This is a genomic window from Sphingobium indicum BiD32, assembly GCF_000382885.1.
GTDB classification, from domain to species: Bacteria; Pseudomonadota; Alphaproteobacteria; order Sphingomonadales; family Sphingomonadaceae; genus Sphingobium; species Sphingobium japonicum_C.
Genome location: NZ_CAVK010000183.1, coordinates 1 through 57,671, shown reverse-complemented (window position 1 = coordinate 57,671; position 57,671 = coordinate 1). Strand labels below are relative to the sequence as shown.

The 57,671-nt window shown below is 62.1% G+C and carries 43 protein-coding genes and 3 pseudogenes; 18 read left to right on the top strand and 28 right to left on the bottom strand.

All coding sequences use genetic code 11. The features are described from left to right. Positions 1–327 precede the first annotated feature (327 nt). The gene (locus tag EBBID32_RS17805) at positions 328–594 is read left to right on the top strand and encodes a DUF2171 domain-containing protein (RefSeq protein WP_037491589.1); all 267 of its coding nucleotides are present in this window, start codon (positions 328–330) and stop codon (positions 592–594) included. 209 nt (positions 595–803) lie between these two features. Here EBBID32_RS17805 and EBBID32_RS17800 read toward each other — a convergent pair whose 3' ends face one another. The 3 genes from EBBID32_RS17800 to EBBID32_RS17790 form a co-directional block, all read right to left on the bottom strand. Beyond that, the gene (locus tag EBBID32_RS17800; protein WP_006962493.1) at positions 804–2,486 is read right to left on the bottom strand and encodes an AMP-binding protein; all 1,683 of its coding nucleotides are present in this window, start codon (positions 2,484–2,486) and stop codon (positions 804–806) included. Positions 2,487–2,560: 74 nt separating this feature from the next. Further along, positions 2,561–4,363, bottom strand: a complete 1,803-nt coding sequence (locus tag EBBID32_RS17795) for a TonB-dependent receptor (RefSeq protein WP_006962491.1) — start codon at positions 4,361–4,363, stop codon at positions 2,561–2,563. After that, on the bottom strand, positions 4,360–4,596 hold the full coding sequence (locus tag EBBID32_RS17790; RefSeq protein WP_037491587.1) for a hypothetical protein: 237 nt from the start codon (positions 4,594–4,596) through the stop codon (positions 4,360–4,362). The genes EBBID32_RS17795 and EBBID32_RS17790 overlap by 4 nt, the downstream gene beginning before the upstream one ends. 158 nt (positions 4,597–4,754) lie before the next feature. Between EBBID32_RS17790 and EBBID32_RS17785 the strand changes: the two genes are divergently transcribed. Further along, positions 4,755–5,660: a helix-turn-helix domain-containing protein gene (locus EBBID32_RS17785; protein WP_006962488.1), complete on the top strand. Its 906-nt coding sequence runs from the start codon at positions 4,755–4,757 to the stop codon at positions 5,658–5,660. 36 nt (positions 5,661–5,696) lie between these two features. Here the strand turns inward: EBBID32_RS17785 and EBBID32_RS17780 are convergent, their stop codons facing one another. From EBBID32_RS17780 to oxdA, 3 genes are read right to left on the bottom strand one after another with little or no spacing between them, the layout of a single operon-like run. Then, a complete protein-coding gene (locus EBBID32_RS17780) occupies positions 5,697–5,933 on the bottom strand; it encodes a hypothetical protein (RefSeq protein WP_006962485.1) in 237 nt (78 codons plus the stop codon). Continuing rightward, on the bottom strand, positions 5,933–7,447 hold the full coding sequence (locus EBBID32_RS17775) for an amidase (protein WP_006962483.1): 1,515 nt from the start codon (positions 7,445–7,447) through the stop codon (positions 5,933–5,935). Before EBBID32_RS17775 ends, EBBID32_RS17780 begins: the two co-directional genes overlap by 1 nt. A 13-nt stretch (positions 7,448–7,460) precedes the next feature. Then, positions 7,461–8,531 carry an aliphatic aldoxime dehydratase gene (gene oxdA / locus EBBID32_RS17770; RefSeq protein WP_006962481.1) on the bottom strand — a complete coding sequence of 357 codons (1,071 nt, stop codon included), beginning with the start codon at positions 8,529–8,531 and terminating at the stop codon, positions 7,461–7,463. A gap of 320 nt (positions 8,532–8,851) precedes the next feature. Here oxdA and nthA point away from each other — a divergent pair, with 320 nt between their 5' ends. The 5 genes from nthA (at position 8,852) to galA (ending at position 15,238) form a co-directional block, all read left to right on the top strand. After that, entirely contained in the window at positions 8,852–9,475 is a 624-nt protein-coding gene (gene nthA / locus EBBID32_RS17765) for a nitrile hydratase subunit alpha (RefSeq protein WP_006962477.1), read from the top strand. A 32-nt stretch (positions 9,476–9,507) separates the two neighbouring features. Beyond that, positions 9,508–10,140: a nitrile hydratase subunit beta gene (nthB, locus tag EBBID32_RS17760; RefSeq protein ID WP_006962475.1), complete on the top strand. Its 633-nt coding sequence runs from the start codon at positions 9,508–9,510 to the stop codon at positions 10,138–10,140. Positions 10,141–10,151: 11 nt separating this feature from the next. Further along, on the top strand, positions 10,152–11,327 hold the full coding sequence (locus tag EBBID32_RS17755) for a GTP-binding protein (RefSeq protein WP_006962473.1): 1,176 nt from the start codon (positions 10,152–10,154) through the stop codon (positions 11,325–11,327). Between the two features lie 285 nt (positions 11,328–11,612). After that, positions 11,613–12,356, top strand: a complete 744-nt coding sequence (locus EBBID32_RS17750; protein ID WP_006962467.1) for a copper homeostasis protein CutC — start codon at positions 11,613–11,615, stop codon at positions 12,354–12,356. Continuing rightward, positions 12,353–15,238 carry a beta-galactosidase GalA gene (galA, locus tag EBBID32_RS17745; RefSeq protein ID WP_006962465.1) on the top strand — a complete coding sequence of 962 codons (2,886 nt, stop codon included), beginning with the start codon at positions 12,353–12,355 and terminating at the stop codon, positions 15,236–15,238. Before EBBID32_RS17750 ends, galA begins: the two co-directional genes overlap by 4 nt. Positions 15,239–15,254: 16 nt before the next feature. Here galA and EBBID32_RS17740 read toward each other — a convergent pair whose 3' ends face one another. From EBBID32_RS17740 to EBBID32_RS17710, 7 genes and pseudogenes are all read right to left on the bottom strand, one after another. Further along, the gene (locus tag EBBID32_RS17740) at positions 15,255–17,162 is read right to left on the bottom strand and encodes an alpha-L-fucosidase (protein WP_006962463.1); all 1,908 of its coding nucleotides are present in this window, start codon (positions 17,160–17,162) and stop codon (positions 15,255–15,257) included. Further along, on the bottom strand, positions 17,159–19,420 hold the full coding sequence (locus tag EBBID32_RS17735) for a hypothetical protein (protein ID WP_006962461.1): 2,262 nt from the start codon (positions 19,418–19,420) through the stop codon (positions 17,159–17,161). Before EBBID32_RS17735 ends, EBBID32_RS17740 begins: the two co-directional genes overlap by 4 nt. Then, positions 19,417–21,666 (bottom strand): GH92 family glycosyl hydrolase, encoded by a 2,250-nt coding sequence (locus tag EBBID32_RS17730; RefSeq protein ID WP_051093376.1) that lies wholly within the window; start codon positions 21,664–21,666, stop codon positions 19,417–19,419. Before EBBID32_RS17730 ends, EBBID32_RS17735 begins: the two co-directional genes overlap by 4 nt. A gap of 41 nt (positions 21,667–21,707) precedes the next feature. After that, positions 21,708–23,002, bottom strand: a pseudogene (locus EBBID32_RS17725) (glycoside hydrolase family 125 protein). Further along, positions 22,999–25,542 carry a glycoside hydrolase family 3 C-terminal domain-containing protein gene (locus EBBID32_RS17720; RefSeq protein WP_006962452.1) on the bottom strand — a complete coding sequence of 848 codons (2,544 nt, stop codon included), beginning with the start codon at positions 25,540–25,542 and terminating at the stop codon, positions 22,999–23,001. Before EBBID32_RS17720 ends, EBBID32_RS17725 begins: the two are co-directional and overlap by 4 nt. Beyond that, positions 25,539–28,109 (bottom strand): glycosyl hydrolase 2 galactose-binding domain-containing protein, encoded by a 2,571-nt coding sequence (locus tag EBBID32_RS17715; protein WP_051093375.1) that lies wholly within the window; start codon positions 28,107–28,109, stop codon positions 25,539–25,541. The genes EBBID32_RS17720 and EBBID32_RS17715 overlap by 4 nt, the downstream gene beginning before the upstream one ends. 47 nt (positions 28,110–28,156) lie before the next feature. Beyond that, on the bottom strand, positions 28,157–30,430 hold the full coding sequence (locus EBBID32_RS17710) for a beta-N-acetylhexosaminidase (protein ID WP_006962448.1): 2,274 nt from the start codon (positions 30,428–30,430) through the stop codon (positions 28,157–28,159). 901 nt (positions 30,431–31,331) lie between these two features. Here EBBID32_RS17710 and EBBID32_RS17705 point away from each other — a divergent pair. From EBBID32_RS17705 to nagE, 5 genes are read left to right on the top strand one after another with little or no spacing between them, the layout of a single operon-like run. Further along, a complete protein-coding gene (locus tag EBBID32_RS17705) occupies positions 31,332–32,072 on the top strand; it encodes a GntR family transcriptional regulator (protein WP_006962446.1) in 741 nt (246 codons plus the stop codon). 28 nt (positions 32,073–32,100) lie between these two features. Further along, the gene (locus tag EBBID32_RS17700) at positions 32,101–33,144 is read left to right on the top strand and encodes an SIS domain-containing protein (RefSeq protein ID WP_006962445.1); all 1,044 of its coding nucleotides are present in this window, start codon (positions 32,101–32,103) and stop codon (positions 33,142–33,144) included. Next, positions 33,141–34,271 carry an N-acetylglucosamine-6-phosphate deacetylase gene (nagA, locus tag EBBID32_RS17695; protein ID WP_006962444.1) on the top strand — a complete coding sequence of 377 codons (1,131 nt, stop codon included), beginning with the start codon at positions 33,141–33,143 and terminating at the stop codon, positions 34,269–34,271. The genes EBBID32_RS17700 and nagA overlap by 4 nt, the downstream gene beginning before the upstream one ends. A gap of 60 nt (positions 34,272–34,331) precedes the next feature. Then, positions 34,332–36,836, top strand: coding sequence for a phosphoenolpyruvate--protein phosphotransferase (ptsP, locus tag EBBID32_RS17690; RefSeq protein WP_006962442.1), 2,505 nt, complete (start codon positions 34,332–34,334; stop codon positions 36,834–36,836). Then, positions 36,833–38,527: an N-acetylglucosamine-specific PTS transporter subunit IIBC gene (gene nagE, locus EBBID32_RS17685; protein WP_006962440.1), complete on the top strand. Its 1,695-nt coding sequence runs from the start codon at positions 36,833–36,835 to the stop codon at positions 38,525–38,527. Before ptsP ends, nagE begins: the two co-directional genes overlap by 4 nt. Before the next feature lie 5 nt (positions 38,528–38,532). Here the strand turns inward: nagE and EBBID32_RS17680 are convergent, their stop codons facing one another. Further along, on the bottom strand, positions 38,533–39,438 hold the full coding sequence (locus tag EBBID32_RS17680; RefSeq protein WP_006962437.1) for an ROK family protein: 906 nt from the start codon (positions 39,436–39,438) through the stop codon (positions 38,533–38,535). 542 nt (positions 39,439–39,980) lie between these two features. Here EBBID32_RS17680 and EBBID32_RS17675 point away from each other — a divergent pair. Continuing rightward, positions 39,981–42,689: pseudogene (locus tag EBBID32_RS17675) on the top strand (TonB-dependent receptor). A 65-nt stretch (positions 42,690–42,754) separates the two neighbouring features. On the opposite strand, the gene EBBID32_RS17670 reads toward EBBID32_RS17675, so the two are convergent. From EBBID32_RS17670 to tnpA, 8 genes are all read right to left on the bottom strand, one after another. Further along, entirely contained in the window at positions 42,755–43,549 is a 795-nt protein-coding gene (locus tag EBBID32_RS17670) for an IclR family transcriptional regulator (protein WP_006962428.1), read from the bottom strand. A gap of 1 nt (position 43,550) precedes the next feature. Then, positions 43,551–43,931 (bottom strand): L-rhamnose mutarotase, encoded by a 381-nt coding sequence (locus EBBID32_RS17665; RefSeq protein WP_006962424.1) that lies wholly within the window; start codon positions 43,929–43,931, stop codon positions 43,551–43,553. A 36-nt stretch (positions 43,932–43,967) separates the two neighbouring features. After that, entirely contained in the window at positions 43,968–45,245 is a 1,278-nt protein-coding gene (gene fucP, locus EBBID32_RS17660) for an L-fucose:H+ symporter permease (protein ID WP_006962422.1), read from the bottom strand. Between the two features lie 24 nt (positions 45,246–45,269). Beyond that, positions 45,270–46,022 carry an SDR family oxidoreductase gene (locus EBBID32_RS17655; RefSeq protein ID WP_037491585.1) on the bottom strand — a complete coding sequence of 251 codons (753 nt, stop codon included), beginning with the start codon at positions 46,020–46,022 and terminating at the stop codon, positions 45,270–45,272. Beyond that, a complete protein-coding gene (locus EBBID32_RS17650; RefSeq protein WP_006962419.1) occupies positions 46,019–47,296 on the bottom strand; it encodes an L-fuconate dehydratase in 1,278 nt (425 codons plus the stop codon). Before EBBID32_RS17650 ends, EBBID32_RS17655 begins: the two co-directional genes overlap by 4 nt. Before the next feature lie 10 nt (positions 47,297–47,306). Next, positions 47,307–48,050, bottom strand: coding sequence for an SDR family oxidoreductase (locus tag EBBID32_RS17645; protein ID WP_006962418.1), 744 nt, complete (start codon positions 48,048–48,050; stop codon positions 47,307–47,309). A gap of 247 nt (positions 48,051–48,297) precedes the next feature. After that, positions 48,298–49,170, bottom strand: a complete 873-nt coding sequence (locus EBBID32_RS17640) for an amidohydrolase family protein (protein WP_231382239.1) — start codon at positions 49,168–49,170, stop codon at positions 48,298–48,300. A 233-nt stretch (positions 49,171–49,403) separates the two neighbouring features. After that, entirely contained in the window at positions 49,404–49,823 is a 420-nt protein-coding gene (tnpA, locus tag EBBID32_RS17635) for an IS200/IS605 family transposase (protein WP_006962414.1), read from the bottom strand. Positions 49,824–49,997: 174 nt separating this feature from the next. On the opposite strand from tnpA, the gene EBBID32_RS17630 reads away from it, so the two are divergent. Further along, a complete protein-coding gene (locus EBBID32_RS17630) occupies positions 49,998–50,297 on the top strand; it encodes a hypothetical protein (protein ID WP_231382238.1) in 300 nt (99 codons plus the stop codon). On the opposite strand, the gene egtB is transcribed toward EBBID32_RS17630, so the two are convergent. The 5 genes from egtB to bufA2 form a co-directional block, all read right to left on the bottom strand. Next, positions 50,263–51,504 (bottom strand): ergothioneine biosynthesis protein EgtB, encoded by a 1,242-nt coding sequence (egtB, locus tag EBBID32_RS17625; RefSeq protein WP_037491602.1) that lies wholly within the window; start codon positions 51,502–51,504, stop codon positions 50,263–50,265. The two genes, EBBID32_RS17630 and egtB, sit on opposite strands and share 35 nt — an antisense overlap. Beyond that, entirely contained in the window at positions 51,504–52,502 is a 999-nt protein-coding gene (egtD, locus tag EBBID32_RS17620) for an L-histidine N(alpha)-methyltransferase (RefSeq protein ID WP_006962408.1), read from the bottom strand. Before egtD ends, egtB begins: the two co-directional genes overlap by 1 nt. Before the next feature lie 190 nt (positions 52,503–52,692). Beyond that, on the bottom strand, positions 52,693–53,484 hold the full coding sequence (locus EBBID32_RS17615) for an HvfC/BufC N-terminal domain-containing protein (RefSeq protein ID WP_006962406.1): 792 nt from the start codon (positions 53,482–53,484) through the stop codon (positions 52,693–52,695). Next, positions 53,481–54,317, bottom strand: coding sequence for an MNIO family bufferin maturase (bufB, locus tag EBBID32_RS17610; RefSeq protein ID WP_006962404.1), 837 nt, complete (start codon positions 54,315–54,317; stop codon positions 53,481–53,483). Before bufB ends, EBBID32_RS17615 begins: the two co-directional genes overlap by 4 nt. Positions 54,318–54,391: 74 nt before the next feature. After that, positions 54,392–54,679, bottom strand: coding sequence for a BufA2 family periplasmic bufferin-type metallophore (bufA2, locus tag EBBID32_RS17605; RefSeq protein WP_006962402.1), 288 nt, complete (start codon positions 54,677–54,679; stop codon positions 54,392–54,394). Between the two features lie 185 nt (positions 54,680–54,864). On the opposite strand from bufA2, the gene EBBID32_RS17600 reads away from it, so the two are divergent. The 4 genes from EBBID32_RS17600 to EBBID32_RS17585 are packed head-to-tail and all read left to right on the top strand — an operon-like array spanning position 54,865 to position 56,840. Continuing rightward, positions 54,865–55,149, top strand: coding sequence for a BufA1 family periplasmic bufferin-type metallophore (locus EBBID32_RS17600; protein WP_037491595.1), 285 nt, complete (start codon positions 54,865–54,867; stop codon positions 55,147–55,149). A 29-nt stretch (positions 55,150–55,178) separates the two neighbouring features. Then, positions 55,179–55,643: a DoxX family protein gene (locus tag EBBID32_RS17595; RefSeq protein ID WP_006962398.1), complete on the top strand. Its 465-nt coding sequence runs from the start codon at positions 55,179–55,181 to the stop codon at positions 55,641–55,643. Positions 55,644–55,668: 25 nt separating this feature from the next. Next, positions 55,669–56,199, top strand: coding sequence for a sigma-70 family RNA polymerase sigma factor (locus EBBID32_RS17590; RefSeq protein WP_006962396.1), 531 nt, complete (start codon positions 55,669–55,671; stop codon positions 56,197–56,199). A 2-nt stretch (positions 56,200–56,201) separates the two neighbouring features. Beyond that, the gene (locus tag EBBID32_RS17585; protein ID WP_037491582.1) at positions 56,202–56,840 is read left to right on the top strand and encodes an NrsF family protein; all 639 of its coding nucleotides are present in this window, start codon (positions 56,202–56,204) and stop codon (positions 56,838–56,840) included. A 225-nt stretch (positions 56,841–57,065) separates the two neighbouring features. Here the strand turns inward: EBBID32_RS17585 and EBBID32_RS24640 are convergent. Next, a pseudogene (locus EBBID32_RS24640) lies at positions 57,066–57,671 on the bottom strand (hypothetical protein); the annotation flags it as partial.

Here is a 57,671-nt window from a genome sequence, read left to right as displayed (position 1 = left end):
AATGCGACGACACGAGCCTTCCCTGGGAAGGATGGTGCGCAAACATCGGCACGGTTCGGCGCTCGGCACGTTTCTGTAGCGTGGCCGAGTGACACCGCCGCCACCCAACCAGAATGAGCGATCATCTCAAAAGGAGTAGGATCTTATCCGATGTCCGCGCCGACGCGCCGGTGAACTGATAGCCTGAGTATCGAGGGAAGGAACCGATGTTTCCAACAACGGTCGCATCGACTTCCGGGATGCCGGCCGAGAATGACAATCGGTCGCTACTGTCAAACCAGAGGATTATCCGCCCCAGCGGTGACGAACAGCAAAGGAGCAAAGCACATGGCCGATCTCAATCTAATCAAAGAGCATATGGAAATCATTGGCGCCGATGGCGTCCATATTGGTACTGTCGATCATGTCGAGGGTGACCGGATCAAGATGACCAGGGCCGACAGCGGGTCCCATGGTGACCACCATCATTATTTCTCCGGCGGGCTCGTCACGGCCGTGGAGGGAAATCAGGTGCGCCTGTCTGCAGCCGGATCGGCAGCGTTACTGCTCGAGGAAGAAGAGGGCGGCGAGCCTCTCACCGACAGGCATGACTGACAAGGCGGCGCGCCTATTCGATATTTCGATGAACCGCCAAGGCGTCCAGTCGGCGGCTGGGCTGCGGACTATTCCCGCTCCGCAGTGGCTGACCGATTTTTCCGCCATTCGGGCATCGGTCGATCCAAAGACGCCGCTCATGCGTGCAATTTCCATCCCAAAGAGCAGACCATCTCCTTTCCCGCGAGGCTGCATATGATTTTGCATGGTCACATAATTCTTGAAACTGCCGCATCACGTTCAGCCATCATAATCTCGCGCATGGCGAATTTCTGAATCTTGCCGGTAACCGTCATTGGGAATTCCTGGACGAACCGGATGTGTTCGGGAATTTTATAGTGAGCGATCTGGCCTCGGCAGTGATCGCGTATCGTCGTTTCGGTGAGTTGTGTATTACTCGTTCGTATCCATGCGCAGACGGTTTCGCCCAGACGATCGTCGGGGATGCCGAATATCTGCGCTTCCTGGACATCGGGATGGCGGTGCAGAAATTCCTCTATCTCGCGCGGATAGATATTCTCGCCGCCGCGGATGATCATGTCCTTGGCGCGGCCGGTAATGCGGACATAGCCATCCTCGTCCATCGTTGCCAGATCGCCCGAATGTATCCAGCCACGCGCGTCGATCGCCTCGGCAGTCCGGTCCGCATCCTCCCAATAGCCGTTCATCAGGCTATAGCCGCGGAATAATATCTCCCCCTGGACGCCGCGCGGAACCACCCGCCCACGGCCATCGACGATCTTGGCCTCGACAAAGTCATGGACCCGGCCGACCGTTTCGACGCGCCGTTCTAGGCTGTCCCCCGGCATGGTCTGGAAACTCAGCGGACTGACCTCCGTCATGCCATAGCCGATTGTGATATCGCCCATGTGCATCTGTCCGATCACCCGCTCCATCACCTCCACCGGGCATGGCGCGCCGGCCATGATCCCGGTGCGCAGAGTGGACAGGTCGAACGCTGCAAAGTCGGGATGGTCGAGTTCGGCGATGAACATCGTCGGCACGCCATGCAGACCGGTACAGCGCTCATCCGCTACTGTTTCCAGCACGATAGCGGCGTCGAAGGCTTCGCCCGGAAAGACCATGCAGGCGCCATGGGTGATGCAGGCGAGTACCCCCAGCACCATGCCGAAACAATGGTATAGTGGCACCGGGATGCAGAGCCGGTCCTGTTCCGACAAGAGCATTCGGCGGCCGGAATAGAAGCCGTTATTGAGGATATTGTGGTGGCTGAGCGTTGCCCCCTTGGGCGAGCCGGTCGTGCCGCTGGTGAACTGGATGTTGATGGGGTCTTCGGGCTGGAGGCTGCTCGCCAGTGCATCGAGCGCTGCGTCGCTATCGGGGGTAGCAAAGACCGCGACCGCATCGAACGGCAAAGCGCCTGCCATCGCGCCGTCACCGATGGTGATGAGCCATTCCAGTTCCGGCAGGCGGGCGGCGCGTAGCGCGCCGGGCGGGGTTTGCGCCGCTTCCGGCGCCAGCTGAGCGATCATGGCGCAATAGTCGCTGGTCTTGAACTGCTGCGCGAATATCAGTGCGCGACAGCCGACCTTGTTGAGGCAATAGTCCAGCTCGGCGATACGATAGGCGGGATTGATGTTGACCAGGATCAGCCCCGCCTTGGCCGTAGCCAGCTGGGTGACGACCCATTCCAGATTATTGGGCGACCAGATGCCGACGCGGTCGCCCGGTTCCAGACCCATCGCCAGCAACCCGCTGGCAAAGGCATCGACACGCACAGCCAGCGCCGCATAGGTCAGCCGGACACCCTGATGGCGCACGACGATGGCTTCGCGATCACCGTGCCGCGCGGCGATGTCGGTGAAGGCTGCCCCGATCGTCTGGTAGAGCAGCGGGTGGTCGCTGCATCCCGACACATAACTGGCCGTCATTTGATCCTGTCCTGCTGCTATTGTCATTGTCATGTCGCACCGACGAGGATGGCCCCGTCAGTGCGACGGTTGGATCAGAAGCGGCGGCGGAACGTCACGCCGTAGGTGCGCGGGGCGCTGTAATTGCCCTGGACGAAACCGGCCGCGGCATTGGCGTCACCGCTGAAGATGACCTGCTTGTCGCTCAGATTCTTGCCCCAGAGTAGCAGGTCCCAGTTTCCGTCGCCATTTTCATAGGCGATCTGCGCGTTGAAGATGCTGTAGCCCTTCTGCGTCAGCCAGACCGAGTTGATGTCATCATTGTAGATCTTGCTATTGTAGGACCAGTCGCCGCGCAGGCTGACATCGCCCGAAAGCGCCGGAACCGGGATACGGTAGTCGAACCCGGCGCTGGCCGACCATGCGGGCGAGTTGGACAGGGTGTTGCTCATCCGCACCTGAAATTCCGGCCGGACGAGCGAGGAGAGCGGCAGCAGCTTGGTATAATGGGTGTCGAGATGCGCCAGCGAGGCGTTGAGCGTCAGCCGGTCGGTCGGCTTGGCCGCCAGTTCCGCCTCAAACCCCTTGATCCGCGCATCGCCGCCATTTTGCGTGCCCGGCGCGAAATCCTCGATCACGGTGATCTGGATGTCCTGATATTTGGTGGTGAAGGCCGCAACGTTCAGCCTGACCTTGCGATCGAGCATCTCCAGCTTTGTGCCGACCTCGAAGGTCGCGAGCTTTTCCGGGGTGAAGGCCAGGACATCGGGCCGGGGGGCGACGGTCCGGGCGTTGAAACCGCCGCCCTTGTAGCCGCGCGAATAGGAGCCGTAGAACAGCACGTCGCGGGAGAGTTTATAATCGATGCTGAAGCGTGGCGACACGTTGGAAAATGTGTTGGTGACGCGGCCATAGGGCACGGTGCGCACGCCCGCAAAGGCTCCCCCTGCGGCGGGATCATAGATGAAGTCTGGCAGCAGCGATTTCTTGTCATGGGTATAGCGGACGCCGGCCGTGATCTTGATAGCGTCCGACAGCTTGAAGGATGCCTGGCCGAAGGCGGCGTAGCTGCTGTTGTCGGCGTCGGATTTCAGGATGATCGTGCCGATCGAAGGCGGCAGGGCGCAGCGATAGTCGTCGACTGCGCTTTCCTTGAAATAATAGGCACCACCGATATATTCCACGCGATCCGAGAAGGCTGACCCGACCAGTTGCCCTTCCTGCGAGAATTGCTTTTGCTGGAAATTGCTGAAGCAGTCGACGACCTGGAGGGGGCTGTTGTCTGCATCGCGGTTGAAGCTGCCACTGACCTTGCGAAAGGCGGTGATCGACTTGAAGGTCAGATCGTCCGCCAGCTTCCATTCGGCGGTTCCGGCAAAGCCGGTAACGTTGAGATTGGTGCCATTGGGACCAGTCTGGTAAGTGCCGCGCTTGTTGCCCGGCGCGACCACCCAGCGATCGTCATAGCGGACGCCCGTGCCATAGCCGGGCACGTCGATGACCGCAGCATCATTGGCATTATAGGCGGCCGTCAGCGTGCCATCGAGCGGCACGGCCAAAGCGGCTGACGGGACCGTCGCCTCCCGTATGCGCGAGACATCGGCGGTCAGGTAGAGGTTGAAGGCGTCTGATGGCGCATATTCGATCGCCAGTCGACCCGATCCGCGATTGACGTCGCCGGGCGTGCGCTGGCTGCGGTTATTATGGGCAGGCGCGGGATAGTTGGCCGCCAGCAAATGCGACCAGCCGTCTGCGCGCTTGTAGCCAAAGGTCAGCTTGGTGCGCAGGACGTCGGAGATCGGCGTATCGATCGATCCGCGCATTTCCATGCGATCATAATTGCCATAGGTCGCCTCCAGCGAGCCTTCCGGGGTCGAAGACGGGCGCTTGGTGGTCACGCTGATCGCACCGCCGATCGTGTTGCGGCCGCCAGGGCGATCAGCGATATCGACAGATGAGCATTGGTATGGCGCAATTTATCTTCCCCTTTTTGATCAAATGGTCGCGATCTGATGCAATCCGAGCGCGAGATGTTCTCACCCGCCGCAACGATAATCGCGGCACCCTGCGAATATTTCTGTTGTGTTTTTTCAGGTTGGCGCGGGAGCTGGAAATAAATTCGCATTTTCATGCGATCATTTGCCTTTCCCGCGATCTATGGAATGCCGCACTCTTGCGGCAAGATATTACCCGCTCTTGCGCACTCTTTGTCATTTCCTGCTCGATTATGACGGCGCGCTTGTGCCGCCGCTCACTCTGAGTCTTAATCGGGCCATGGGGTAGCAAGACATGCAGCTGAACAGTCATGGAGACAGGAAATATATAACCGGGCGGCGGCTTTCGGACGTTGCCGAATGGTCGGGTCTGCGCCTTGAACTCTGGCGACATGAGGCCGGGGGGCTGGCCGACCTTGGCCTGGAATGTACAGAGATCGGCATCCTCCTGTCTGGGCAGCTCAGCGTCCGGCGGACCGGCGATGGCCAGACGCAGGAGGCGTTCGCCCGTCCGGGGACATCCTGGATCTGTCCGTCGGGCACCTATGAAAGCGACATTCGCCTCTCCGCGCCGATGGACGAATGCCTGCACATTTTCCTGCCGCCAACCTTGCTGGAGCGCGCGGCGCTGGAAGCCTATGAGATCGATCCGGGCAAGGCGCGACTGGGCTATGCCGGCGGCCTGAACGATACGCTGCTGGTGCAGATCGGCACGGCCTTCCGATCGCTACTGGAACGTGGACCGGCCCCTACCGATCGTCTGCTTGTCGATGGCATGCGCACGACGCTAGCAGCGCATCTGGTCAGCCAATATTCCGCCGATCACTGGCGCGCGCCCGATATGCAGGCTGCGCGCACGCTCGATCCGGTTCGGCTGAAACGGGTGGTGGACCTGATCGAACACAAGCTCGACGCTGAACTATCGCTGGAGGAACTGGCAGCGCAGGCATGTCTCAGCCCGTTTCACTTCACCCGCCTGTTCCGCCGCGCGACCGGGCTGACGCCACATCGTTACGTGATGGAGCGGCGCATCCAGGTGGCGCAGGAACGGCTGGCGCTGGGGCGGCTGGCGCTGGTGGAGATTGCGCTGGAAACGGGTTTCGGGTCGCAGGCGAATTTCAACCGGGTGTTCCGCAAGGCGACGGGCATGTCGCCCGGCCAGTATCGCAAGCTGCATTGCGTCGCTCTGTGCGCAACCTGAAAGGGATCGGCACCCTTCAGGCACGCCGATCCTTGCTCAATTGGCGATACAGCCATCATCCCCCAATTGGCCGATCCGTCGCAACAGCCGCGTGGCCACCGATGCGCGGATCGGCTGTCCGCGCCTGATCTTCACCCATGTGTTGACGCTGATCCCCAGCGTTTCCATCAGATAATCAGGCTTCTGGCTTTCGAGCCTTGCCGCCAGCCTATCCGCGATTCTTGGGTCGATATGCGCCATGCGCTGCGGTGTTGCGGCCTGTCCGACCGACATCACAGCGCTTCCCAATCGACTGCCTGCTCATAGGCGGCCGCAGCCTGATAGATGATGCTTTCGCCATGATCGCGCGCCACCAGCATCAGGCCCACCGGCAGCCCATCGACCGTGCCGCACGGCAGCGACATGGCCGGATTGCCGGTGACGTCGTAGGCGGCTGTATTGCCGATCATCTCCAGCGCGCGGGCGACGATCTCGGCCACGGACGCATCGGCGGCTGGCATTTTCGACGCGACGATCGGCAGCGTCGGCATCAGCAGCAGGTCATAGGCGTCAAAAAGCCTTTCATAGCTGCGCTTGACCCGCAGGCGGATATTCTGCGCCTTGGCATGGTAGCGCCCGCCAAAGGCACGCCTGCCATATTCGCCGACCATCATGCACAATTTGAGCGAGGCGGACAGCGCATCGGCCTGATCGCGCCAGCTGCGGTGCCGGTCGATCAGGGCGACATCCTGCAAGCCGATGCTGTTATGGCCGCCACCATTGCCGAGCATCATCTGCGCCAATAGTCCTTCGCAGCCGATCGGTGTCCAGAGCGTGGTCGCAAGGCTATGATCGGGAACGGACAGGGGTGTGACGGCAGCACCCAATCGCTCCAGCGTGCGGGCCGCAGCCCGGACCTTTTCCGCAACTTGCGGCATCATGTTGGGCAGCGCGAAGCCCTCCTCCACCAGACCGATCCGCAGCCCTCGAACCCCGCGATCGAGCGCAGCCGAATAGTCCTCTGCAGGCGCACCGCGCTGGCGCGCGTCCATGCCATCGGGACCGGCGATGACTTCGAGCAGCAGGGCATTGTCGCGGACGGTGCGGGTGATCGGGCCGCAATGGTCCACCGTCGCCTCGATCGGCATCAGGCCGGTATAGGGCACCAGCCCATGGGTCGGCTTCATCCCCACGACGCCGCAGAAGGAGGCCGGGATGCGCACCGATCCGCCCTGATCGGTGCCCAATGCCATGTCCACCTCGCCCGCCGCGACCAGCGCGGCACTTCCCGACGACGATCCGCCGGCGGAATAGCCTGATCGGCGCGGATTATGGACAGGTGCCGGATCGGACGTATGGCTGCCCCCAGACAGGCAGAATTGCTCGCATGTCGCCTTGCCCAGGATCGTGGCCCCGGCGTCCAGCGTGCGGGTCACGACCGTGGCGTCGAAGCTGGGCACAAAGCCCTCCAGCGTTGCCGATCCGTTCATCATCGGCACACCTGCGACGTTGATATTGTCCTTGATCGCGATGGTCCTGCCATGCAGCTTGCCGGTCGGGGCGCCCTGCACCATGGCCTTCCAATACCAGGCGTTGCCGCATGTCTCCTCGCCTTCCGGGCGATGGCCCGGCGCGCGCGGATAGCGCAGCTGCGGCACTTCGTCGGGCAGGTCGTCGATCATCTGATAATCGGCAAGGAAGCCGCCAATCAATGCATGATAGTCCTGCACCTGATCGGGCAGCAGGGTCATGTGCAGGCTGGTGGCGATATCGGCCAGTTCGGCCGTGGATGGCATGCGGACGGTCATGGATGATCCCCGATCAGTTGGCATCGGCGCCGATGCGGGCGTCGCGCATCAGGCCGCTATTGGGGTGGCAATGGATATATTCATAATATTGGTCGGCGGCATCGACGACCAGCACCTCATGATAGAGCCGGAGCTTCTCAAGCGAGGTGGCGACCCGGAAGAAGGTGACGAAGATGCGCAAATGGGTCGGATGCGATTCCGCCCAACGCTCCAGCAGGTCGAGCGACCGCCAGTGGCCCAGGTCGAAGCTCTGGTCGACCGGTCGCCCGTCCAGATCGATATGCCGGACATAGCGGTTGGAATAGCAGCCGATGCTGGCACCCTGATCGCGCAGGAAATCCATGCCCGCGCGCAGGGTCGGCTCGATCTCCTCCAGATACAGGGTGCGCTCTTCCGCTCCGGCTTCCTCCCAATCCTGTCCCGACCGGATCAGGCAGAGATTGTCATGGCCGCCAATGACGACCCGGCCCCGTGCCTGCGGATCACCGGCGACGACGCACAGCTCGCCCTTTGCCGCCAGCCAGTCGGTCTGCGAAGCGGCCATGCGGTCGCGCATCGACCCCCAATAGCCATGTTCCTCAATCTCGTCGCTGACACGATCCATGACCGCGCCGACGCCGGGCAGCGCATCGCGAAAGGCATAGAGCGTCTCGAACTGATCGACGCGCGGGGCCAGTATCTCGCGAAAATAGCCCAGCCCGTCGGACAGGCGCGCGTCGGACTGCCACCAGTCCCGCACCGGCGCGGCATCCTGCCAGCGCGCGAACGCGGCGGGATCGGTCCAGTAGGCGATGGCCATGCGATTGTCATAGCCATCGGTGTCGGCATAGTCGACCAGGTCGAAATGACCCGGACCGTCCGTCGCCTGGAACGTGGCGACGATGTGCCGCAGCGCGTCCAGCGAAGCGGCGTTGGCAAGACCATCACCGCTTTTCGATTGCACGCCGAAATGCCCCATCACCACCTGTTTCAGCGACGGATCGGCACGCGCCACCCACATGGGGAAAGGCGGAACATAGTCGGCCGCGACCCGGCGCGAGAGGCTGCGCGGGCATTTGAGATGGGTATCGATTGCGGATTCCATGTCGCCGATGGTCCTTTCCGGGCGCGAACTGAGCCTTCCACCGGCCGGTTGATCGGTACGCGGAGGGGCATGGACCGATCATATCGGGTGGCCTCGCCAGATATTGCCAAGGCTTGCGAAGTCATTGGCATATCTTGCTATTCATCCCGTCGGCCTGCGTTTCCGCAAGATGTGCCAACAGCTCCGCAGGATCGGGCAATACGTGCCCCCGTCGGGACGTCCAGTCTCCTGGCGATACCGGCGCAGGCCCGGTGACCTCGCCCGAACTGAGGTCCGCTTGCCGCCATATCGACCTGATCTCATCGAGAGAGGAAAAGGGAATGTCCGTCGGGGTAAAAGATATGCATGACAACCGGCCCGGTCTGCCGTTGCAGGCACCGGCCGAAGAGCGCGCCCGCGCTCTCTATCAGGTTTTGAAGGATAAGGGCGTTGCAACGGACGGCTTTGTCGAAGGGTGGCAGAAGGTGTTCGAGGAGGATTTCTCCCCCCGGCGCGGCGCAGAACTGGTCGCCCGCGCCTGGACCGACCCGGATTTTCGGGATCTGCTGCTCAGCGACGGCACGGCGGCGGTCGGGCAATATGGCTATCTGGGGCCGCAGGGCGAATATATCGTCGCGCTGGAGGACAGCGCCAGCGTCAAGCATGTCGTCACCTGCACCCTCTGTTCCTGCACTGCCTGGCCGATCCTGGGCCTGCCGCCGACATGGTATAAAAGCTTTGAATATCGGGCGCGCATCTGCCGCGAACCACGCAAGGTGCTGGCCGAAATGGGCACCGTCATCCCGGCCGACGTCGCCATAAAGGTTTATGATACGACCGCCGAAACGCGGTACATGGTCCTGCCCGTCCGCCCCGCAGGAACCGAGGGCTGGAGCGCCGAGCAGCTCGCACAGATCGTCACCAAGGACTGCCTGATCGGCGTCGCCCTGCCCAAGGCAGGCTGAACCCCCACGACTTCTAGCAAAGGACAGACATAATGGACGGTATCCATGATCTCGCCGGGATGCAGGGCTTCGGGCGGGTCGACCACATTGCCGACGCGGATGTTGGTGGCCCTTTCCACCATGACTGGGAGGCGATCGGCTATGGCGGCATTTTCCTGGGGGTGGAACAGGGCATCTTCAGCATCGATGAAGTGCGCCACGCGGTCGAGCGGCTGGAGCCGCTCTATTATCTGATGACGCCCTATTATGAACGTTATGTCGTCGGCGTCGCCTCCCTGCTGGTCGAAAAGGGGGTGTTGACCCAGGAGGAGCTGGTACAAGCGACCGGCAAGCCTTTCCCGCTTGCCCGGCCCGCTTTGTCGCAGGGGCGTGCGCCGCGCATGGATCGCACCATCTTTGCGGTCGGCGATCGCGTCCGGGTACAGGATGATCATTTTGCAGGCCATGTCCGCTATCCCGCTTATTGTCGCGGCAAGGTGGGCACGGTCACGCATCGTACCGGCGCGCAATGGCCCTTCCCCGACGCGATCGGTCATGGCCGCAACGACGGCGGATCGGAACCCACGCTCCATGTCGAATTTGCCGCGGCCGATTTGTGGGGCGACGATACCGATGCCGCTGCGGTGATCGTGGATCTGTTCGAGTCCTATCTTGAACCCGCCTGAGCCATATCGGCATGGATGACACACGCCTTCCCGTAACCGTCCTCTCCGGCTTTCTGGGCGCGGGGAAAAGCACTTTGCTCAGCCATGTCCTGAAAAATCGTCAGGGCCGACGGGTCGCCATCATCGTCAATGACATGAGCGAAATCAATATCGACGCGGCCGACATCGCGCGCGATGTCGGCCTCAGCCGATCGGAGGAACGGCTGGTAGAAATGACCAATGGCTGCATCTGCTGCACCTTGCGGGAAGACCTGCTGGAACAGATCGCTACTCTCGCAGCGGAGCAGCGGTTCGATTATCTGCTGATCGAATCGTCGGGCATTTCCGAACCCCGGCCGGTCGCGGAAACCTTCACCTTCATCGATTCTGCGGGTCGGACGCTGGCCGATGTCGCGCGGCTGGACACGATGGTGACGGTGGTGGACGCGCTCCATTTCCTGCGTGACTTTCACGCCGGCGATCGACTGGAGGCCGGCTTGCAGGATGATCGCGACCTCTCGCAACTGCTGATCGACCAGATTGAATTTGCCGACGTCATACTAGTCAGCAAAGCCGACCTGATATCCGTGGACGCGCTCGACGAATTGCTGGCGATCCTGCGGTACTTCAATCCTGTCGCCACGATCAGATCGATGCAGATGGGTCAGGTTCCGCTGGACTGGATTCTCGATACCGGCCTTTTCTCTCTCGAACGGGCGGAAAGCGCGCCGGGATGGCTGCGGGAATTGCGGGGGGAGCATGTCCCAGAGACGGAAGAATATGGCATATCGTCCTGCGTCTATCGCGCTCGCGCACCCTTCCATCCGATGCGCTTTCAGGACTTGCTCACAAAGCCCTGGAGCAATGGTCGTCTGCTTCGGGCCAAGGGCCATTTCTGGAATGCGGCCCGCTTCACCGAAATCGGCAGCATCTCCCAGGCGGAAACCCTGATCCACCAGGGCTATATAGGACGATGGTGGAATTTTATTCCCCAGATTCACTGGCCCGCAGATGAGGATCGTCGCAGCGCGATCCTGCGACAATGGGAAGAACCGGTGGGCGATTGCCGGCAGGAACTCGTCTTTATCGGCCAGGATATCGACCGCGAGACGCTCTTTGGGCAATTGGACGCCTGCCTTTTGACGGTCGCGGAGATTGCTCTTGGGCCAGATCACTGGAAAGACCTTATCGCCGGTGTGGATGATTGAGGTACACTAGCCCGCCCTGCGGAAGGGGGCGTGCGTGCTGTAAATGGGAGCCTTTGGCGGGAATATGTCGCCGTCCGAGGTTGGAAGTTGCTTCAACGAAGAGGATGACTGTCTCGATCAGCCCCTTCGTCAGCGGATGACGCACGACATGATAATGCGGGGCATGGACCATAGCACGGCATGTAAAGCGCCTGTCGGCTGCTGAACCGGTGCAGCCTGCGCTTGCACTGGCGTCGCGACTGGCTCTAGATACTTGTCTGACATATTGTATGTGATGGGGCGCTGATGATCAGGCGAACACTGGAAATCTGTGTCGAAACATTGGCGGACCTGCATGTTGCGCTGGCTGGCGGCGCGGACCGGATCGAATTGTGCAGCGCGCTGGCGGTCGGTGGCCTGACGCCGTCCGCTGGGCTGGTTGCCCAGGCCGTGGATGCCGTACGGCAACGGGGCAAGAACATCCGCGCCATGGTGCGCCCGCGCGATGGTGATTTTGCCTATGACGCGACCGATCTTGCCACCGCGCGGGCAGAGGGCTTGGCGCTGATCGGGCAGGGCGTGGACGGACTGGTGTTCGGCGCAGCGCAAGCGGGGCGACTGGACTGCACGGCGCTGGCCGACTGGACCGCCGCGATGCGACAGGCCCGGCCCGACATCGGCCTGACGCTGCATCGCGTCATCGATCTTGTCGATGATCCGGTCGCTGCCGTCGATCAGGCGGTCGATCTGGGGTTCGACCATATATTGACCTCCGGCGGCGCGACACGGGCTATCGACGCCCTGCCGGTCCTTGCCGCGATGCAGGTGCGCGCCGCCGGGCGGATCAGCATCATGCCGGGCGCTGGCGTGCGCGCTGCCAATGTCGTCAGCATCATAGCGGCCACCGGCGTATCGGACGTCCACGCCTCGGCCAGCGAAGAGGCGCAAGCGACAGATGGCCGTGCGCTCGCCCTGGGATTTGCGTTGGGTAACCGGCGCCGCACCTCGCTTGCGCAAGTGCGCGCCATCAGACAGGCGATCGACCGGTGATCCGCCTCCATCGCCGCGAAGCTCTGAAGCTGGGGCTTGCTGCGGGCCTGCTGCCTGACGTCGCGACCGCCCGCCCTGCGCCCGACGCATCGCCATTGCTGCACGGACTTGGTCCCCGGGATGACGCGCCCTGGCACCTGCCGCAAAGCGATCCGTCGCGCCTGCTGCTCGATGATGGCTGGCGCTTCCACGAAGGCGATATCGACGTCCCGTCGCCGGTCGGTCACCACCTGACCTATTTGTCGGTGAAGGCAGGCAATGCCCGTGGCCCGGCCGCGATCGACTGGGACGATGGCGACTGGCCCATGGTGCGTCTGCCCCATGACTGGGCGTCTGCCCAGCCCTTTGTCCAGACCGCCAATGTCTCGCAAGGCTATCGTCCGCGCGGCATTGGCTGGTATCGCCGTACCTTCCGGCTCGACCCGGTCGACCGGGACAAGCGGCTGGAACTCCATTTCGGTGGCATCGCGACGCAGGCGACCATCTGGATCAATGGCAGCGTCGTCGCGCGCAATTTTTCCGCCTATAATGCGATCATCATCGACATCACCCCCTTCGCCCGCTTTGGCGAGGAGGATAATGTCGTCGCCATCCGCGTCGATGCCAATGCGATGGAAGGCTGGTGGTATGAAGGCGCAGGCCTCTATCGCCATGCCTGGCTCGCCAGACGCCCCGCCGTCTCGATCGCCACGGACGGCGTGCATTGCGATCCCCGGCAGGAGGATGGCACGTGGCGCGTCCCCGTCACCCTGACCGTAGAGAGCATCGCGCGCGACCCGCGTTCGATGCGCGTCACTGCCGTCCTGCGCGACCCGGCCGGGCAGGAGGTCGCCCGACAGCAGGCGATGCTCGACATACCGTCCCTTAAGCAGGCCAGCGTCGCCCTGACCATCCCGGTCGCCGCGCCTCACCTCTGGTCGGTTGCCGATCCCGCGCTCTACAGCGTCGATATATCGCTGGATGGGCCGGACGGCTCCGACCGGCGGATCATCCCCATCGGCTTTCGTACCATTGCATTTGACGCGGACCGGGGCGTCCTGCTCAACGGTACGCCCGTCAAGCTCAAGGGCGTCTGCCTCCATCTCGACCATGCCGGGGTGGGCGTGGCGGTGCCTGACGCGCTGCTTGCCTGGCGGCTGGCGCGGCTGAAGGACATGGGCTGCAACGCCATCCGCTGTTCGCACAATGCCCAGGCGGACGAATTCTATGTCTTGTGCGACCAGATGGGCTTTCTGGTCATGGACGAAAACCGCATCTTCAACCCCGCGCCGGAAAATCTGGCGCAGCTGGAATGGCTGGTCCGCGCCCATCGCAACCATCCCAGCATCATCCTGTGGTCGGTGTTCAATGAAGAACCGATGCAGGGGACACGCGCGGGGGTGGAGATGGTCCGCCGGATGCGTGCGGCCGTTCGCGAGCTGGATGACAGCCGCCCGGTGACGGCGGCGATGAACGGCTCCTTCTATGATCCCGACAATGTGTCGCAGGTCGTCGATGTCATGGGCTTCAACTATTATCCCAATGATTATGACCGGTTCCACGTCCTGAACCCGCGCCAGCCGATCACCAGTTCGGAAGATACAAGTGCCTTCATGACGCGCGGTGCCTATGCCAGCGATGCGCGCGCGCATGTCAGCGCGTCGATGGATGAGGAAGCGGCAGACTGGGGTGCCACCCACCGCAAGGCGTGGAAGGCGATTGCGGAACGGCCCTTCGTTGCTGGCGGCTTTGTCTGGACGGGGTTCGACTATCATGGCGAACCGACCCCCTATGAATGGCCGACCATCGCCAGCTTCTTCGGCATTCTCGACCTGTGCGGCTTTGCCAAGACGGCCTATGATATCCGTCGCGCGCAATGGATGGATGACCGTGCCGTCGTGGGGGTGGCGCCGCACTGGACCTGGCCGGGTCGTGAAGGCCAGCCCATCGACCTGCTGGTGACGTCCAATGCGCCACGGGTGCGGGTGCGCGTCAATGGCCGGATCGTCGCGGACCAACCCTGCGACCGGATCATGGGCGTTGCCGTCAGGACCAGCTATGAACCCGGCCTGCTGGAAGTGGAGGCGTTGCGCGATGGCCAGGTCGTCGCGCGTGCCGCGCACCACAGCGCCGGACCTGCCGTAGCGCTGCGCCTCACGCCAACACGCGCGCATCTGCGCGGCGATGGAGAGGATGTCCTGGCTATCACCATCGACGCTATCGACGCACGCGGTCACCATGTCCCGGTCGCGCAGAACCTGGCGCACTTCACCGTCACGGGCGCGACCCTGATCGGCGTGGGCAATGGCGATCCCAATTGCCATGAAAGCGAAAAAGCACCGGAACGATCGCTGTTCAACGGCCTCGCGCAGATGATCGTGCAGGCAGGCACGGGCCGCGGGCAGATCAGGGTAGAGGCGCAGGCGGACGGCTTGCGCCCATCGCGCCTGATCCTGCCGCAACTGGCCGTTCCCATGCGCGCTTCGGTCGCCGCGCTGCCGCCCCGTACATTGGTCGGCGACTGGCGGCGTTCGCCCGTCTTTGCCGATCGTCCTGATCCCGCGCTGCGTCCGGCAGATGGCGACAATAATCTGTGGGCTTTCGTGCGCGCAGGTACGCCAACCCCGGCCGACATCGCGCCGCAATGGCGCATATATCGGGCGGCGTTGCCACAGCGCAAGGCGATCATCGCGCGCGGTGGCAAGATCAGTTTCGCGGCCCTTGCTGGACAGGTCGAACTATGGGTCGATGGTCGCCAGCTGGTCAGCCGGAGCAAAACGACGTCCGGCCCGCTGGTCGCTGACCTGCCGTCCGGTGCCAGGGACTTGGTGCTGCTCGTCCGTTCGGACGCCGGGCAGCTGTCCGGCCTGCTCGGCCGGGTGCAGGTGGAGGCGCGGGACTGACATCCCGCGCCACGCCTTACCGGAACGCACCGATCGTCGCGATCGCAATGGCGGGTGCGGGCACCGCCGGGCGCGGAAAGCGCAGCCGCAGATAGCGTGCCGGTCGCGGCGTTGAAAAGGGGATGCGCTGTGTCGCGCGGGCATAGTTGATATTCTGGAACTCGCCTTCCTCCGCCTTGCTCCAGCGTTGGCCATCGGCACTGGTTTCCACCACGTAGCGCGCAGGCGGCGCGGCCTGCGGATCGACATGGCGGGTCGGGGTCAGTGTAAACCCGGCCAGCGTCTCCGCCTTGCCCAGGTCGATGGTGAGTGTGGCCGCGGCAGGGCTGGTCCAGGCGGTCTTGGCGTCGTCGTCCAGCATGGCCTCGCCGCCCGGCGCGCTGGCGGCGATGATTGTCCACCCGTTACGGGCAATGATGCTGGGGTCGCTGACCCGTGCCGGGGGCAGGGTGATCGGGGCGACCGACAGGAACAGCGCAAATTCGCGCAAGGTCGGCCCGGCCTCCGCCGCCACGGCCCGGAACCGTATCCGTCGGGGCGAAACGGGCGCGGGCAGCCGGACCAGCCTTTGCGGCCCGACCATGTCCTTGCGGGCGACCTCCCGCCAATCCTGCCCGTCATCGGCAATATCGATGGCAAAGCTGGTCGTCCGCAGCCCCAGTGGCAGCCATTCCTGCAAGCGGATCGTGTCGAACCGGGTGCCGGGTGCCAGGTCCAGCGTCAGGCTGGCGTCCCGCTCATCGGCGGGCGCACACCAGAAACTCTTAGGATTGCCGTCGATGGCATGAGCGGCAGTGCCGCCAATGTCGGCGCTGGCGCTCGCCACCGCGCCCCGCGCCAGATCGGTGGCGAAACTCGCGCGCACCGCGTCGCCGAACGCAGTCAGGCTGGCGACATCGCGATCGGCAATCCGCCCGCGCCGGTCGGGCGGCAGGTTCAGGTGGAATGTCGTGCCATGGCCGATCGACTGGTCGAACATCGTCATCAGCTTTTGCGGCGTCTTGACCTGTGCATCCTCGTCCGCATGATAGAACCAGCCGGGCCGGATCGACACATTGGTTTCGGCTGGCCACCACAGCGCGGCACCCCGTACCCCGCTATTGCCCTTCACCTGATCATAGGGTTCATCGGGCATGGTCGGCCAGCACGGGTCACCAGCATGACCATCCTCATTGCCGACCCAGCGTATGTCCGCCCCCAGCGGATCGAAAGTGCAGGCATCCGGTTGCAACTGGTGGACCAGGGCGACGATGGCGGGCCAGTCATAATAGGCCGGCGCGTCGATCTTGCGCGTCTCCCGTGCGCCGCCATAATAGCCGTCGCCGCCATTGGCGCCATCGAACCAGACCTCGAACAAATCGCCATAGCGGGTGCATAATTCGGTCAGCTGCGCCCGGTAATAATCGATATAGGCAGGCGTCCCATAATCGGCGCGGTTGCGGTCCCATGGCGACAGGTAAACGCCAAAGCCGATCCCGCCCCGGCGGCAAGCCTGTTCCAGTTCGCCCACTATGTCGCCTTTGCCGCCTTTATAGGGGCTGGACCGGATACAATGGTCGGTCAGCAAGGTCGGCCACAGGCAAAAGCCGTCATGATGTTTGGCGGTGATGATCAGGCCATTGAGGCCACCCGCCTTGGCCGCCGCGACGATCTGGTCGGGGTCGAAATCGGTGGGGTTGAACAGTTTGGGGTCCTCGTCGCCATAGCCCCATTCCTTGTCTGTATAGGTGTTGATCGAAAAATGGACGAAGGCGTACATGCGCCGGTCATGCCATTTAAGCTGCCGGGGCGAAGGCGTCGCGCCCCATGGCGCTGGCGGGACAGGGGCGGCAATGGCAGTTGCTCGCCTATGCGGCGCGCAGGCGGTGGCCCCGGCCATCAGCGTTCCGGTGATCAGGGTGCGGCGAGTGATATAGGCGGTCATGGTGTGGCTCCGGCAAGGGCGGCTTGGTTTAAGGGTTGTGGGATCAGCCACACTTCGGCGATCTGGCGTCCGCGCCCGCCGCCGCCAATGCCGGGCGGGCGGGTCCAGCCAAGGTCAAGCGTCCCACCGGCGGTCAGTACTTGCGGGATGGCCAGTTCGACGCGCTGCGGATTGCTGCTGCGGGTAGAAGGCGCGGGCAGGGGCACACCATTGGCGGTCAGCGTCAGCGGCAGGACATAGTCCTCCCCCGCCCATGTGTAGCGCAGGCGGTAGGCCCGGCCCTTTTCCAGCCCCTCATAATGGAGCGTGAGCGGCTGCTCATACAGTGCCTCGGCATAGCTCAGTTCCGCCATGCGCCAGCCCTCATTCGGGCTATGTGCAGCGACCCCGTCGATCGCGCTGCGCCACAATTGCGGATCGTCGGGATAGCCCGGCCCGCGCACCAGATGCGGCTCATTGCCCGGATCGCCCAGATCGTCATAGAGCGCGAAATCCGCCATGCCCCAGCGGTCCCCGATCGCGACCAGCGCCTTGGTCCGCTCGGCCGGGTTCGGCAGCGCCAGCGCCGCCTGCATGTCCCGCTCCACTGCCACCCGGTCATTGAGATCAATCATCGCCCGGTCCAGATTGGCACCCCGCCGCCAGTGCGATGCGCCATGCCGTTCGACCGAAAGCTGGACCCCGGCCTTCGCCCGTAATTGATCCGCCAGAACCACCAGTCGCTCATACAGCGCCGCAACCCGTTTCATGTCCATCCGCGCATAGGCAAAACGCGCACCCGCCACGGCGGCGTCTGGCCCGACGCCGGGTGCCTGCCGCAATGCATAAAGCGCCTCCGCCTGCCGCGCCCGCGCGCCCGTCAGCCGTGCGCGCACCAGCGCGTCATAGACCGCGCGATAGCGATAAAGATCGGCCTGCCAACTCGTTGATTTGATGCGATCAACAGCGTCCAGCGTCGCATCAATCCCGACATTGTCCGCCGGATCACCCCGCCAGTTCGCCTCCAGCATCGCCGGGATCGCGGCAAAGGCCGGGTCGCCGATGTAGAAGCGCGAATATTGCGTCGCTATGTTCGGCTCACTGTCGGCCTTCCATCCCAGCGCCAGCCACTGATGCACGTTCCAGTCGTCGTTGACCCCTTCGGAATAGGTGACCGCGCCCGATGTACCGGGCGACAGATGATCAAAGGCAGCCCGCATCGCGGCCGGTCGCGGATTGACCGTCTCGCGTCCCTGCGTCAGCGCGAAGGCCGGGTGCCAGTCCGGCACCGGCAGCTGTGCCTGCATGGCATGGGCCGTATCGGGATAGAGTTCGACCGGATATTGCCCGCCGATCCGACGCAGGTGCATCGCCACGCTCTCCCGCGTCTGTGGCCCGACGAAGATGCCGCTCAGCCAGCGCGGACGCTTCGCCAGCTGCGCGTAAAAAGTGTCCAGTCCCGCCGCATCGAACCCCTGCGTCGACAACAGTAATTCGGCCCTTGGAAAGCGCGCCCGCAGAACACCTGCCAGCCTTTGGGCAAGCGGGAAAAGCCGGTCAGGCGGGGTATGGCCGGGATCACCACCCGGAATATAAAGCGCATCGACCTTTGGCAGGCTGCGCAAGAGCGCATCAAGCCGCCCCGCCTCGGCAGCGTCTGCCGCGCCGCCGTCATAATCGTCCAGCGCCGGATAGAAAATCGCCACGTCCAGACCCAGCGCTGTGGCTGCCTGCGCCATGGCAGTGACCGCCTTTTCCGGCGGCACGGGCATCAACGGCGACGTCGGCGCATCGTCGGATCGCGGCGCGATGATCTGAATGCGGTTCACACCCCACAGCGCGAAATCCTCGATCCGTCGGCGCAGCATCGCTATGGTCCAGGCGTCATAGCTGTTATTCTTGAAACGATAGCCGATCTGCGTACCCCGCACTGCTTGCCGGGGTTGCTCCACGACCGATGCGTCAAGCTTCAGTTGCAGGCCGTCGGCATGGCGCAATATCCAGCCCGCGGCATAGACAAGACCGCGCGTAGCTTTCGCCCGGATAATAATGTCATCACCCTGCCGTTCGATGCGGAAAGACTCTTTCGCCATCGCGGACGATGAGACCATCCGCACATGCACCCTGCATCCCGCCGATCGCGCCCCGCGTTCCGCCAGCCTCTGCCGCAACAGACCAGCCGCTACCCGATCACCCTCAACGCAGGCCAATTGAAGCGCGACCGGCGCGGGCACTGCGCCGGTCGCGGTCGCCAGCATCAGGGCGGCGACTAGGCTCATGCGGGTCGGCCGGGGCAGTCCTCGACCCGCGCGGCAAAATTTTTGTTCGGCGTGTCGCTCATCTCGAACCGCAGCGTGCCGCCCCTGACCAGATCGGCATGGGCGATCCAGCATTTCGTCCACGGCTGCCCGTTCCAACTGATAGCACGCACATAGGGCGTGGCGGCGCTGTTCCCCGGTGCCTCGATCACCAGCTTGCGGCCTTGGCCCAGCCGCACGCTTGCCCGCTCGAACAGGGGACTGCCCAGCACATAGGTCGCGCTGACCGGATCGACCGGGTAGAAACCCAGCGCCGACAGGATGAACCAGGCGCTCATCTGCCCGCAATCGTCATTGCCGATGATGCCATCGGGCGCGGCCCGGTACATTTCCGTCATCAGCCGCCGGACCATCGCCTGTGTTTTCCACGCCGCGCCGCAATAGGCGTAGAGATAGGCGACATGATGGCTGGGTTCATTGCCATGAGCATATTGGCCGACCAGCCCGCTAATATCGGGCGGCGCGCCTTCGGGCAGGGTGGAATCGGCGGTGAAGAGGCCGTCCAGCTTGGCCTCGAACGCGGCGTCGCCACCCATGGCCGCGATCAGGCCATGGACATCATGCTGATTGAGGAAAGTCGCCTGCCAGCTGTTGCTTTCGGTGAAGTCGCGCCACTTCTTTGAATGACCAATGCCGTTGGGGGCAAAGGGCTGTGCCCACCGCCCGTCTGCCAGGCGCGGCCGGGCAAAGCCGGTTTCTGCGTCAAAGACATTGCGCCAATTGCCGCATCGCTGCCGCAGCCGTGCCGCCCGGTCGCCCGCGCCGGCCGCGTCGGCAATGTGCGCAGCGGCATAGTCATCATAGCTATATTCCAGCACGCGCGACACGCTTTCAAAAATGCGGTCGGCGGGGATGAACCCCATCTCGTCATATTCGCGAAGGCCCAGGCTGTTGTCCAGGTGCGGGATCGACCAGTCGAACAGCCGCTTCTCGATCCCCGGCCATGCGGCGGCATAGTCGGCAGGGATGCCCTTGGCCCGCGCTTCGGCCAGTACTGCGACGCTGTGCCATCCGATCATGCAGCCGGTCTCCACCCCCTGCAATGGCCAGACCGGCGGGCCGAACGGGCTTTGCTGGGTCTGGCGGATCAGGTCGGCAGTGAATGCCGCGGCGTGTTTTGGCCGGATCAGCGTCTGGAGCGGGTGAAAGGCGCGATAGGTGTCCCATAGCGAATATGCGCTATAGGCTTGCGCGCCATCGGCCAGCCGATGGACCTGCCTGTCGAGACCAACATAACGCCCATCGACGTCCGAAAACAGCGTCGGCCCCAAACTGGCATGATAGAGAGCGGACGACAGGATCGTCCGCGCCTCCGCCGCGCCGCCCTGCACCTGTATGTGGCCCAGTTCCGCGTCCCATGCCCTCTTCGCGGCGGCACGATAGCGATCGAAATTCCAGTGCTTAGCCTCAGCCTTCAGATTGGCGATAGCACCATCCCGATCGACCGCCGATATGCCGCAGCGGACAAGCAAGGGGCCAGCGCCCGCATCATCATAATGCAGTACCGCCTTCAGCCGCTTGCCGGTTACACCGGTGGCGCCTGCGGGTGCATCCTCATCACCGAAAAATTCGATTCCGTCTGGCTGCCGGGAAAGCTGCATCGCAAAGAATATCCGCCGCCCCTTGGCCCAGCGGAACACGCGCCGCGTGCCGGTCAGCATCATGCCGTCCCATGCCATCGCTGCCTCGTCGATCAGCGGCGTTTCGCCCGGCCCTTCCATGACGAGGTGGCTCATGTCGATCAGTATATGACCCGGCCCTGCGGGAAAATGATAGCGATGGATGCCCGCGCGCGGCGTCACCGTCAGTTCAGCGCGCACCCCGCTTTCCAGCACCACAGCATAATAGCCCGGTTCGGCCTGCTCACCGCTGTAGCGCTGCCGATAGCCTTCATCCGGCTCGTCGATCGGCCCCGGTTGCAAGCGCACAGGGTCGCGCGTCGGCACGACCAGCACGTCCAGCATGTCGCCGATCCCGGTGCCCGACAAATGGGTGTGCGAAAAGCCCAGCAGCGATGCGTCGCCATGATGATAGCCCGAACAGGTGTCCCAGCGCGCCGTGTCGGTATCGGGCGACAATTGCACCATGCCAAAGGGCATCGACGCGCCGGGAAAAGTGTGACCATCGCCGCCTGTGCCGACGAACAGGTCGGGCGGGGTCGCGGCGACCGGCGCGGCATCCAGCTGAAAGGCTCCGGCCAGCGTCATCGCGCCACTGCTTGCCAGTAGCGCGCGGCGGGTCAGGTGGTTCACAATCTTTCTCCCAGCAGTGCGGGTTTGCGCCGCGCCAGGTCCAGCATCAGTTCGCCAAACAGGCCGTTGGCCCATGCGAACCAGTGGCGTGTAAAGGTCTTGGGATCGTCCTGATCAAACGCTTCATGCATGAAGCCGGTCCCGGCATGGCTGGCCTTGAGCCAGCGCAGGCACTGGCGGATGGTGGCGTCGTCGTCGCTGTTCATGGCGTGCATGATGATCGCCATCGGCCAGATCATACGCAGCCCGGCATGGGGACCGCCAATGCCCTGCGCCGCCTGGCCCTTGAAGAAATAGGGATTGCGCTCGCTCCAGGCTGCGGCCGCCGTCCGCCGGAACAACGGGTCGTCGGCTGGCAGCGCGCCCAGATAGGCCAGTGCCGACAGGCTCGGCACATTGGCGTCGTCCATGAAATGGCCGTTGCCAAAACCATCCACCTCATAGGCCCAGAGCCGGTCGCCCGTCGTCGGGTCGATCATCGTGCCATGCGCGCGGGTGGCGGCCTCGACCTCATCGGCCAGCGCCCTCGCATCGCTGGCCAGCGCATTATCCTGCGCCGCCTCGCTCGCGACCACCGCCAGCTTGCGCAGCGCGGCCACTGCAAACAGATTGGCCGCGACGAGGAAAGGAAAGATGCAGGCGTCGTCGGACGGGCGATACATGCTGTGGATCATCCCGACTTTGCGGGTCGGCGCGCCATAGCCGTTCAGGATCAGCGTTTCGGTGGCCAGCTTGTCGCGGCGCAAGAAACGGTAGGGACCGGGACCATCCACGCGCTGCTGCTCACGGAAAGTGCGGATGCTGGTCCGCGCGCCTTCTCGCCACAAAGCATCGAATGGCGCGGAATCGACGCTCACCCGCCAATAATCATGGGCCAGCCGCATCGGATAGCAGAGCGAGTCCACTTCCCATTTCCGTTCGGCAACGCCCGGCTTCATCTCGGTATCATCCGCCAGCGCCCAGGGCAGGCTGGTCGCTGCGCCGAACTGTCGCGCAGCCACAGACATTCAATGTCGCCGGTGATCACGAAGGCATCGGGCTTGCCGTCCACCTCTGCCATGAACACGGTCGTATCGAGTGTGTTGGGATAGCAGTTGCCAAACATCCACCGCAGTTCGGGATCGCCTATCCCCGCCGAGATGCGGGCGATTTCCCGCTCCACCGCCGGGCTGGAGAAACGGCGGTCGGCAGGGGCGGGGCGCTTGCTGGCGACCCGCGGCACAGCGCCGATGGACGGCGTCGCGGCCATGGCCAGACTGGCGGCGATCATGGACCGGCGGTCTATCCTCATTTGGGCAATTCCTGCATTCCGCTGATCGTGAAGGGAACTTCCACGCCGCTTGCCGCGCCCGGCTGCCCCCCGCCGATGAACAGGCGATAGGCACCGGGCCGCACCGCCCGCAGGCCATCACGATCCACCGTCGACAAGGCGCGCGGATCGAGCGTGAAGCTGATCATCCTGTCCTTGCCCTTTTGAAGGATCACCCGCTGGAAGCCGATCATGCTGTGGCGAAGCACCGGATCATTGAAATCGCCGACACGCTGCCACTTTTCAGGCGGTATGAGATAGGCCTGCGCCACTTCCTCACCGTCGCGATCGCCACTGTTGCGCAGCCGCGCCTTGACGGTCAGCGTGGTGCCGGCGGCAATCTCTGAAGGCGCTTCGATACGGTCATAGGTAAAATGGGTGTAGCTCAATCCGTGACCAAAGCCCCAGAGCGGGGTGCCATGAAAATAGCGATAGGTCCGTTCGCGCATATTATAATCGACGAAGGCGGGCAGGTCGCGCGTTCTGGTGTAGAAAGTGACCGGCAGGCGACCCGATGGGGCATAGCGCCCTTCGATCAGGTCGCTGATCGCCGTCCCCCCCGCCTGGCCGGGATACCAGGCGGCGATGATCGCATTGGCATTGTCCTTGGCCCATTGCATCGCGACCGCGCTGCCGGACAGGAGGACCACCACCAGCGGCTTGCCTGTCGCCTTTACCGCTTCCAGCAATTGCTGCTGCGCTTGCGGCAAGGCGATGTCGGTGCGGTCGCCGCCGGAAAAGCCCGGCACCTCGATCTGCAAGGCCTCGCCCTCGACCGCTGGCGACAGGCCGACAAAGGCAATCACCGCATCGGCGGTCCGTGCCTGTGCAACAGCAAAGCTGCGCTGGGGTAAAGGCGGCGCAACCCAGGTCAGCCGTATGCCTTCATCCTCGCTTGCGTGCGACAGTTCCAGCCGGATTTTGCGAGGACGCGCATCATCGAAGTCCAGCCGCACCTCGACCTGGCTATTGTCGCCCGTGTCGGCGATGACCGGTTGGTCGTCGATCCACAGCCGCACCGCATCATGACCATTGCAATCGAAACAGCGCGGCACATCTATGCGCAATATATGCCTGCCTGCACCTTCCGGCATCAACGTCCCGGTCCAGCGCACACCATAGCGATCGGACGGAATGCCGGGCGCTGGGGGCGTCCGGTTCCAGTCGAAATCGATCCTTTTATGCGTCTGGGTGACCATCGCCGCGCCCGTCATGGCCGGGTCAGCAAAAAATTCGGCCTTCAGTCCCGTGGCAAAGGCGGTTTCGGGAATGACCACCGGCACCCCCTCCGCCAGGGTCGATCCCTGGGCATAATGGACGTCGAACCTTTTACGCAGCGCAGCCAGCGGAGTTACCGGATCAGCGGCCGTGCCATGATAATTGGCCTCCAGCACATCCAGACTGTCGGCATTGGGACCAATCACCGCAATCCGCGCACCCCGTTTCAACGGCAGGACGCCGTCATTTTGCAACAGGACCAGCGACTTGCGCGCCGCTTCGAGCGCCAGCGCCTGATTTCGCGTCTTGTCGACGGCGTCGATGCCGTCCCACCGGCTCTTCGCGCCAAATGCGTCGCCCAGCGCCTTGCGCACGACAAAAGTGCGCGCCAGCGCGGTATCGACCGTCTCGTTCGACGTCAGCCCCTCGGCCAATGCCTTGTCCAGCGCGGCATAGGCCTTGCCGCAATTCAGGTCCATGCCCGCGTTGATCGCTACCGCCGACGCAGCGGCATTGGTCTGACGATAGCGTTGGTAATGGTTGATGTTGCCGATGGCGTCGCAATCCGACACGACCAGCCCATCAAAGCCCCAATCCTTGCGAACCCGCTGGTTGAGCAGCCAGTCGGATGCACACACCGGCACCCCATGCACACTGTTATAGGCGCACATGACCGACAGCGCCTTGCCTTGGGTCAGTGCCATGCGGAAGGCGGGCAGGTAGGTCGCTTCCATGTCATAGGCGCTGGACTGGACATTGAAACTGTCGCGCCCGGCTTCCGGACCGCTATGCGCGACCAGATGCTTGGGCGTGGCGATGACGCGCGGCTGCGACAGGTCCGGTCCTTGCAACCCCTTCACATAGCCGACGGCCAGGCTGCCGGTCAGCAGCGGATCTTCGCCGTAGGTTTCCTGTCCCCGGCCCCAGCGCGGATCGCGGAAAATATTGATGTTGGGCGACCAGATGGTGAGACCTTGATAGCGCCGCCGGTCCTGTCCCGGCAGGCCATTATATTTGGCGCGCGCTTCGGTCGAAACGACCGTGCCGATCCGCTCCATCAGGTCAGGATCCCACGTCGCGCCCAAACCGATCGCCTGCGGAAACACCGTAGCGACGCCATTGCGGGCAAGGCCATGCAGCGCCTCGTTCCAATAGTCGTAGGCGGGCAGTTCTGGGCCGTCCGCCGGGGCACTCGATTGCAACTGTGCCGCCTTTTGCGCGGGCGTCATCTTGGCGATTTTCGCCGCAATATCGGGGGCGACCGACGGCGTCGCCGCTGCAAGCAGGCACAGAATGGCGCTCACTTGCCCGACCCCAGATGACGCAGTTCCAGCGCTGTTTTCAGTTGCTTGGTGGGCACGCTGGATGTGATGGAAACGGTCACGCTCTCTCCGGGCAGCAGGTCGATATAATTGTCGGACGCGCTGGCATCGTGTGCGCCGAAACCGATCCACAGACCGCGCGTCAGGCGGGTTGTCGTCACGGTCAGTTGCGGCTTCCCGTCTGTCCCGGTCGACCATGACGTCGTCAGGCCTGGGTCCGGCAGGGCCATGCTCTTTTCGGGTAAGGCAGACACCAGAACGCGAGACACGGGCTGTCCGTCCACCATCAGTTCCGCAACAGCAAAGCTGCGCGTCCGGTCGGCCGCGCCGAACAGGGCGTCGTCGGTCATGTCGGCAATGCTTGTCGCCGACAGGGGGGCAAGTGTTGCTTCGCCTACCTTCACGATGCGAGCCGTGCCGTCCACATCAACGATACGCAGCCGCCAATGCGCTGTCATCGGTGTTGTTTGGTCCGATATCAGCGACACTTGTGTCATGCCGCTGTCCCGCCGTCCTGCGGCAATGGCCACCGGCGCGAAGAAGCGGCGCGCGACATAGTGCAGCGCCTTCCAGCGGCCATAATAATCGACGCTGGACCAGGACGCGCCGGGCCAGACATCATTGAGCTGCCAGTAGAGCGATCCGGTGGTTTCGGGGCGGCAGGCGCGGTGGTGCAGCGCGCCCAGCGCAATGCCATCGGCCTGCATAGCCTGGCTCAGATAGACGAAATCGGCAAAATCGCGGGGCGTACGATAACGCTGCTCGATATAGAGCAGCAGACGCTCCTGGCCTTCACCCTTCAGGAATTTCTGGTGGGCGCGCATCACGGGGGATGTGATCGACAGGTCCTCCGGCTTTGCGAAGGCGCGGATGGTCGGCATGACCGGCATCGCCTGAAGCCCATATTCGGACATGAAGCGGGGGCAGCTTTCCAGATAGGCAGTCGCGGGCTTCTTACCGCCCCAGACGTCCCAATAATGGCGATCGCCATCGCCATCAACGTCCGGCTTGCCCTCATAATTGGTGCTGGGTGATCCCGGCCAATAGGGCACATCGGGATCACGTCGTTCGGCCGCATCGCGCAACACCTGGTTGAACAAAATGGCCATGCCGACGCCGACCCGTTCCTGCTCGTCGGCACCCACCCGCTTCTTGAAGGCGATGCGGTCCGACCAGTTTTCCCAGCCCGACAGCACTTCATTATTGCCCGACCACAGCACGATCGAGGGATGCGCCTGTACCCGGTCGACCTGCTCTTCGGCCTCGATACGTACATTTTCGCGGAAATCCCGGTCATAGGGCGTTACTGCCCCGCCGAACATGAAGTCCTGCCAGACCATCAGGCCCAGCCGATCCGCAGCGTCATAGAAATTGTCAGGCAGATAATGGCCGCCGCCCCAGATGCGGACCATGTTCATGTTGGCGTCGCGGGCATCGGTCAGGATAGATGCCATACGGTCCGCCGTCACGCGCGGTGCGAAGCTGTCGAACGGGATGACATTGGCGCCCTTCATGAAGATCGGCAGGCCGTTGACCTTGATCTGAAAGCCACGTCCCTTCGCGTCGGCTTCCCGCACCAGTTCGACGGTGCGAAGCCCGGTCGTGCGGGTGGCGCTGTCCACCGGTTCGCCATTGAAGCGAATATGGGTCTGGACGCTATAGAGGGGCTGCGCGCCATAGCCGACGGGATACCAGAGTTGCGGTTGCGATATAGAGAGCGGGACAAGAACCCTGTTCACGCCAGTGCTGACATGAATGTCGCGGGTGGAAATGAACGCCCGGCCATCGGGACCGGTGACCGTCATGTCCACCCGTGCCTGGCCACCGCGATCGGCGACCAGTTCGACATCAGCGGCGATGCGGGCTTCCGCTTGTGTCACCGCTTCCTGCACGACCCGCAGGCTCCCGATACGCAGGGCATCCCACGCATCGATCTTGATGGGACCATTCGGCCCGATGTTGAGAATGCGTGGCCCCCAGTCCCAGCCATAATGATATTTCGGCTTGCGAATATAGGGCGATGTCTGGCGCGCTTCCGGCTCGTCACCAAAGACACTGTCATATTCGCCGGGCAGCGGATTGGCGAGCGGCAGCACCTTGGGCTGCAACATCTTGAGCGGGGAGGAGAAGCGGATCAATATCTCGTTCGTGCCGGCTTTCAGTAGCGGCTTCACATCCGCCCGCCAACGGCGATGGGCATTGTCGGTGGACAGGACCGTCATGCCATTCACCTGCACCGTGGCGAAGGTGTCGAGGCCGTCGAATAGCAGATCGACATGATCGCGCGCCAGCAGCGCTGCCGTCGCATTGATCCGTCCGCGATAATCCCAATCGCTGCGCCCTACCCACTGGATCGTCGCTTCGTTCAACCCCACGAACGGATCGGGCGTCAATTGCTGCGCGATCAGGTCGGTCTGCACCGTTCCCGGCACCGTGGCGGGCAGCCATCGTCCCGCTTTCGGATGCGCCTTGATCGCCTCTGTTTCAGACGGGGCCAGACGCAATTCCCAGCCCTGGTCCAGCCGATATTCCGATCGCGGGGCGGCCATGAGCGTCGCTGGTGCGACAGCGATCAGCAGGGCAACGGCGCGATAGATCACCGGCGATCCTCCAGCGTGACGGCTTCTACTGCATAGAAAGGATCGGACAACGATGACGTGAATTGAAAGCACATATCCGCGTCGCTCTTCTGTTCAACCAGCGCCGTGCGGAACTGCATCCGGCTGGGTGCCGTGTGCGGATCAGGCAGTGGGAAGCTGGCCAGGACTGCGCCCTCGCAGCCGCCTGCGCGGACCACCAACTCGCCATGGGCGGTGACGGCATAATGTTCGCGCAACGCGCTCGCTTCATGCGCCAGGCCATAATGGCGCGGCAGGCGTGCGACATGGATGGTCGCGCCGCTCGCTTCCGTCAGCGGCGCACCAGTCCATTGGGTACAGGTGTCGAAGATATTGACGTTGAAGGCCGGCGCATCGTCGCTCTGCCCGGATAGCAGCGGCACGCGCAGGCCCAGCGCGCCTTTCGGGCAGGCCGACAGATCGGACGCTGTGGCGCGAAGCAGCGCGGCACGGGACGCATCGAACCTGCGTGGCAAGGCGGCAGGCCGTCCGTCGGCCAGAAAGGCGGCAGCTTCCACCATTGTACCGGTGGGGATGGTGACAGGGGCGGCATAGGCGCGGGCCTTGGCCGATGCCTTGCCATTGCTGGCGTAGCGGATCGCACCCGCCCCCGCCTGCGTATCCATCACCAGCCTAACCTTGCCGCTCCGCAGGGCGTCACCCCGGCTGCCCTGCACCCTGAAATTGACGGCAAAGGCGCTGTCGGCCGCGGCGATGCCCTCACGCTGGTAGCGCAGCATTTGCGGATCGAGGCGGGCGACAAAGCCTTTCCAGTCGCGCTTGTCCTTAGGGGACCAGGTCAGTTCGGCCAGTGCCGACAGGCGCGGGAATATGGCATGTGCCTTCTGCTTGGCGGTCGCCAGATATTCCGACCAGGCATTGGCCTGCGCGCCCAGCACATGCTTAATCCGTTCAGGATCAATCCCCGCCGGTGCCGGATCATAGCTGTAGACTTGTTCGAGCGTTTGCACCGCCAGACGGCCGGGCGGTTCGTCGCTGCGGTCGGACTGGAGATTGTCGAAATACAGGTTGGGGGCGGGTGACAGGACCACGTCATGCCCCTTGTTCGCCGCGTCGACCGCACCTTTTTCCCCGCGCCACGACATGACCGATGCACTGGTCGGCACGTCACCTTCCAATATTTCGTCCCAGCCGATCAGGCGGCGCCCCTTCGACGTCAGATATTCGCCAAGCTGGGCGATCATCCATCCTTGCATCTGGTTTTCGGTTTTCAGGCCGAGCGCGGCCATCTGCGCCTGGACTTGCGGCGATCGCTGCCACTGGTCCTTCACGGCCTCGTCCCCGCCGACATGGATGAATTGCGACGGGAATATTGCCAGCACTTCATCCAGCACGTTGCGGATGAAGGACATGCTGCGTTCGGACGGGGAAAAGAGCCATGGATTGACGCCCCAGTCATGGCCGGTTCCCGGCTGATCGCCCAGCACGCCAACCTCTCGCGGATAGGCCGCAACAGCGGCCTGTGCGTGCCCCGGCATGTCGATTTCCGGCACGATGGTGATACCGCGCTCTGCCGCATAGGCGACCAGCGCCTTCAACTGCGCCTGCGTGTAGAAGCCGCCGACCTTCGGCCCTGGCTCGCCACCCGATGATGGCGGCGTGCGCCATCCCCCAATCTCGGTCAGCCGGGGATAGCGTTTGATTTCCACCCGCCATCCCTGGTCATCCGTCAGGTGCAGGTGCAGGACATTCAGCTTCTGCGCAACCATGGCATCGACGATAGGATAGAGCGTCTCGATCGGCTGAAAATGCCGCGCCACGTCCATCATCAGCCCGCGCCAGGCAAAGCGCGGCGCCTCTGAAATCGTCATGGCCGACAGCACAACGGCATGACCAAATTGCGCATCGGGTGACAGGAGCTGGGCAAGGGTCATCGCACCCCATATCAACCCCCGATCCCCGCTGGCGCTGATGGTCACGCCCCGCGAGTCAATCACCAGATGATAGGCTTCCCCGCCCGCAATCGCCGGATCGCGCTGGAAGCGAATGGTTCCGCCCGATCCGCTGGACAATTTCATTCCGCGATCCATCATGACCCGTTCGATCAACAGCTGCGCGGCCACGCTCGCTCCGTCATCGCCATCGGGGACGGATATGATGCTACCGGTGCCGATCCGCACCATCCCGGTGCCCGGCATGACTTGCGCAGGCATGGGAATCAATGGTGGCGCGGGTGCTGCATGGGCTACCGTCGCGGCAGCCAATATGGGCAGGACGAGGAGGCGGCGCATCGGCGTAAGCTCCTTTGCTATGGCGGATACCCTTGTGCATCCCGCCGGTTCTGGAAACAAGGACGGGCGACCCCGTGCAGTGGGCCGCCCGCGGCAGTTGCCTGCCTAGAATATGCCTGCCGTTTGGAGAGTGACAGGCATAAGGGAGGAACGGAAAGGTCGGTCACACCGTTGATACAGGCCATGCCCTGACGGATGGACCAGCCCCACACGATCAGAAGCCTATGTTGATGCTGCCGACGCAGGCGCGTTCGTTCTTGTAGAAAGGGGGTGGCGTTGCCCGCGCCTCGGCAGGAGCGACGGCGTTGCGCAGGTTTGCCTGGATGCCAATCCCGGCACAGTCCAGCGAGGACTCAGGAGCCGACGGCTGCGCAATCAATGATGAGGAATGTCGCAAAACCATTAATGTCCCTAAATCCTCTGGCGCATGCGCCGATTTTGTCGCGCAGGCGGACCCGGCAATCCAACCAGGCGCTGCTACTGGTTATTCACAGGTATTATATAATGTGAATGTGGTATCGACTATGGTATATCCTGAATCGGGAAAATCCACTGAAAAATGCATTTTGGGCGTCGAAAAACGAAAAATTACGCTAAACCACTGTAAAATAAATGATATGTGGCAAATTCATGGTCATCAGGATTTGGCCATATGTTCCAGCCATCGACAAAATGTGTGGCAGATATGCCAGTTTCTCTTAGATTCTCGCCTTTACCTTCACTTGCGCGCGCGTTTGGAGATTGGCCTGTCCTCGCCTTGGTGTCCATGTTAGGAGATGATCCTACCGATGAAAAATAGGACTTGAACAATACCATTATATAACCTAAACCCTCGGTTGTGCTTGATCAAACCCTCCACTACGTTCGGTCCTTTGGGATGCCGACTTATTCCGGGGGTATTATGACGTCCTTTTCAAACCGTATCGGGCAGTTGCGGGAAGACCTGCGAATTCCATTATATCTCCAATTGCAGCAGTTGGTGCGCCAGGCCATCGAAACGCGCCTGCTGGTTCAGGATGATATGATCCCTGCCGAACGGGATCTGGCGGTGGAATATGGCGTTTCGCGCATCACGGTGCGCAAGGCGATTGACGGACTGGCACAGGAAGGGCTTGTCGTGCGTCGGCGTGGCGCAGGGACGTTCGTGGCTGCGCGCGTCGAAAAAAGCTTTTCAAAACTATCGTCCTTTTCCGAGGATATGATTGCGCGGGGGCGGCGTCCCAGCAGCAAGTGGCTGGCCAAGTCCGAAGGGCTGGTGACACCTGAAGAATCGCTCTCGCTTGGCCTATCGCCCGGCACGCAGGTCTATCGTTTTCAACGTATGCGCTTTGCCGACGATGTGCCGATGGCAATCGAATATTCCACGATTGTCGGGCGCTGCCTGTCTGGCGTCGGTGCTGTCGATGATTCGCTCTATGCCGCGCTGGAAGCGGTCGGCAATCGGCCGGTGCGCGCATTGCAACGGCTGCGCGCGATGCATTTCCCATTGGAGCAGTGCAAGCGGCTGGGCGTCGAAACGGGCCATGCAGGCCTGTTCATTGAACGACGCGGCTTTCTGGCGGACGGCGAAGCCGTTGAATTTACCCAATCCTATTATCGGGGCGACGCCTATGACGTCGTTGCCGAACTTAACGCAACGTAGCGCGGTCGGTCGCGCGTCAGGGGGTTAGATGTCCAATGTTGAGCTGCAATCCGGGACATCCGCGATGCGGCAGGAAGCAGGAGAGGGCGGCGAAGCGGTTGCCCGTTTTCTTGCACGCAATGGCCCGGCGCTTGATGCCCTGTCGCAAAGACTGCGCGCCAGCCCGCCGACTCTGGTGATCACCTGCGCGCGCGGATCGTCCGATCATGCCGCGACCTACGGCAAATATCTCATCGAAACGCTGCTTGGCTTGCCCGTTGCGTCGGCGGCGCCCTCGGTCACCTCGGTCTTTTCGACAGAATTCCAGCAAACCAGCGCGCTGTTGATCGCCATTTCCCAGTCGGGCCGCAGCCCTGACCTGCTATCGACCGTCGAGCGGTACAAGGCTGCTGGCGCCTATATCGTTGCACTCATCAATGACGAAGATTCGCCGTTGGCAACGATGGCTGACTGCCTGTTGCCATTGTGCGCAGGAACCGAGACGTCGGTTGCGGCGACCAAGTCTTTCATTGCCTCACTCGCAGGGCTGGCGGCAATCGCGGCATGGTGGCGCGATGATGCCCGTCTGCGCGATGCCCTTGCCCGCCTGCCAACCATGCTCGACATGGCCTATGAACTGGATTGGACCCCTTTGGTCGATGCGCTGGCGGATGCGCGCAATCTGTTCATCATAGGTCGGGGTTATGGTCTGTCCATTGCACAGGAGGCAGCGCTCAAGCTCAAGGAAACCTGCGGACTCCATGCTGAAGGTTTTTCGAGCGCGGAAGTGCGCCACGGCCCGATGGCCATTATAGACCAGGCATTTCCGGTCATTGCCTTTGCGACATCCGACAAATCCGGCGATGATGTGCTGGCTGCTGCTGCCCAATTTGCCGATCGCGGTGCCAATGTGCTGCTGGCCGATTGTCGCGCGGGCGCGGACAGTCCGCTGCCCACGCTCGCCACCCATGCACTGCTGGAACCGATATTGCTTATCCAGTCCTTCTATGCCGCTGCCGAACGGCTTGCCCGCGCGCGCGGTTTTGATCCAGACCAGCCACCCTATCTGCGCAAGGTCACTGAAACCCGATGAGCATGACGGGGTTTCGCAACGGCCGTATATTGACCGGACGACGCGCACTCGATGGCGTAGTGCTGCATATTTACGGGCAATTGATCGGCGAACTCGTGCCGATCGGCGATAGCGCGACTGCCATTGATCTGGAAGGCGGCTATCTAGTCCCCGGCTTTATTGATACCCAGGTCAATGGCGGCGGCGGTATATTGTTCAACGAACGCATCGACACCCGCAGCATTAGACGGATTGGCGCCGCGCACGCGCGCTTTGGCACGACCGCTTTTCTGCCGACGCTGATCAGCGCACCGCTGGAGGATGTCGCGGTTGCGCTCGACGTCGTCGATCAGGCGATAGAGGGTGGGGTGCCCGGGGTGGTCGGGATCCATATCGAAGGTCCATTCCTGTCCGACGCGCGACGCGGCATTCATGATTCGGCACATTTTCGTCCCCTTGACGACGAAGCCATTGCTCTACTTACCCGGCCCAGATGGGGTGTGGTGATGGTGACTTTGGCTCCTGAAGCCAATGATCCTGCTGCGGTAGAGGCGCTCGTACGCGCGGGTGTCATCGTCAGCATTGGCCATAGCAACGCGACTTATGCCCAGACGCGCGCGGCTATTGATGCTGGCGCACGGGGCGTGACGCATTTGTTCAACGCCATGTCGCCGCTGCATCATCGCGAGCCAGGCGTTGTCGGTGCCGTACTGGAGGATGACACGCTCTATTGCGGCCTGATCATGGATGGTGTCCACGCCCACCCTGCCGCAATCCGCGTGGCACTGGCTGCCCGTCCGCATGATCGGTTCATGCTTGTGACTGATGCCATGCCGACCGTGGGATGCGACGACAAGAGTTTCGTCCTGAATGGCGAGACGATCCGTGTAGAGGACGGGGTTTGCGTCAATGCGCAAGGGACATTGGCCGGATCGGATCTCGACATGGCGCAGGCGGTGCGGAACATGCACGGCATTGGCGTCTCGCTGGACGAGGCTGTGGCTATGGCAAGCGTCAACCCGGCTGCATTTTTACGCCTGTCGGATCGCTATGGCATGATCGAACCAGGCCATCGCGCGGATTTCGTCTGGCTGGACCGGGATCTTCGGGTCCGCGGCACATGGATCGGCGGTCAGCGGCTATTCTGAGCCTGTTCGGCGCAGGTTGAAATTTGGCTCCTGGCGGATGGCCGGGATGAAGGGAACGCAATGGGATCAATCATCCTCACCTCCCCGCTGCATGGCTGGACAACGGTCATGGACGATGTGCCGGATGCTGTTTTTTCCGGCCGGATGCTGGGCGATGGCATTGCGATAGACCCGTTGGCCGGGTTGCTCCACGCGCCGTGCGATGGCGAAATCATGATCCTGCACGCCAGTTGCCATGCCGTGACATTGCGTGGCGAGGGCGGGGTTGAGGTGCTGATGCATCTGGGCATCGACACTGTTGCGCTGGGCGGCAAGGGGTTCGATCCGCTGGTCACCGTGGGTGATCGGGTGGCGCGCGGCCAGCCGCTCATCCGGTTCGATCTCGATGCCGTGGCACAATCCGTCCCGTCACTGATCACACCGATTATCATCACCAACGCCGAATCTTTCCGTATCCAACGCTGCGTTACCGGGCAGTTGGTGGGCGTTGGCGAAGGCATATTGTATCTGGAGCCAGTCGAAGCGGCCGTAGCACTGGTCGCCACGACGGATGGCGCAAACCGAGCAACCTCCACCCTATGCGTTCCGATGGTCCATGGCATCCATGCCCGACCTGCTGCGCGCATCGGCGAAGCGGCCCGCGCCTTCGTCGCGACCAGCTGGCTGGTCAAGGACGGGTGTGAGGCATCGACCCGCTCGCCGATCGGCCTTTTGCAGCTGGGCATTCGCTTGAACGACCAGATCGACATTGTGGCAACGGGCGAGGATGCGGCGGCGGCTGTCGCCGCTATCCGCGCGCTGATTGAAAGCGGCATGGACGAGATTGAAGGGGCAGGGCATCCCGTCGCCGTCCAGCCTATGCTGTCCGGCTCACGCATACTGCCGGACGGCGCGCTGGGCGGGACACTCGCTGCGCCCGGCTATTGTGTCGGCACTGCGCATTGGCTGCGCGTCGTTGATATTGACCTGCCGCGCGACGGGCAGGGTATTGATGTGGAAAATCAGCGCCTCAACGACGCGATCCATGTGATGCGGCAGCGACTGACACAATCTGGCGGCCATGATGCCGATGCGGCCATCCGCCGCGCCCATGCGGCCTTCCTGGACGATCCTGCGCTGCAACATAGCGCCTTTGCGCATGTCGATGCGGGGCGCGATGCCGGCCACGCATGGCGGCACGCCTGCCGCGACATGGCGGGAACGATGCGGGCCATGGGCGACGCGCGTTTCGCAGAGCGGGCCGATGATCTGCTCGATCTGGAACGGCAGGTGCTGCATATTCTGACCGGCACCCCGGATGAAGTCCCGTCCTTCCCGCCTGGCACGATCCTTTTGGCTGACGAACTTGTGCCTTCGCAGGTCATGGCGCTGGATACGCATGTGGTGGGTATCGCGCTGGAAGGCGGTGGCCCGACATCGCATGTCGCGATATTGGCCGCCAGCCGGGGGCTGCCCATGCTGGTCGCGGTGGGGCGGCCGCTCTTTGCCATTGCCGACGGAACGCCGCTCATCCTTGACGCCGATGATGGTTTGATCCTGCCCGATCCCGCGCCAGAGACGCTGGCGGCGGCAAGAGCCAAAGTCGTGCGCAGGTCGCAGGCGCGCGCCGACGCGGTTGCCAGTGCCGCGATGCCCTGCGTCAGTGGCGACGGGATACGAATCGAGGCATTCGCCAATCTCGGTTCGCTGGACGACGCAGATATCGCCATGGCAAATGGTGCCGAAGGATCGGGCCTGCTCCGCACCGAATTTCTCTTTCTCGAACGCGATTGCGCGCCGGACATCGCCGAACAGGCGGCACTGTACGGCCGCATCGCTGCGCGGCTGGACGGCCGCCCGCTGATCATCCGGCTGCTCGACATTGGCGGGGACAAACCGGCCAGCTATCTGCCGATAGCGGCAGAGGAAAACCCAGCGCTGGGTTTGCGCGGTATTCGCGTCGGCCTTGCCATGCCAGACATACTCGACCGGCAATTGCGCGCCATATTGTCGGTCGTGCCACATGGCCAATGCCGCATCATGGTGCCGATGGTCGCTAGCGTCAGCGAATTGCTGGCGGTGCGGCAACGGGTGGATGCGCTGCGGCGGGAATTGGTGATTGATCATCCGGTCGAAGTCGGCATCATGGTTGAAACGCCAGCCGCCGCCGTCACCGCCGCGATGCTGGCGCGCCATGCCGATTTCCTCTCGATCGGCACCAATGACCTGACCCAATATGCGCTGGCGATGGATCGCGGCAATCCGGCGGTCGCGGCTGGTGTCGATGGTCTCCATCCAGCGGTACTCGGCCTGATTGCGCTGACGACGGCCGGTGCGAGTACCCACAAGCGGTGGGTCGGTGTCTGTGGCGGATTGGCTTCAGACCGGCTTGCAATCCCGCTATTGCTGGGGCTGGGTGTCACCGAATTGTCGGCCGCACCCCATTTTGTGCCTGATCTCAATGCGTTGGTGCGCCGCCTGTCCATTGCTGAGTGTCGCCGTCATGCTGAAGCGGCGCTGCAACTGGAATCCGCCGATCAGGTACGCGCGCTGGCGCGTCGTTTCGAGGAAGGGCTGTCGCAATGAGGAAGATTGTCGGATCGCTCCAGCCGATCGGTCGCGCCCTGATGCTGCCGATCGCGGTATTGCCGATTGCCGGGTTGCTGTTGCGGCTGGGCCAGCCCGACCTGCTGGGCATTCCCCTGCTGGCAGCGGCAGGCGACGCGCTCTTTTCCAGCCTGGGTCTGTTGTTTGCCATCGGCGTCGCTACGGGGATCGCGCGCGACGGCAATGGCGCGGCGGCGCTTGCAGGGGTCGTTTGCTATCTGGTGACCATGCACGGAGGGCGCGCGCTGATCGCCGTCCCGTCCGATGTGATTGCCGGTCTGACCGACTCGCTGGCGCAAACCGTTGCGCAGGCTTGGAAGGCCAGGGCTTTTGCCCGGCTGGACGTGCCCATCGGCATTGCGTCCGGCTTGATCGGCGGTTCGCTCTATAACCGCTACGCCACGATCAGCGTACCTGCCTTTCTGTCCTTCTTCGGCGGTCGACGCTTCGTGCCGATCGTCGCCGGAGCAGCCGGGGTGGGGCTGGCATTGGCGGTCGGGGGCAGTTACGCAATGCTGGATGCCGGGCTGGATCATGCCAGCCATGGATTGGTTGCGTCCGGCCATCTGGGCCTGTTCGGCTTTGGTGTCATCAACCGTTTGCTGCTTGTGACCGGTCTGCACCATATTCTCAACAATGTCGCCTGGTTCGTGCTGGGCGATTTCAACGGCACGACGGGCGACTTGCGCCGTTTCTTCGCTGGCGACCCCCATGCCGGGGCGTTCATGGCGGGCTTTTTCCCGGTGATGATGTTCGGGCTGCCCGCAGCGTGCCTCGCCATATATCGCGCGGCGCTGCCAGACCAGAAAAAGGCGGTCGGCGGCATGTTGCTCAGCCTGGCGCTGACATCCTTCCTGACCGGCGTTACGGAGCCGATCGAGTTCAGCTTCATGTTCCTCGCCCCGTTGCTCTATGCCATCCACGCCGTGCTGACTGGCATCGCGATGGTGATCATGGACGTGCTGGGCGTCAGGCTGGGCTTCGGCTTTTCCGCGGGTTTGTTCGACTATCTGCTCAATTTCGGTCGTGCGACCCGGCCATGGCTGCTGTTGCCGGTGGGGGTTGCCTATTTCCTGACCTATTATAGCATTTTTTCTTTCGCCATCCGCCGCTTCAACCTTGCGACGCCAGGCCGCCAGCCAGCCGAAGCGCAGCCCGATGCCGTCACACAAGGCGGGGAACGCGGCGCGGCCTATCTGGCGGCCTTGGGCGGCAGCGCTAATCTCCAGACGATCGGCGCTTGCACTACGCGGCTGCGCCTAGTGGTCAGGGATCAGGCTGGTGTAAACGACGCTGCCCTCAAGGCGCTCGGTGCCGTCGCTGTCTTGCGTCCGTCGGCGCAGGCGGTGCAGGTGATCATTGGTCCGATCGCAGATCAGGTTTCGGAGGAAATCCGCCTGGCCACCACACAGGCTGTGGCTCCGTCGCAAATCGCACCGGTCGTCGCGGAGCCGCCAGCATCTGCGCCAGTCGAAGCGCGGGCCGATATTGTGGCGGCGCTGGGCGGGGCTGAGGCAATTGTCGATACCCGCCTGGTTGCGGGGCGGCTGCGGATTTCCTTGCAACGCCCGGTGGATATTGATGCCCTAGCGACCATCACCGACGTGCGCGGCGTTGCATGTATCGACGATCGGACCCTGCACATCATCGGGCAGGATCTGACTCGATAGCTTACTTAGAGTCGGTCGATCCCGTTCAGCGCATCCAGCGCCAGTGCGACTGTGCCCAGCGGCCCGGCCTGATCACCCAGCATGGGCGTGCGGACAACCGACGCAATAGTCGCGTCGCTGATATAGGGCAGGTAACCGCCAGCCAGCGTCACGGCCGTGGCGCGTATCCGGTCCAGCAGGTCGGCGCGGCCCGTACCAACGCCACCGCCGATCAATATCCGTTGCGCGGCCGTGTTCATCAGGATCGTGGTGACCAGATGGGCGATATCGCTGGCGACGAAATCCCAGCGCGGATCGTCGCTGGCAATGCTGTGTCCGGGCGCACCAAAGCGCCGGGCCAGAGCCGGACCTGAAACCAGCCCCTCGATACAGTCGCCGTGAAAGGGGCAGGAACCGGCGAAATCATCGCCCGGGGCGCGCCGTACCTGAATATGACCAATTTCAGGGTGCAGGGCACCATGGACGGTGCGCCCGTTGAAGGCAAAGCCGCCGCCGACGCCAGTGCCGATGGTGATGTAGCACAGACTGTCGGATGGCACCGGCCCTTGTGCGCCGGCGCCCCACCGCAATTCCGCCAGCGCTGCGCCGTTTACGTCAGTGTCGATGACCACCGGGCAATCGAATGGAGCGGTTAGCTTGGCGTAGATATCAGCGCCTGCCCAGCCGGGCTTGGGCGTTGGCAACATGACGCCGAAATCGCGCGCCTGCCGGTTGAGCTGCAACGGACCGAAACTGCCGATCCCCATTGCTGCATAGGGCGTTTCATGATGCCAGGTGCGCAGGATATCGACCGCAGCACCCAATGTCGCTTGCGGCGTGGTGGTCGGGATGGTGCGATGGTCGATGATCTTTTGCCCCTGCGCACGCAGGACGACCACCTTCGTTCCGCCCAGTTCGACACCGGCCAACATTGCCTGGCTATTTCCTACCATATCCACCCGATCATTCGCCTGATTGGTTCTTCACTCGCCCCATGACGGGGTACATAAGCGTTCGCGACAGTTTTCCGCGCCTGACGAACCATATCCCCATAAAGCCTGAATTGGTCTTGTCGCAAGACGGGAAACGCACATGATATATGCCCCTCACCATGGTACCATTTGATTGCCGCATTGCCCACCATGGCCGCGCCTGATTCTACGCGAATGCCATGTGAACGATTGTAAAAATACTGATTTCGCAAGGGACTGACCGCCCATTGCGCAAATGGGATGTTTTGGAAAGCTATTTTCATATCTAAAATTCAGTCATTTATGCGTCCCTGTTCCGCCGACACCGGTGACATGTCATTTTTGTGTAGATTTTGCCGGTTCTGAATATAACATGGACATAACCAAAGCGTGGATTTGGTTATCAGGTTCGACCTGAATCCACAGCGTTGGGAAGAATCGGGCGGCCAGCAATATGGCCGGGGAGTTGTCGGCGCGCAGCGCCGCAATTGGGGGACTTTTTCATGACTTTGCGGCATATCGCATTATTGACGACCAGCGCTCTGGTCGCTGTGTCCTTTACGGCTCAGGCGCAGGACGCGCCGCAAGCATCAGCGTCCAGCGATCAGGACAACATCGTGGTGACGGGCTACCGCGCGAGTTTGCGCGATGCGATCGAAATCAAGCGCAAGGCAGATTCGATCGTTGATGTCATCAGCGCCGAAGATGTCGGCAAATTCCCTGACAGCAACATTGCGGACTCGCTGGCCCGCCTTCCCGGTGTCACCGTCGATCGCCAGTTTGGCGAGGGCGAGCAGCTGTCCATCGCAGGCGTCGAACCGGCGCTCAACCGCTTGACCATTGACGGCCATTCGGTCGCGTCCGCCGACTGGGGTGGCAATCCGTCCGACCGGTCGAGCCGCACCTTCAACTATTCGCTGCTGGCACCGGCCATCGTCAGCCAGGCGATCGTCTACAAGACGCCGGAAGCCCGCCTTCAGGAAGGCGCGATTGGTGCCAGCGTCGATGTCGTTACCCGTAAGCCGCTGGACCTAAGCGCCAACACCTTCCGCTTCAACGGCGGCTATGAATATAACGATCGCGCGAGCCGTGGCAGCCTACGCGGTTCAGCACTCTACAGCTGGAAGAACCAGGATGAGACCTTCGGTGTGCTGGCCGCCGTCAATTATGACAAGGAGCAGTTGAGCCGGGCAGGTGTCGCATCCTACTGGTACCGCACTGGCGCCGCTCTGCTCGATAACGCAAATTCCAGCGCCCTCGTCAACGGCAAGCGGATTTCCGACCTGACCAATGCCGAACGCACCGAGTTCAGCGACTCCCGTTATGCGTCCTTCCTGGCCCGCGAGTTCTTCAAGCAGGAGCGTGAACGCATCGGCTTCAATGGCGCTGTTCAGTTCCGCCCGGCCGAAAACCTTTCGTTGACCGGCACTGCGCTGATCATTCGCGGTAATTACGACAATGTGTCCAATTCGATGTACACCTATGGCTTTGAAGGTTCGCGCATGCTGAGTGCGCAATCCTCCAACGGCATCGTGACGTCGGCGACCTTCGCTGGCATCCCGGATGGCACGAACGGTGCCACCGGCCAACTCGACACCAACTTTCGCCGCACCCGCGTCAAGAATGACACATTCTCTGCAATGCTTGACTGGCAGCCGGAAGGCTGGCTGATCACCGGCAATGCGGGTTATACCAAGGCTACTGGCGGCAAGGACCCTGAATATCTGCTCGATTTCCGCACCAAGCAGGGCTTTACCGCTGGCGCCAATGGCAAGAACACGATCGTCGATTGGGACTCCGCGGCGAGCGATCCAACCAAATGGCTCAGCAATTTCACCGCCGTTGGTGGCGAAAATCTCAGCCCTTCCGATCAGGCGGCCAATGGCGGCGTAGCCTTTTTCGGTCGGCAGATTGGCGGCATTCCGCTCCAGTCTGCCTTCACCAAGGATGACGAGAAGTTCGGCGAACTGAACTTCAAGCATGAAGTGAACTGGGGACCGGTTACCCACCTTCTGTTCGGCGCGCGCTTTGCCGACCATTCCAACAGCAATACGACCTTCAGCAACGCGGTGTTCACCAACCAGAATTTCACTCTGGGTGACCTTGATTTTTATGTGCTCGACAAGGATCTGTACAAGGGGTTGGGGACGACCGGAAATGGCACGCCATATGCTACATTGGACAAGGACGGCATCATCGCGGCGCTTGACCAATATGGCAATGTCCAGATTGACCGTGGCCTGGCGCGAAACGAATATTTCAAGGTCGATGAAAAGATCGGCGCGGCCTATGTCCAGGCGAATTTCGAGGCTGGCAAACTGCGCGGTAACGTGGGCGTCCGTTTCGTTCATACCAAGGACGTCTCGAACTTCTATGTTCAGAGCAATGGTGCGTTTGAACTGACCCGCGTGTCCAACAGTGACGATCGTTTCCTGCCCTCGATCAACCTGATCTATGATGCAGGTGATCAGGTCGTCTTGCGCGCCGCTGCGGCAAAGGTCATGGCGCGTCCCCGCTATTCCGACCTTGCCGGGTCGATCTCGCTGGACGATGCGACCCGGTCGGGCGGCGGTGGCAACCCGGATCTCAAACCCTATGCGGCGACCAATTACGGCCTGTCTGCCGAATGGTATTTCGCACCGGGCAGCTTCCTGTCCGCCGAAGTCTTTTACCGCGATATTTCCAACTATGTCGGCAACGCGGTGCAGGATGGTGTAACCTTTACCAATCCAGTGACCGGCCAGACGCTGGATTATTCGATCTCGCGTCCGGTCAATGGCGGCAAGGCCAAGGTTACGGGCTTCTCGCTGTAGGGTAACGCCAACCTGATCGCCGGTTTCGGCGTCCAGGCGAGCTACACTTTTGCCGATGCGGAAACGCCCTTTGCCAATGGCCTGCCCTATCTGTCGCGCAGCACCTTCCAGATCTCGCCCTATTTTGAAAGTGGCCCGATCCAGGCACGCGTCAGCTACAACCGTCGGTCGAAATATTTTTACCGCTTCGGGCGTCAGCAGTCGCAGGATTACACCGCCGCCTATCGCCAGGTGGATGCGCAGATTTCCTACGCAATTTCCGATGCGATCCAGTTGACCGCGACGGCATCCAATCTGCTGGATGAAACCTATTATCAATATAGCTCGACGCCCTCGGCACCGACGTCGATCTACAAGAACGGACGTGTTTTCTCAACCAGCGTGAGCGTCCGCTTCTAACTCTCTCCAGATGTGCCCATCGGCCCGTCTCTCCTTCGGAGGGGCGGGTCCTTTTTATATTGTGATTATACCCCGGTGCCGCCGGCCCAGCCCAGTTCGCGCGAAATGCGTTGAGCGGTCTGCTCGATCCTGTTGTGGCTTTCTTCCAGCGACGGGTGATCACGCTGATCTATCGGGGTAAGATAGGGCACCGTCAGCGCAGCGACGATGCGCCCGTCGAAACCGAAAACGGGACAACCCAGGTCAAGGACGCCAGCCAGTCGGCGGCTTTCCATCCGCGCGCGGCCATGGCGTTTGACGGCCGCCAGTTCGGCGGTGGGCGGGCTGCGCCTGCTACCCAGTGCCTCCCGCCGCGCGTCGTCATCCATGAAGGCCAGCAGCACCCGTCCGGAACAGCTTGCGACCAGGTCGATATGCGTGCCGACGCGCAGCGCAAAGCCTGCCGCGCCGGGATTTTCCTGCCGCGCGACAATCAGGCCATGATCCTCAACCGGAACGACAAGGTGACAGGATTGGCGTATGTCCGTCGCCAATATGTGCATATGGGGCATCGCCACATGCAGCAGTTCCTGTGCCAGCGTCGCGCGATGGGCGACATCCAGCAGATGATAGGCTACCCGATACCGGTCGCCATCATCCTTGGCCAGCCATCCACGCCGCGCCAGCACGACCACCACCCGAAACAGTTCACTGATGGACCGGTCCAGCTTTTGCGCGATGTCGCTGATGGTCAGCCCCTGCGGCGCCGTCGTGAGTAATTCGATAATGTCGATGCCCTTTTCCAGCGCTGGCGCCAGATAAGTCGGGGCATCCTTGCGCGGCTGCTCCGTCGCGTTCGACGCCTTTTTCCTGCCTGTCATTTTACTCGGTTTCGCTATCATGATGCTGGCCATTAACATCCTGTAGCGCCAGATCGAAAATCCTTTCGGCGCGCTGCCATTTTTCGCCAACTGGCGTGCCGGGCACGGGGCGTTGAAATTGCGCCATCAGCGCTTCCCACCGTTGAACTGCCGGGTTGTCGGCATCGGCACGGGCCTTTGCGGCGAAGCTGAATTCGTCCACCGTCTCCATGGTCATGACGAGGCGACTGCCATGGCGGTAGATATCCATCGCGAGGATCCCCGCCGCGCGGATCGAGTCAATAATTTCAGCCCAAACCGCGCCGGGGGCGTGGAAAGCTTCATACCGGGCAATCAGTTCGGCATCATCGACAAGGTCGAGTATCAATACATGTTTTTGCATCGCATCACTTTCACACGCCTGTGTTGCTTTGCAACCTCAGTGGGCAAGACTGTCGTCGACAACAGACGCCTGCTTATGGTCACGCATGGCAAAATGGATGACTACCAGAAAGGCCAGCGCCGGAACACAGAGCGCGGCATTGATGCTGAACCGGTCGGACAGAAAGCCCATCGCCCCGGTCAGCACCGCGCCGCCGATAACGGCCATGACGATCAGTGACGCGCCGACCCGGCGCAACGGTCCCAATCCACTGACGCCGAGCGCAAAGATGGTCGGGAACTGGATAGACATGAAAAAGCTTGTCGCGACCAGCAGGACCAGCCCGGTCTGCCCGCCAGTAATGGCCGCGCCAACGCTTAGGCAAAGGCTCGCCATGGCAAAGATCCGCAGCAGCCGGGGCGGCGTAACATGGCTCATCAATGCGGTGCCGACAAAGCGGCCAATGCCGAACAGAACCAGGCTGGCAAACAGATAGTCAGCGGCATCCCGCTCGATCATGCCGGTCATATTCTGTTCGGCGTAGCGGATAGTGTAGCTCCACAGCCCAACCTGCGCCCCGACATAGAAAAATTGCGCGATCGTCGCCGCAATCAGCTGCGGTCGGCGGAAAGCGGTGCGGAATGAAGCGGTGTGGCCGGGTTCGATGGCCTCCTGATCCGCCTTGCCGGGGAAACGGATAACGGATGCGGCGATAGCAAAGCCGAGTACCACCAATCCGATAATCAGATAGGGCGTCTGCACCGCCTGCACTTCGCTGCGCAGCAGGATCGAACGGGCAGCCGGACTGAGCGCGGCTATGCTGGCCTCGTTATGCGTCATGTCGGACAGGATGAAATATTTGCCGATCAGGACGCCGGCGACAGTGCCGACCGGGTTGGCGGCCTGTGCCAGGTTCAGGCGGCGCGCGGCTTTGGTTGGGTCGCCAAATTCGGTCATCAGCGGGTTGGCGGCGGTTTCCAGAAAGGCAAGGCCGCAGGCAATCACGAACAGCGCGACCAGGAAATAGCGATATTCGCCCTGCTGCGCCGCCGGGTAGAATAGCAGCGCACCGAGCGCATAAAGAAGCAGCCCCAAAACGATCGCGCTCTTATAACCCCGCTCGCGTGCAACCATCGCGGCCGGAATGGCGAGCAGGAAATAGCCGAGATAGAAAACCTGCTGGACGAAACTCGTCTCGAAATCTGAAAGAGTGAAGGCGCGCCGGAACTGGGCAATCAATATGTCGTTCAGATTATTCGCCATTCCCCACAGGAAAAACAGCGAAATGGTCAGGATCATCGCGGGCCGATAACGATCGGCACCTGGCTTCTTCATTCGACCTCTCCGACATATTTTTTGTCATTCCATCGCCCGGTCCAGATGGACATAGCCTCCATCGACGAACATCCATTGTCCGGTGGTGTGGCTCGATTGGTCCGACAGCAGGAACAGGGCTGTCGCCGCAATCTCGCGTGCCGTCGTCATGCGGTGGCCCAGGGGGATTTTGGCAGTGATGCCATCCAACTTGGCCTGCGGGTCATCGAAACGGTCGAGCCACTGTCGATAGAGCGGCGTCATCACTTCGGCCGGGACAATGGCATTCACCCTGATGCCATCGTCGCGCAGCGTCACGGCCCATTCGCGCGTCAGCGCCAGTTGCGCACCCTTGGCCGCTGCATAGGCGCTGGTGCCGCCTTGCCCGGTCAGCGCCGTCTTGGACGCGATATTCAGGATGACGCCACGCGCGTCTCGCAGATAGGGCAGGCTATGATGCGCCATGGTGAAATAATGGACCAGATTGGCGTCCAGTGAGGCGCGAAACTCGGCTGGACTACGCTCCAGCCCGATATTGTCATTGGCCCCGGCATTATTGACCAGCCCATCAATGCGCCCAAATTGCGCCACGACCTGCGCAACTGCCTGCGCGCAAGCGTCATCGTCGGCCAGCTCTGCCGGAATGAAAGCCGCTTCCCCTAGCGGTTCGGGTGGTGCGCTGCGCGATACGATGACGGGCAGCGCGCCCTCTTCGGCCAGCCCGGCCACAATGGCGGCGCCAATGCCGACGCTGCCGCCAGTGACCAGGAACACACGCCCCTCAAGCCCCAGTTTCATGCAACGAACCGGAAATCGCGAAGTGTCTCAGGCTTCATTTCGATCGAATAGCCCGGTTCGGCTGGAGGCATATATGCCGCGTTGCGTATGACGCACGGGTCCAAAAAATGTTCGTGCAGATGATCGACATATTCAGTCACGCGCCCCTCCATCGTACCGGAAAAGCAAAGATAGTCGATCATCGACAAATGTTGCACATATTCGCACAAGCCAACGCCGCCCGCATGAGGGCAGACTGGCAAATCGAACCGGGCGGCCAGCAACATTACGGCCAGCGCTTCGTTGACACCACCGATCCGGCATGCGTCCAGTTGCACCACGTCGATCGCCCCGGCTGCCATGAACTGCTTGAAAATAATGCGGTTCTGGCACATTTCGCCGGTCGCGACCTTGATCGGACCAATGGCATCGCGAATGGCGCGATGGCCCAGCACATCGTCGGGACTGGTCGGCTCCTCGATGAACCAGGGCTTGGTAAAGGCCAGCGCACCGACCCAGTCGATGGCTTCGCCGACATCCCAGACCTGATTCGCGTCGATCATCAGGTGGCGATCGGGACCGATCACCGCACGGGCAATGCCGACCCGGCGAATATCATCGGACAAATCACGTCCCACCTTCAGCTTGATGTGCCGGAACCCTGCGTCCACGGCCTCACCCGCCAACCGGCGTAATTTTTCGTCCGAATAGCCCAGCCATCCGGCCGACGTGGTGTAGCAGGGGTAACCCTGCGCTTCGAGTTGCGTGATCCGCTCCGCCTTGCCCTGCGCCCGCGCGGTCAGCAGGACCAAAGCGGCGTCCGGGGTAATGGCGTCGGTCAAATAGCGAAAATCTATCGCCCGGACCAGTTGCTCCGGCGTCATGTCGGCGACCAGCCGCCACACAGGCTTGCCTTCCGACTTGGCCCATAAATCCCAGATCGCATTGACGACTGCGCCGGTCGCCAGATGCATCACCCCCTTGTCCGGCCCGATCCAGCGCAACTGGCTGTCGCCGGTCAGGTGACGCCACATGCGCGCGGGGTCTGCGGCGATCCAGTCCAGATCCAGGCCGATGACCAGATGGCGCATAGCCTCAATGGCGGCGACGCAAATATCATTGCCGCGCCCGATGGTGAACGTCAGGCCGTGCCCTTCCAGTCCTGCCTGGTCGGTTTCCAGCACCACATAGGCTGCCGAATAATCCGGGTCGGGATTCATCGCGTCCGATCCGTCCAGCGCGTGACTGGTCGGGAAACGCAAATCTATGGTCCTAAGGCCGGTGATCCGGGTCATAATCTGTTCCTCAATTGACCCATCCGCCGTCGATCACATGCACTGCGCCAGTGGTGAAGGCGGCTTCCTCGCTGGCCAGATAGGCGATCAGCGCAGCGATTTCTTCGGCCCGCCCGAACCGGCCCATCGGCTGGCGCGCAACGAAGGCGGCCGTGGCATCCTGCAAGGTCGTTCCGTCGGTCGCGGCCTGCAACGCTACCCGTTCGCGCAGCGACGGGGTGTCGATCGTGCCGGGGCATACGCAGTTGCAACGGATGCCCCGGTTGATAAAATCAGCCGCAACCGATTTGGTCAGGCCGACGACCGCAGCCTTGGACGCGGTATAGGCAAAGCGGTTGGGTATGCCCTTCACGCTCGATGCGATGGACGCCATGTTGACGATCGCCCCGCCGCCGCGATCCAGCATTGCAGGCAAAAAAGCCCGGATCATCCGAACCATCGCGTCGACGTTCAGGTCGAACGACAATCGCCAATCCGCTTCGCTGCATGTCAATATGTTACCCGCCGCAACATAGCCGGCCACATTGGCCAGAGCGTCGATCGGGCCGGTAACCGCCGGCAATTGCGCAATCGCGACCGGATCGGTCAGGTCGGTGACCAGCGGCCGCACGCCGGCAATGGCCGCCAGCGCCGCATGATCCCGATCGACGGCCCACACCGTTGCGCCTTCATCACGAAACCGCTCTGCGGTGGCGCGGCCTATGCCTTGTCCGGCTGCGGTCACAAGCACGGTCTTGCCTTCAAAGCGCTTCATTCAGCCTCTCGCGATCCGGGAATTAGAATAGGAAAATAGATTTTATATATGGAAGTAAAAATGGATCAAGACGTTGAATGGATTCTTTCGGACGGACGGCCAAGGCCGGCTTCGTTCGCATTCCGTCCTGCATCCGACCGGGCAGGGGTGCAGTAAACACGGGTTGATGTGGCTGGACGGGCTGTCATCGCACGGCCTGTCAGTCAGGTTGATGCGGCCGGGGGGAATAATATCCGTCGGAGACGGATCAGGGGGCTTTGCGGTAAAAGCGCATGGCATTGGCACCAAAAATGGCTGTTCGCGCCTGTGGGCAGTGACGATCGACAAAATCGGATACCAGCCTGAACACGGCTTCATAGCTTGCGGCGCGCAGGCATACGGGCCAGTCCGATCCCCACATCAATCGCTCTGGCCCGAACGCTGTCAGCAAATGGGCCAGATAGGGTTCAATCTGGGCGGCCTGCCAGACATAGGCGTCCGCTTCGGTGACCAGCCCGGACAATTTGCAATGAAGATAGGGGAAGCGCGCCGCAGCCAGCAGATCGGCGGCCCAGGGTTCCCACCCGCCGCCGCGAATATCCGGCTTGGCACCATGGTCCAGCACCAATCGACCCGGACCAACGGCGTCCAGAAAGTCGGGCAGGCTGGGCAACTGGTGCCGGTTGATCAATATGTCATAGCTCAGATCGCGTGCCATCAACGTGCGAATCCCGCGCCGGAACGCGGTCTCTGTCAGGAAATCCCCGGCTTCTCCCTCGACCACATGGCGATAGCCAACAAGGCGTGGGTCGGCCGCCTGATCAAGCAGCAGGTCGATCTGGTCGGAACGCAGATCTATCCACCCCACAATGGCGATGATTTCAGGCATTTGATCGGCACAGGCGATCAGGAAACGGCTTTCCTCTGTCATCTGGTGCGTCTGCACTGCGATACAATGGTCAATGCCTTGGCTCTCGAGGCACAGGCGCAGGTCATCCACATCGAAATCGCGCGCTATCGCCTCGCCGGGCGAAACCCAATCAAATCGGTCTGCGACATAGTGCCAAAGATGATGATGGGCGTCGACTAGCATGGAGCCTTCTATCGCATAGTCGCATGGTGCGGCAACATGCCGTACCATGCCGCCCGTCATGCCGCATCGACCAAAACAACCTCGCTATGGATGATGTCTATGTCGCTGATCGCGGCGCTAACGCGGGCATTCACGTGCACGTCGTTCACATCCACCGCGCCCGTCGTGGTCCCGGCCCTGACGGCAAGGTGCCTTTTGGAAGTAAACTTTGACTGGTCGCGGCAGTGAAAGTTGCCAGTTAACTGGATGTCTGAATGACTGACCGGCTGACGCCGGTAGGATCAAGGCGCGGGGCTGAAGCCGTTTTTGTGGCCATGTTTGTCGAGGTAACGCAGGATAGTGTCATCTGTGATGTTGCCGGATGTGGTCGAGAAGTAGCCGCGTTGCCAGAAGCGTTGTCCCCAGTAGCGCTTGCGAATATGCTCGAACTCCTGCTGGATTTTACGCGATGACCGCCCCTTGGCCCGGCGCACGAAGTCGCTGACTGATACGTGCGGAGGTATCTCGACGAACATGTGGACGTGATCGCACGAAAGCACGCCGTGGACGATCGTCACGCCCATTTCGGCACAGACCTGTCGGATAATCTCGCGAACCCGCAGACGCACCTCGCCATGCAGCACCTTGAACCGATATTTCGGTGCCCAGACGAGATGATAGCGATGGTGAAATGTTGTGTGACAACCGCTGCTGTAGCCCATAGCCTGCTATCCTCGGAAAAAATGAACTCTCGCCCTTCGGGCTGTTCATTTTTTCCGAGGATAGCAGGCTACTGGCCGAGTCCGGGGCTGAAGCCAGTATCCGACTGAAGTCGGAGGGGTTGCTCCTTATGGAGGACTCTAAACCTCGTAATCGTGGCGCGGTGACAGTCTCTGTTGGACGAAACTGTCGCACATTTTCGAGAGGTTTTCGGCGTAGATGTTCGCACCGTCGCTGGCGATGCAGGACCGCCAGGCGCGGCGCTCGTGAAAACCGAACAGGCGACGACCAACATGGAGATCGGCCTTTTTGTCTACAATTGCACGTCTGAATATGGTGGCGCGTTCCTGAACCTGAGCGTCGCCGATTATCGGGACTATTTCGCCGTCAATTGCGCTACTGCGACGAGACAGCGGCAGGAATTTGGTTTGGTGCGGGCGATCACGCTCCGTCCCTGGCCAGCCGCAGTCCCATGAATTGCCAACGGTGATGGGGATAGAAGAAGTTGCGGTAGCTTGCTCGCATGTGGCCGCGCGGGGTCGCGCAACTGCCGCCACGCAACACATATTGTCCGCTCATGAACTTGCCGTTATATTCGCCAATCGCGCCATCGGCAGCGCTAAATCCGGGGTAGGGGCGATAGGCACTGCCGGTCCATTCCCAGGCATCGCCGAAGAACCTCGGACTGTCATGTACAGGGCGGGGGCGGATATCGCCTGGACCGTCCAGCAAGTTGCCGCCGCTTGGATCGTGCTGCGCAGCCGCCACTTCCCATTCAGCTTCGGTCGGCAGGCGGGCGGCGGCCCAGGTGGCAAAGGCGTCGGCTTCATAAAAGCTGACATGGCAGACTGGCGCAGCCGGATCGATCGGATGGCGACCGGATAGTGTGAAGCTGGTCCAGCCATGCGCCCCGTCCATCCAGTAGAATGGTGCGCGAACACCCTGCGTCTGCCGCCAGGCCCAGCCGTCCGATAGCCACAAGCGCGGTTCTTCGTAGCCGCCATCGGCCATGAAGGCGAGCCACTCGGCGTTCGTGACCTTCCGATCGGCCAGCTGGTGGGGATGCAGCAACGCCGTGTGGCGCGGCCCCTCACAGTCGAATGCGAATGTCCCACTGCCAGTGGCGCGAGCGCCGATTTCGATCATCCCCTGTGGGCCATCCAACCAAATTACGGGCGCGGGATCGCCGGGACACGGGCTGCCCTGCCGCGGCCAAACCGCACACTCCAAGGGATTGAGCGAAAAGGCATGGAGGATGTCGGTCAGCAGCAGTTCCTGATGCTGCTGTTCGTGCTGGCACCCGAGCTCCACGAGCGCCAGCGCCTCAGGCGAAAGCTGTTCGATCGCGCGATCCATCGCTGCATCCACGGCCGAGCGATAGTCGAGAATGTCGGCCAGTGAAGGGCGCGACAGCATTCCACGCGCTGCCCGCCCCAGGCGCGGACCTTCGGTTTCATAATAGCTGTTGAACAGGAATGGCCAGTCTGCACGATAGGGCTGGTATCCAGGCACATGGTCGCGCAGGATGAAGGTCTCGAAGAACCAGCTCATATGCGCCAGATGCCATTTGGCGGGCGACGCATCGGGCATGGATTGAATCGTGGCATCTGCGTCCGATAGGGGCTTTGCCAGATCCTCGGTCAGCTTGCGAACGGAGGCGTATCGCATTCTGGCGTCGCGCATCAGCATGCTACGCGGAGCAGATGGACGCTGAACAGGGCGTCTTTGTCAGTCCAGACGTCGACACTGTCAAACCCGGCCTTGCTGGCCAGCATGGCAAATTCGTCGATCGCATATTTATGCGAATTTTCGACGTGAATGGTCGCGCCTTGTGCAAATTGGAAGCGTCGGCCAGCTACAGTGACCATCTGCTCACGCAGGCTGACGAGCGAGATTTCAACATGACCGGGTTCGCTGACATAGCGCGCGCGGTGCGCAAAGGCGCTGGTGTCGAAATCAGCGCCCAGTTCACGGTTGGCGCGATGCAGCAGGTTCAGGCTGAACTGCGCTGTCACGCCCTGCGCATCGTCATAGGCGTCCTCCAGCAATCCTGCCTCTTTCTTCAGGTCGACGCCAATCAGCATCATGCCACCCTGCCCCAGTCGCCTGCTCCATTCGCGCAGGAAGGCTTGCGCATCGTCGCGATCGAAGTTGCCGATGGTTGATCCGGGAAAGAAGCACATGTCCCGCAAACCCCTGCGCGGCGGAAGATCAAGCTCGCCCAGATAGTTGCCGCACAGGGCATCGACCGCGATATCGGGATGGCGTGCCCGCACGACCGCCGCTGCCGAGGCCAGTGGCACCGGAGATATGTCGATACAGACATAAGCGCGGACCTGCGCCATCGCGTCAAGCAGGATTTCGGCCTTGCCACCCGATCCGGCCCCCAGTTCGATGAAGCGTATTTTCCCGCTGATGGCTTCGGCGATAGTAGGCGCATGCGTCTCCAATATCCGCCGCTCGGTTCGCGTCGGATAATATTCCGGCAGTTCGCAAATCTGGTCGAAGATCGCCGATCCTGCTGCGTCGTAGAGGAACCTGCACGGTATGGCCCGGTCGGGTTGCGACAGTCCGCCAACCACGGCATGAAGGAATTCGCTGGTGTCGGAGACAGCCGGTTGGGTGTCCGAAAAGCGCGCTATCCCATCATAGTCCATCGCCACGCTCACCATATTATGCATGTAGATTTCCTGTTGGCTTGAGGTGGCCGGGTTGAATGTTTCAGTCTTTGCCTGATCAGTCGGGCAGGCCGATCAGGGATGATGTCCGCGACATGGGATCTACTATTGTCGTGCTGCTGTTACGCCACCAAGACCAGTGGACAGCTTGGAAACGCAAACGATCCCGACGCGATAGCGTTCCCGTAACTTTTTATTGGATACATGCCTGGCTCCAATTTATCCGTCGGACCAGCCCGAGTTCGAGCCAGTGCAGCAACATCGCTCCCGCCTTGGCCGCAGCATCAGCAGCTTTGAGACGATCCATAAGAGTAGCGCACATGCCGCCGAACCTGCCGCCTTGCTGAACCTCCGCCAATGCCAGTCCTTCGGCTTCGGGAAGGAGTCCGAATACCGGTTGCTCGCCTTCGCGCCACACGATCGCCCACGTCGGCTTGCGCAGCTTTTCCGCCACCGATGCCAGCAATGGATCGGCCAATGCCTCCCACAGCGCGACGAGATCATATGTTATTGGTCGCAAGGCCGTGCCTGGCATGAGCTCGAAGCGAAGTTCATCCCATTGCGCAGCCTCGAAGTCCGCCGTCGCGGCCGCAAAATCCGCCAGCGTCAGTGGCTCTCCGTCCGCGGCAGTAAATGCGCAGTGCATTTCCCATTCCAGCCACGCCACTTCGCCAACGTCGGGGTCGTTGGCAAACAGTTCGGTGCAGGTTTCGGCAAATCCCTCACCCGCCAGATCAACGGTCCAGCGCGAGGGCGGATGCGTGATCAGATGATGCGCCGCCGCCTGGCTGAAGGCATCCTCGCCCACCAACTGTGCGGTGCGTCCGAACGTGTCCCGCAAGACATCGATAAGCCGCGTGCGATAGGCATTGCGATAGACGGCCATGCCCGCGGCTCGCCGGGCGTCCCATCCAGACGGCAAAGGCGCGCTGTCATCAAGCAGGCAGGCAAGAAATTCGCTCTGCGCGCGCAAAAGCTGGGTCATAGTGCCATCTCGACGCGCGTTGTGGCGGCAATCCTACGTGCATGATCAAGCTCGGCCAGGAGGTCCGGCAGCGGCGGGATCGCATCGTCCCGCTCGATCATGACGGCAACTTCGCCAAGCTTGCCAATTGCCGATCCATAAAGATCCCACACCGCGTTGCAGACCGGTCGGTCGTGGGTGTCGATGACGATGTCGCCCGGCATATGCCCGGCCAGATGGATCTGCCGCACCCTGTCGGCGGGTATGCCTGCAAGGTAGGCCAAAAGATCGAAACCATGATTGCAGGCGCTGACGTAGATGTTGTTGATGTCGAGCAATAGATAACAGCCCGTTCGCCGACTTATCTCGGTCAGGAATTCCCACTCCGTCATCTCGTCTTCAGGGAAAGTCAGATAGCTTGAAGGGTTTTCTAACAGCATCGCCCGGCCGAGCGTTTCCTGCGCCCGGTCGATGTTGACGCACACGATATCCAATGCCGCGCGGGTCAGTGGCAGCGGGAGCAGGTCGTGGCTGTTGTGCGCGCTGGTCCGGGTCCAGCACAGATGATCGGACACCCACAAAGGCTCGATCCGATTTGCCAACGCCTTGAGCCGGACCAGATGATCGCCATCCAGCCCATGCGCGGAGCCGATCGACATCGAGACGCCATGCAGGATGACCGGAAGTCTGGCGCGCACCTGTTCCAGCACGCGCAGCGGCCGCCCGCCATCGACCATGAAGTTTTCGGATATGACCTCGACGAAATCGACAGCGACATCGCCCGCGAGAAAATCCCGGTAGTGATCGCGGCGCAGTCCAAGGCCAAATCCGCCGAACGCGGCGATATCTGTCATTGCGAAAGTCCTCATAAGTCAAAGTCGGTCCGGCAGGCCATTGGGGGGCAGAGGTCTGCCGGACCAGGGTGGGATCAGCCGAGGTCGCCGATCGTCCCGCCCTTTGTGAGGCACTCGCCAGCCTTCAATGCCTTGAAGCCGTGGCCTTTACAGGCATTCTGGCCCTTGCACGCATGCTCGGCCGTGGCGCAGTCGGAGTTGCCCTTGCAGCTATGCAGGCCATAGCAATGCACGGTGTCGCTGGCGCCAAGGGCGCGGCCCTTGCTTCCTGTCGGCGCGTCGGCGGCAAAGGCTGAGAAAGAGCTCAGCGCGATGGCAGCCGCGGCTGCGGCGATTGTGGCGGTGCGGGTCTTGGTGGTCATATCAGCGGCTCCTTGAAAAATGGTGGTGCGTAATCGCACTTCATGATGTTCGCCCTCGCGCGTTCGCCGGTTACAGCGACAAAAATTTCGCTGCCTGTAACGGTGCTGCGCCGCCCGGCGAAAGAGGAGGCATGCATCGCCTGGACAAACGCCCGGCGCTGCCCCCCAAAGCCGGAGATTATATCATGCATACCGCCACCATCGCCCGCATCGCCGGGCTTGCCACCACCGCCGCTCTGGCGGCTGGCGTCGCCACCACCCCCGTCGCCGCGCAGAAGGCACCAATGGAAAAATGCTACGGTATCGCCAAGGCAGGGCAGAATGATTGCTCCGCTGGCGCTGGCACCAGCTGCGCTGGAACCTCGACCCGCGACTATCAGGGCAACGCCTGGAAGCTGGTCAAGCAAGGCACATGCGTGAAGACCGCGACACCCAACGGCAATGGCTCGCTCACGCCGATCAATCGCTGACAGGCAGCAATCACGGCGGAGCACAGCACATGCAGCACATCGCCACAATGTACGACCGGATCGTAGCCATCGCCGCCTCGCGTCTGGCCGAGGGCGGTGCGCTGCTGCTGGCCCATATCGCGCTCGCGGGGATATTCTGGCGCTCAGGCCGCAGTAAAGTGACGGAGGGGCGACTTTTCGAGATTAGCGATTCAACCCGCTATCTGTTTGAAAATGACTATGCCGCCGTCCCACTGCCGCCTGAGATCGCCGCGCCACTGGCCACTGTGGGCGAGCATCTGTTTCCGGCGCTGCTGGTGATCGGGCTGGCAACCCGGCTCTCGGCAACTGCGCTGCTCGCAATGACGCTCGTTATCCAGATTTTCGTGTATCCTGAAGCCTGGTGGACGACACATATGCTGTGGACCGCGCTGGCGGCGGTGCTGATCGTGCGCGGCGGCGGCCTGCTGTCGCTCGACGCGCTGATCGGCCGCTGGCGGCAACGGCGCGCATGAACGGCGACAGGGAGAGGGAACGGCGATGATCGCGGACGAGCCTATCTTCGCCCGGCTGATGACTGCGAGCCAGGGCGGTGACCGGCGTGCCTACACCGTGCTGCTGACTGAGGCGCAGTTCTGGCTCGAACGCTTCTTCCGCCGCCGCGTGCCCCCGGCCCAGATTGACGATCTGGTGCAGGACGTGCTGCTGGCCATCCATGCCAAGCGCGCGACCTGGGATGAAACGCGCGCGTTCCTGCCATGGCTCGCTGCCATCGCCCGCTATCGCTGGGTCGATCATCTGCGCCGGGTTTACCGGGCAAGCGAGAGCGAATTGGGGGATTACGACGCTTCCGAGGATAGTGAGGAGGATGCAATACTGGCGCGGATGAGCCTTGACCGGCTGTTCATGCAACTCTCCCCGGCGCAGTGCAACGCGATCGAACTGGTGAAGATCGAAGGACTTTCGGTTACTGAGGCGGCTAAGCGGACCGGCCAAAGCGAAAGTCTGATCAAAGTGAACATTCATCGCGGCCTCAGGAAACTGTCCGCGCTCGTCGAAGAGGCTGACTGACCATGCCCCCCCGTCCCAATCCCCTGATTGCACAACTCGCAGACGAGCTTGAGCCAGTGCGCCCGTTGCGAATGCGTCATGGTCTGGCGCTGGCAGCGGTTGCAACCGTGCTGACGATCGCCGCCATTGCGCTGTGGCAAGGCTTGTGGAGCGGCCCTGCGGACGGGCAGGCCGCTATCTTCTTCGTCGCCAACGGGCTTATCGCACTGGTCGGGCTTGCCTCGGCGCGGACGGTGGTTCGCATGGCTGCCCCGCGCGTCGGTGTCCGGCAGGATGGATTGCGCTGGCTGCTGGCGGCACTGGCAATCCTGCCCGTCACTGCCCTGTTGCTGATGACACTGGAGGGAATGGTTGGCAGACACGACGATGTGACGGATGGGTTGAACTGCTTCATCGCCGGAACCCTCAGCGGCGTTGGCGTCGCAGCAGCGCTGATCGTTTGGCTGCGCCGTGGTGCGCCGGTTGCTCCCAACCTGGCCGCGTTCTACACCGGCATAGCGGCAGGGGCGCTCGGCAGTTTTGCCCACGGCCTGTCTTGTCCTTTTGACACGATCGGGCATCTGGGCATCTGGCATGTCGCGCCCGTGGCCGTTTCAGCCGTGCTGGGGCGTGTTGCCGTACCAGCTTTGATACGATGGTAAGATTTTGCAGCACGGTCTGCCAGCGTGATCCCAAGCCCAAGTTCAGGACTTTCGCGGCGGCATAGTGACAAGCCTTGCCAGAACGGCAGGTTCTAGGCCCGCAGATCAATGGGCAGAATGGCGACGGTCAGGGTACAACGCCAATCGTCTGCTTCGATGAACCTCGACGGCAGCTTTCGGAGCCGCAGCCCGCCTTTGTCTCTCCTCGCCTGATGGTATATTTTGTCATCCAAGAGATTTTTTCCAAAGCGATCGACGCATTGCGATGCCGGCACGGTCCGATGCCAGAGATATTTCATATATGTCGTCTGGCGCTGTCGCTGAAACAAGTGTCTCTATGGCAGTTAGCGCTTCGACATCTTCTGTAAATGCGGCGCTCAACTGTTGGTGCATCAAGCGGGCGACCTGCTCATCCTGCGTCGCGAAATTCCGGGCGTGGTGGATGAAATAATGTGTGCTGATCGCAGTTTCGGGCGTCGGAAGATGGGCTGTGCGGATACGGGTGTCCGGCGGGGAATCCCAGTCTGTGAGGGCGAAGAAATGGCCGGTGACGAGCTTCCACAGTATCGGCTTCCGGCCCAATGGGACACCGACTTCCGACGCATGGATCACCGTCAGATCGAGCGCCGGGTAGCGTTTTTGCTTCCCGATCGGCGGGCAGACGTGGATTCGTTTGTACCGTATATCAAGGGTTACACGTTCGACCGTGTCATTATCGATCCTCACTTCGATGCTATGCATGCCCGCGCTTGGAGCCTCTTGCATTTCGATTTTCACGGTGTGATCGCCGTTGCCAGCGAGCCTGTCGACAACGGTGCGGACGACGAAGTG

What these genes read in the sequence shown, in the direction of transcription:
- EBBID32_RS17730 (WP_051093376.1), bottom strand. Translation starts at nt 21,666, where the DNA reads ATGACGCTGGCCGGAGCCTTTCAGCTGGATGCCGCGCCGGTCGCCGCG.
- fucP (WP_006962422.1), bottom strand. Translation starts at nt 45,245, where the DNA reads ATGAAGAAGCCAGGTGCCGATCGTTATCGGCCCGCGATGATCCTGACC.
- EBBID32_RS17790 (WP_037491587.1), bottom strand. Translation starts at nt 4,596, where the DNA reads ATGAAAATGCGAATTTATTTCCAGCTCCCGCGCCAACCTGAAAAAACA.
- EBBID32_RS17680 (WP_006962437.1), bottom strand. Translation starts at nt 39,438, where the DNA reads ATGTTGGCCGGTGTCGAACTGGGCGGAACGAAGGTGGTCGTCCTGCGT.
- EBBID32_RS17750 (WP_006962467.1), top strand. Translation starts at nt 11,613, where the DNA reads ATGATCAGGCGAACACTGGAAATCTGTGTCGAAACATTGGCGGACCTG.
- nagE (WP_006962440.1), top strand. Translation starts at nt 36,833, where the DNA reads ATGAGGAAGATTGTCGGATCGCTCCAGCCGATCGGTCGCGCCCTGATG.
- EBBID32_RS17670 (WP_006962428.1), bottom strand. Translation starts at nt 43,549, where the DNA reads ATGACAGGCAGGAAAAAGGCGTCGAACGCGACGGAGCAGCCGCGCAAG.
- nthA (WP_006962477.1), top strand. Translation starts at nt 8,852, where the DNA reads ATGTCCGTCGGGGTAAAAGATATGCATGACAACCGGCCCGGTCTGCCG.
- EBBID32_RS17590 (WP_006962396.1), top strand. Translation starts at nt 55,669, where the DNA reads ATGATCGCGGACGAGCCTATCTTCGCCCGGCTGATGACTGCGAGCCAG.
- bufB (WP_006962404.1), bottom strand. Translation starts at nt 54,317, where the DNA reads ATGACAGATATCGCCGCGTTCGGCGGATTTGGCCTTGGACTGCGCCGC.
- egtB (WP_037491602.1), bottom strand. Translation starts at nt 51,504, where the DNA reads ATGCGCGACGCCAGAATGCGATACGCCTCCGTTCGCAAGCTGACCGAG.
- nthB (WP_006962475.1), top strand. Translation starts at nt 9,508, where the DNA reads ATGGACGGTATCCATGATCTCGCCGGGATGCAGGGCTTCGGGCGGGTC.
- EBBID32_RS17705 (WP_006962446.1), top strand. Translation starts at nt 31,332, where the DNA reads ATGACGTCCTTTTCAAACCGTATCGGGCAGTTGCGGGAAGACCTGCGA.
- EBBID32_RS17585 (WP_037491582.1), top strand. Translation starts at nt 56,202, where the DNA reads ATGCCCCCCCGTCCCAATCCCCTGATTGCACAACTCGCAGACGAGCTT.
- EBBID32_RS17755 (WP_006962473.1), top strand. Translation starts at nt 10,152, where the DNA reads ATGGATGACACACGCCTTCCCGTAACCGTCCTCTCCGGCTTTCTGGGC.
- egtD (WP_006962408.1), bottom strand. Translation starts at nt 52,502, where the DNA reads ATGCATAATATGGTGAGCGTGGCGATGGACTATGATGGGATAGCGCGC.
- ptsP (WP_006962442.1), top strand. Translation starts at nt 34,332, where the DNA reads ATGGGATCAATCATCCTCACCTCCCCGCTGCATGGCTGGACAACGGTC.
- EBBID32_RS17800 (WP_006962493.1), bottom strand. Translation starts at nt 2,486, where the DNA reads ATGACGGCCAGTTATGTGTCGGGATGCAGCGACCACCCGCTGCTCTAC.
- EBBID32_RS17645 (WP_006962418.1), bottom strand. Translation starts at nt 48,050, where the DNA reads ATGAAGCGCTTTGAAGGCAAGACCGTGCTTGTGACCGCAGCCGGACAA.
- EBBID32_RS17735 (WP_006962461.1), bottom strand. Translation starts at nt 19,420, where the DNA reads ATGAGCCTAGTCGCCGCCCTGATGCTGGCGACCGCGACCGGCGCAGTG.
- nagA (WP_006962444.1), top strand. Translation starts at nt 33,141, where the DNA reads ATGAGCATGACGGGGTTTCGCAACGGCCGTATATTGACCGGACGACGC.
- EBBID32_RS17655 (WP_037491585.1), bottom strand. Translation starts at nt 46,022, where the DNA reads ATGAAACTGGGGCTTGAGGGGCGTGTGTTCCTGGTCACTGGCGGCAGC.
- EBBID32_RS17600 (WP_037491595.1), top strand. Translation starts at nt 54,865, where the DNA reads ATGCATACCGCCACCATCGCCCGCATCGCCGGGCTTGCCACCACCGCC.
- tnpA (WP_006962414.1), bottom strand. Translation starts at nt 49,823, where the DNA reads ATGGGCTACAGCAGCGGTTGTCACACAACATTTCACCATCGCTATCAT.
- EBBID32_RS17785 (WP_006962488.1), top strand. Translation starts at nt 4,755, where the DNA reads ATGCAGCTGAACAGTCATGGAGACAGGAAATATATAACCGGGCGGCGG.
- EBBID32_RS17650 (WP_006962419.1), bottom strand. Translation starts at nt 47,296, where the DNA reads ATGACCCGGATCACCGGCCTTAGGACCATAGATTTGCGTTTCCCGACC.
- EBBID32_RS17615 (WP_006962406.1), bottom strand. Translation starts at nt 53,484, where the DNA reads ATGACCCAGCTTTTGCGCGCGCAGAGCGAATTTCTTGCCTGCCTGCTT.
- EBBID32_RS17700 (WP_006962445.1), top strand. Translation starts at nt 32,101, where the DNA reads ATGTCCAATGTTGAGCTGCAATCCGGGACATCCGCGATGCGGCAGGAA.
- EBBID32_RS17715 (WP_051093375.1), bottom strand. Translation starts at nt 28,109, where the DNA reads ATGGCCGCCCCGCGATCGGAATATCGGCTGGACCAGGGCTGGGAATTG.
- EBBID32_RS17775 (WP_006962483.1), bottom strand. Translation starts at nt 7,447, where the DNA reads ATGACCGTCCGCATGCCATCCACGGCCGAACTGGCCGATATCGCCACC.
- EBBID32_RS17740 (WP_006962463.1), bottom strand. Translation starts at nt 17,162, where the DNA reads ATGACCGCCTATATCACTCGCCGCACCCTGATCACCGGAACGCTGATG.
- EBBID32_RS17710 (WP_006962448.1), bottom strand. Translation starts at nt 30,430, where the DNA reads ATGCGCCGCCTCCTCGTCCTGCCCATATTGGCTGCCGCGACGGTAGCC.
- EBBID32_RS17595 (WP_006962398.1), top strand. Translation starts at nt 55,179, where the DNA reads ATGCAGCACATCGCCACAATGTACGACCGGATCGTAGCCATCGCCGCC.
- oxdA (WP_006962481.1), bottom strand. Translation starts at nt 8,531, where the DNA reads ATGGAATCCGCAATCGATACCCATCTCAAATGCCCGCGCAGCCTCTCG.
- EBBID32_RS17665 (WP_006962424.1), bottom strand. Translation starts at nt 43,931, where the DNA reads ATGCAAAAACATGTATTGATACTCGACCTTGTCGATGATGCCGAACTG.
- EBBID32_RS17805 (WP_037491589.1), top strand. Translation starts at nt 328, where the DNA reads ATGGCCGATCTCAATCTAATCAAAGAGCATATGGAAATCATTGGCGCC.
- bufA2 (WP_006962402.1), bottom strand. Translation starts at nt 54,679, where the DNA reads ATGACCACCAAGACCCGCACCGCCACAATCGCCGCAGCCGCGGCTGCC.
- EBBID32_RS17640 (WP_231382239.1), bottom strand. Translation starts at nt 49,170, where the DNA reads ATGGTACGGCATGTTGCCGCACCATGCGACTATGCGATAGAAGGCTCC.
- EBBID32_RS17780 (WP_006962485.1), bottom strand. Translation starts at nt 5,933, where the DNA reads ATGTCGGTCGGACAGGCCGCAACACCGCAGCGCATGGCGCATATCGAC.